The organism is Paenibacillus sp. 276b, assembly GCF_900107875.1.
GTDB classification, from domain to species: Bacteria; Bacillota; Bacilli; order Paenibacillales; family Paenibacillaceae; genus Paenibacillus; species Paenibacillus marchantiae.
The window spans coordinates 115,344-173,014 of sequence record NZ_FNRR01000004.1 but is presented as its reverse complement, the minus strand read 5'-3'; the positions used below and the strand labels follow the sequence as shown (position 1 = coordinate 173,014).

General features: G+C 45.1%; 60 protein-coding genes (1 of these 60 only partly in view). 13 read left to right on the top strand and 47 right to left on the bottom strand.

All coding sequences use genetic code 11. The features are described 5' to 3' along the window. Positions 1-271: 271 nt before the first annotated feature. The 5 genes from BLV50_RS20010 to BLV50_RS19995 form a co-directional block, all read right to left on the bottom strand. Entirely contained in the window at positions 272-601 is a 330-nt protein-coding gene (locus BLV50_RS20010) for a GRAM domain-containing protein (protein ID WP_063565294.1), read from the bottom strand. Positions 602-785: 184 nt separating this feature from the next. Next, entirely contained in the window at positions 786-1,604 is an 819-nt protein-coding gene (locus BLV50_RS20005; protein WP_076287857.1) for a purine-nucleoside phosphorylase, read from the bottom strand. A gap of 127 nt (positions 1,605-1,731) precedes the next feature. Then, positions 1,732-2,058 carry an immunity protein TriTu family protein gene (locus tag BLV50_RS20000; protein ID WP_090809596.1) on the bottom strand — a complete coding sequence of 109 codons (327 nt, stop codon included), beginning with the start codon at positions 2,056-2,058 and terminating at the stop codon, positions 1,732-1,734. A 148-nt stretch (positions 2,059-2,206) separates the two neighbouring features. After that, a complete protein-coding gene (locus BLV50_RS32845) occupies positions 2,207-2,383 on the bottom strand; it encodes a hypothetical protein (RefSeq protein ID WP_177031228.1) in 177 nt (58 codons plus the stop codon). Positions 2,384-2,474: 91 nt separating this feature from the next. Continuing rightward, positions 2,475-3,635: a serine hydrolase domain-containing protein gene (locus BLV50_RS19995; RefSeq protein WP_256338001.1), complete on the bottom strand. Its 1,161-nt coding sequence runs from the start codon at positions 3,633-3,635 to the stop codon at positions 2,475-2,477. Positions 3,636-3,820: 185 nt separating this feature from the next. Here BLV50_RS19995 and BLV50_RS19990 point away from each other — a divergent pair, with 185 nt between their 5' ends. Beyond that, positions 3,821-4,261: an Lrp/AsnC family transcriptional regulator gene (locus tag BLV50_RS19990; RefSeq protein WP_063565290.1), complete on the top strand. Its 441-nt coding sequence runs from the start codon at positions 3,821-3,823 to the stop codon at positions 4,259-4,261. Positions 4,262-4,266: 5 nt separating this feature from the next. Here BLV50_RS19990 and BLV50_RS19985 read toward each other — a convergent pair whose 3' ends face one another. Beyond that, on the bottom strand, positions 4,267-5,397 hold the full coding sequence (locus BLV50_RS19985) for an MFS transporter (protein ID WP_090810001.1): 1,131 nt from the start codon (positions 5,395-5,397) through the stop codon (positions 4,267-4,269). 419 nt (positions 5,398-5,816) lie between these two features. Here BLV50_RS19985 and BLV50_RS19980 point away from each other — a divergent pair, with 419 nt between their 5' ends. Next, on the top strand, positions 5,817-7,385 hold the full coding sequence (locus tag BLV50_RS19980; protein ID WP_090809592.1) for a helix-turn-helix domain-containing protein: 1,569 nt from the start codon (positions 5,817-5,819) through the stop codon (positions 7,383-7,385). Positions 7,386-7,472: 87 nt separating this feature from the next. Beyond that, positions 7,473-8,540: an ABC transporter substrate-binding protein gene (locus tag BLV50_RS19975; RefSeq protein ID WP_177031227.1), complete on the top strand. Its 1,068-nt coding sequence runs from the start codon at positions 7,473-7,475 to the stop codon at positions 8,538-8,540. 121 nt (positions 8,541-8,661) lie between these two features. Here the strand turns inward: BLV50_RS19975 and BLV50_RS19970 are convergent, their stop codons facing one another. The 12 genes from BLV50_RS19970 to BLV50_RS19910 form a co-directional block, all read right to left on the bottom strand. Continuing rightward, positions 8,662-9,213 (bottom strand): hypothetical protein, encoded by a 552-nt coding sequence (locus BLV50_RS19970; RefSeq protein ID WP_090809588.1) that lies wholly within the window; start codon positions 9,211-9,213, stop codon positions 8,662-8,664. Between the two features lie 555 nt (positions 9,214-9,768). Continuing rightward, on the bottom strand, positions 9,769-10,122 hold the full coding sequence (locus BLV50_RS19965) for a hypothetical protein (RefSeq protein WP_090809586.1): 354 nt from the start codon (positions 10,120-10,122) through the stop codon (positions 9,769-9,771). 50 nt (positions 10,123-10,172) lie between these two features. Then, positions 10,173-11,036 (bottom strand): aminoglycoside phosphotransferase family protein, encoded by an 864-nt coding sequence (locus BLV50_RS19960; RefSeq protein WP_256336618.1) that lies wholly within the window; start codon positions 11,034-11,036, stop codon positions 10,173-10,175. Between the two features lie 58 nt (positions 11,037-11,094). Then, complete coding sequence (locus tag BLV50_RS19955; protein ID WP_064635944.1) at positions 11,095-11,523, bottom strand: GNAT family N-acetyltransferase; 429 nt, start codon at positions 11,521-11,523, stop codon at positions 11,095-11,097. A gap of 18 nt (positions 11,524-11,541) precedes the next feature. Beyond that, positions 11,542-12,024, bottom strand: coding sequence for a DinB family protein (locus BLV50_RS19950; protein WP_064635943.1), 483 nt, complete (start codon positions 12,022-12,024; stop codon positions 11,542-11,544). A gap of 455 nt (positions 12,025-12,479) precedes the next feature. Beyond that, complete coding sequence (locus BLV50_RS19945; RefSeq protein WP_090809997.1) at positions 12,480-12,863, bottom strand: nuclear transport factor 2 family protein; 384 nt, start codon at positions 12,861-12,863, stop codon at positions 12,480-12,482. Between the two features lie 291 nt (positions 12,864-13,154). After that, positions 13,155-13,622, bottom strand: a complete 468-nt coding sequence (locus BLV50_RS19940) for a hypothetical protein (RefSeq protein ID WP_090809584.1) — start codon at positions 13,620-13,622, stop codon at positions 13,155-13,157. A 623-nt stretch (positions 13,623-14,245) separates the two neighbouring features. Continuing rightward, the gene (locus BLV50_RS19930; RefSeq protein WP_090809582.1) at positions 14,246-14,773 is read right to left on the bottom strand and encodes a cysteine hydrolase family protein; all 528 of its coding nucleotides are present in this window, start codon (positions 14,771-14,773) and stop codon (positions 14,246-14,248) included. 61 nt (positions 14,774-14,834) lie between these two features. Beyond that, positions 14,835-15,242, bottom strand: a complete 408-nt coding sequence (locus BLV50_RS19925; RefSeq protein WP_090809580.1) for a hypothetical protein — start codon at positions 15,240-15,242, stop codon at positions 14,835-14,837. Between the two features lie 41 nt (positions 15,243-15,283). Beyond that, on the bottom strand, positions 15,284-15,829 hold the full coding sequence (locus BLV50_RS19920) for a GrpB family protein (RefSeq protein WP_090809578.1): 546 nt from the start codon (positions 15,827-15,829) through the stop codon (positions 15,284-15,286). A 112-nt stretch (positions 15,830-15,941) separates the two neighbouring features. Further along, positions 15,942-16,493, bottom strand: a complete 552-nt coding sequence (locus tag BLV50_RS19915) for a hypothetical protein (RefSeq protein ID WP_218135411.1) — start codon at positions 16,491-16,493, stop codon at positions 15,942-15,944. A gap of 203 nt (positions 16,494-16,696) precedes the next feature. After that, a complete protein-coding gene (locus tag BLV50_RS19910; RefSeq protein ID WP_090809574.1) occupies positions 16,697-18,187 on the bottom strand; it encodes a glycoside hydrolase family 43 protein in 1,491 nt (496 codons plus the stop codon). Between the two features lie 177 nt (positions 18,188-18,364). Between BLV50_RS19910 and BLV50_RS19905 the strand changes: the two genes are divergently transcribed. Then, a complete protein-coding gene (locus tag BLV50_RS19905) occupies positions 18,365-19,267 on the top strand; it encodes an ArsR/SmtB family transcription factor (RefSeq protein WP_063565274.1) in 903 nt (300 codons plus the stop codon). Here the strand turns inward: BLV50_RS19905 and BLV50_RS19900 are convergent. The 8 genes from BLV50_RS19900 to BLV50_RS19865 form a co-directional block, all read right to left on the bottom strand. Then, positions 19,264-19,737 carry an NUDIX hydrolase gene (locus BLV50_RS19900; RefSeq protein WP_090809572.1) on the bottom strand — a complete coding sequence of 158 codons (474 nt, stop codon included), beginning with the start codon at positions 19,735-19,737 and terminating at the stop codon, positions 19,264-19,266. The genes BLV50_RS19905 and BLV50_RS19900 overlap by 4 nt on opposite strands. 27 nt (positions 19,738-19,764) lie before the next feature. Further along, a complete protein-coding gene (locus tag BLV50_RS19895; protein ID WP_090809570.1) occupies positions 19,765-20,256 on the bottom strand; it encodes a GNAT family N-acetyltransferase in 492 nt (163 codons plus the stop codon). A gap of 64 nt (positions 20,257-20,320) precedes the next feature. Next, positions 20,321-20,731 carry a DUF6157 family protein gene (locus tag BLV50_RS19890; protein ID WP_090809568.1) on the bottom strand — a complete coding sequence of 137 codons (411 nt, stop codon included), beginning with the start codon at positions 20,729-20,731 and terminating at the stop codon, positions 20,321-20,323. Between the two features lie 66 nt (positions 20,732-20,797). Beyond that, a complete protein-coding gene (locus BLV50_RS19885; protein WP_064635931.1) occupies positions 20,798-21,226 on the bottom strand; it encodes a GNAT family N-acetyltransferase in 429 nt (142 codons plus the stop codon). 179 nt (positions 21,227-21,405) lie between these two features. After that, positions 21,406-22,632 (bottom strand): amidohydrolase, encoded by a 1,227-nt coding sequence (locus tag BLV50_RS19880; RefSeq protein ID WP_090809566.1) that lies wholly within the window; start codon positions 22,630-22,632, stop codon positions 21,406-21,408. Positions 22,633-22,755: 123 nt separating this feature from the next. Next, positions 22,756-23,523: a DUF1361 domain-containing protein gene (locus BLV50_RS19875; protein ID WP_083584780.1), complete on the bottom strand. Its 768-nt coding sequence runs from the start codon at positions 23,521-23,523 to the stop codon at positions 22,756-22,758. Positions 23,524-23,785: 262 nt separating this feature from the next. Further along, positions 23,786-24,340 carry a methylated-DNA--[protein]-cysteine S-methyltransferase gene (locus tag BLV50_RS19870; protein ID WP_090809564.1) on the bottom strand — a complete coding sequence of 185 codons (555 nt, stop codon included), beginning with the start codon at positions 24,338-24,340 and terminating at the stop codon, positions 23,786-23,788. Positions 24,341-24,404: 64 nt separating this feature from the next. Continuing rightward, complete coding sequence (locus tag BLV50_RS19865; protein WP_090809562.1) at positions 24,405-25,109, bottom strand: DNA alkylation repair protein; 705 nt, start codon at positions 25,107-25,109, stop codon at positions 24,405-24,407. A 358-nt stretch (positions 25,110-25,467) separates the two neighbouring features. Between BLV50_RS19865 and mgtE the strand changes: the two genes are divergently transcribed. After that, positions 25,468-26,838 (top strand): magnesium transporter, encoded by a 1,371-nt coding sequence (gene mgtE / locus BLV50_RS19860; RefSeq protein WP_064635927.1) that lies wholly within the window; start codon positions 25,468-25,470, stop codon positions 26,836-26,838. 130 nt (positions 26,839-26,968) lie between these two features. Here mgtE and BLV50_RS19855 read toward each other — a convergent pair whose 3' ends face one another. Next, positions 26,969-27,472, bottom strand: coding sequence for a hypothetical protein (locus BLV50_RS19855; protein ID WP_090809560.1), 504 nt, complete (start codon positions 27,470-27,472; stop codon positions 26,969-26,971). A gap of 157 nt (positions 27,473-27,629) precedes the next feature. Here BLV50_RS19855 and BLV50_RS19850 point away from each other — a divergent pair, with 157 nt between their 5' ends. Next, on the top strand, positions 27,630-28,211 hold the full coding sequence (locus tag BLV50_RS19850) for a LysE family translocator (protein ID WP_090809558.1): 582 nt from the start codon (positions 27,630-27,632) through the stop codon (positions 28,209-28,211). 21 nt (positions 28,212-28,232) lie between these two features. Continuing rightward, a complete protein-coding gene (locus BLV50_RS19845; RefSeq protein ID WP_076287826.1) occupies positions 28,233-29,009 on the top strand; it encodes an AraC family transcriptional regulator in 777 nt (258 codons plus the stop codon). 134 nt (positions 29,010-29,143) lie between these two features. On the opposite strand, the gene BLV50_RS19840 is transcribed toward BLV50_RS19845, so the two are convergent. Further along, positions 29,144-29,710 (bottom strand): hypothetical protein, encoded by a 567-nt coding sequence (locus BLV50_RS19840; protein ID WP_090809556.1) that lies wholly within the window; start codon positions 29,708-29,710, stop codon positions 29,144-29,146. Positions 29,711-29,855: 145 nt separating this feature from the next. Between BLV50_RS19840 and BLV50_RS19835 the strand changes: the two genes are divergently transcribed. Beyond that, positions 29,856-30,524, top strand: a complete 669-nt coding sequence (locus tag BLV50_RS19835) for a phosphatase PAP2 family protein (RefSeq protein ID WP_090809554.1) — start codon at positions 29,856-29,858, stop codon at positions 30,522-30,524. A gap of 128 nt (positions 30,525-30,652) precedes the next feature. Here the strand turns inward: BLV50_RS19835 and BLV50_RS19830 are convergent, their stop codons facing one another. Further along, entirely contained in the window at positions 30,653-32,086 is a 1,434-nt protein-coding gene (locus BLV50_RS19830) for a glycoside hydrolase family 1 protein (RefSeq protein WP_090809553.1), read from the bottom strand. A gap of 113 nt (positions 32,087-32,199) precedes the next feature. Between BLV50_RS19830 and BLV50_RS19825 the strand changes: the two genes are divergently transcribed. Both BLV50_RS19825 and BLV50_RS19820 read left to right on the top strand, forming a co-directional pair. Then, positions 32,200-33,117: a helix-turn-helix transcriptional regulator gene (locus tag BLV50_RS19825; RefSeq protein ID WP_090809995.1), complete on the top strand. Its 918-nt coding sequence runs from the start codon at positions 32,200-32,202 to the stop codon at positions 33,115-33,117. Between the two features lie 76 nt (positions 33,118-33,193). Further along, positions 33,194-34,009, top strand: a complete 816-nt coding sequence (locus BLV50_RS19820) for a class I SAM-dependent methyltransferase (RefSeq protein WP_079697421.1) — start codon at positions 33,194-33,196, stop codon at positions 34,007-34,009. 102 nt (positions 34,010-34,111) lie between these two features. Here the strand turns inward: BLV50_RS19820 and BLV50_RS19815 are convergent, their stop codons facing one another. From BLV50_RS19815 to BLV50_RS19805, 3 genes are all read right to left on the bottom strand, one after another. Further along, positions 34,112-34,879, bottom strand: a complete 768-nt coding sequence (locus BLV50_RS19815; RefSeq protein ID WP_256338000.1) for a hypothetical protein — start codon at positions 34,877-34,879, stop codon at positions 34,112-34,114. A 113-nt stretch (positions 34,880-34,992) separates the two neighbouring features. After that, positions 34,993-35,409, bottom strand: coding sequence for a hypothetical protein (locus tag BLV50_RS19810; protein ID WP_072734719.1), 417 nt, complete (start codon positions 35,407-35,409; stop codon positions 34,993-34,995). 275 nt (positions 35,410-35,684) lie between these two features. Beyond that, a complete protein-coding gene (locus tag BLV50_RS19805; protein ID WP_090809548.1) occupies positions 35,685-36,965 on the bottom strand; it encodes a transcriptional regulator in 1,281 nt (426 codons plus the stop codon). A gap of 380 nt (positions 36,966-37,345) precedes the next feature. On the opposite strand from BLV50_RS19805, the gene fabV reads away from it, so the two are divergent. Next, entirely contained in the window at positions 37,346-38,536 is a 1,191-nt protein-coding gene (fabV, locus tag BLV50_RS19800; RefSeq protein ID WP_064635912.1) for an enoyl-ACP reductase FabV, read from the top strand. Between the two features lie 104 nt (positions 38,537-38,640). Here the strand turns inward: fabV and BLV50_RS19795 are convergent, their stop codons facing one another. The 3 genes from BLV50_RS19795 to BLV50_RS19785 all read right to left on the bottom strand — a co-directional run bounded on the left by BLV50_RS19795 (position 38,641) and on the right by BLV50_RS19785 (position 40,921). Beyond that, the gene (locus BLV50_RS19795) at positions 38,641-39,873 is read right to left on the bottom strand and encodes a DNA glycosylase AlkZ-like family protein (protein ID WP_256337999.1); all 1,233 of its coding nucleotides are present in this window, start codon (positions 39,871-39,873) and stop codon (positions 38,641-38,643) included. Between the two features lie 156 nt (positions 39,874-40,029). Beyond that, positions 40,030-40,254 carry a hypothetical protein gene (locus BLV50_RS19790; protein ID WP_063565252.1) on the bottom strand — a complete coding sequence of 75 codons (225 nt, stop codon included), beginning with the start codon at positions 40,252-40,254 and terminating at the stop codon, positions 40,030-40,032. A 70-nt stretch (positions 40,255-40,324) separates the two neighbouring features. Next, positions 40,325-40,921, bottom strand: a complete 597-nt coding sequence (locus BLV50_RS19785; RefSeq protein WP_090809545.1) for a restriction endonuclease — start codon at positions 40,919-40,921, stop codon at positions 40,325-40,327. A 256-nt stretch (positions 40,922-41,177) separates the two neighbouring features. Between BLV50_RS19785 and BLV50_RS19780 the strand changes: the two genes are divergently transcribed. Further along, the gene (locus BLV50_RS19780) at positions 41,178-42,452 is read left to right on the top strand and encodes a hypothetical protein (protein WP_090809543.1); all 1,275 of its coding nucleotides are present in this window, start codon (positions 41,178-41,180) and stop codon (positions 42,450-42,452) included. 232 nt (positions 42,453-42,684) lie between these two features. Here BLV50_RS19780 and msrA read toward each other — a convergent pair whose 3' ends face one another. From msrA to BLV50_RS19750, 6 genes are all read right to left on the bottom strand, one after another. After that, positions 42,685-43,203 (bottom strand): peptide-methionine (S)-S-oxide reductase MsrA, encoded by a 519-nt coding sequence (gene msrA, locus BLV50_RS19775; RefSeq protein ID WP_072734724.1) that lies wholly within the window; start codon positions 43,201-43,203, stop codon positions 42,685-42,687. Positions 43,204-43,369: 166 nt separating this feature from the next. Beyond that, entirely contained in the window at positions 43,370-43,627 is a 258-nt protein-coding gene (locus tag BLV50_RS19770; protein ID WP_017686880.1) for a GlsB/YeaQ/YmgE family stress response membrane protein, read from the bottom strand. Between the two features lie 285 nt (positions 43,628-43,912). Beyond that, on the bottom strand, positions 43,913-45,217 hold the full coding sequence (locus tag BLV50_RS19765) for an AAA family ATPase (RefSeq protein WP_079697428.1): 1,305 nt from the start codon (positions 45,215-45,217) through the stop codon (positions 43,913-43,915). Further along, positions 45,217-46,680: an RtcB family protein gene (locus tag BLV50_RS19760; RefSeq protein ID WP_177031223.1), complete on the bottom strand. Its 1,464-nt coding sequence runs from the start codon at positions 46,678-46,680 to the stop codon at positions 45,217-45,219. The genes BLV50_RS19765 and BLV50_RS19760 overlap by 1 nt, the downstream gene beginning before the upstream one ends. A gap of 596 nt (positions 46,681-47,276) precedes the next feature. After that, positions 47,277-48,095 carry a TerC family protein gene (locus BLV50_RS19755; protein ID WP_079697430.1) on the bottom strand — a complete coding sequence of 273 codons (819 nt, stop codon included), beginning with the start codon at positions 48,093-48,095 and terminating at the stop codon, positions 47,277-47,279. 279 nt (positions 48,096-48,374) lie between these two features. Beyond that, positions 48,375-48,689: a DUF3817 domain-containing protein gene (locus tag BLV50_RS19750; RefSeq protein ID WP_064635903.1), complete on the bottom strand. Its 315-nt coding sequence runs from the start codon at positions 48,687-48,689 to the stop codon at positions 48,375-48,377. A gap of 174 nt (positions 48,690-48,863) precedes the next feature. Here BLV50_RS19750 and BLV50_RS19745 point away from each other — a divergent pair, with 174 nt between their 5' ends. Beyond that, complete coding sequence (locus tag BLV50_RS19745; protein WP_090809541.1) at positions 48,864-49,964, top strand: glycosyltransferase family 4 protein; 1,101 nt, start codon at positions 48,864-48,866, stop codon at positions 49,962-49,964. A gap of 23 nt (positions 49,965-49,987) precedes the next feature. Here the strand turns inward: BLV50_RS19745 and BLV50_RS19740 are convergent, their stop codons facing one another. The 6 genes from BLV50_RS19740 to pulA (BLV50_RS19715) form a co-directional block, all read right to left on the bottom strand. Continuing rightward, complete coding sequence (locus tag BLV50_RS19740; RefSeq protein ID WP_063566897.1) at positions 49,988-50,350, bottom strand: HIRAN domain-containing protein; 363 nt, start codon at positions 50,348-50,350, stop codon at positions 49,988-49,990. Between the two features lie 47 nt (positions 50,351-50,397). Next, complete coding sequence (locus tag BLV50_RS19735) at positions 50,398-51,363, bottom strand: helix-turn-helix transcriptional regulator (protein WP_079697431.1); 966 nt, start codon at positions 51,361-51,363, stop codon at positions 50,398-50,400. A 271-nt stretch (positions 51,364-51,634) separates the two neighbouring features. Continuing rightward, positions 51,635-52,153 (bottom strand): hypothetical protein, encoded by a 519-nt coding sequence (locus tag BLV50_RS19730; RefSeq protein ID WP_090809540.1) that lies wholly within the window; start codon positions 52,151-52,153, stop codon positions 51,635-51,637. Between the two features lie 263 nt (positions 52,154-52,416). Then, positions 52,417-53,049 (bottom strand): 50S ribosomal protein L25, encoded by a 633-nt coding sequence (locus BLV50_RS19725; protein ID WP_063566894.1) that lies wholly within the window; start codon positions 53,047-53,049, stop codon positions 52,417-52,419. Positions 53,050-53,329: 280 nt separating this feature from the next. Next, complete coding sequence (gene pulA, locus BLV50_RS19720; protein WP_090809538.1) at positions 53,330-56,209, bottom strand: type I pullulanase; 2,880 nt, start codon at positions 56,207-56,209, stop codon at positions 53,330-53,332. Positions 56,210-56,491: 282 nt separating this feature from the next. Then, positions 56,492-57,671, bottom strand: partial view of a type I pullulanase gene (gene pulA, locus BLV50_RS19715; protein ID WP_090809536.1) — the 3' portion only. 872 nt of this gene lie beyond the right edge of the window; only the last 1,180 of its 2,052 coding nucleotides appear in the window; its start codon lies off the right edge, out of view; it ends in the stop codon at positions 56,492-56,494.

The following is a 57,671-nucleotide window of genomic DNA, read 5'->3' as shown; positions in this document are numbered from 1 at the left end:
ACGATATCAGAGATAGGAAATACAAGGGAGTGCATGACGATCTTGTTAATCCCATCATTTTGCCAAATCAAAAAGCACCGCCCAACGGATTAATTCCGTATAGACAGTGCCCATTGTATAGCCTTTTTAGTGCATATCATGTTATTAATATTGTCTATATAGATTTCAATGCATGATTAATCTGTGAGGATTTAATAAATTCATCTGTCCAGAGCAGAATCCGTTCACTTTATTATCCCACATTTTTTGGTTTATGTACTTCATCTGAAACTTACATTATTTCGTTATTCATTCTCTTGGCTTGTACAATCTCCTTGATGATCTTAGAACGATTCCAGACAACAAACTTGAAGACATGTCCACTGTCTAATGTAATGGTAATTCCGTTAGGGATTAGTCCCCATGTCGCACTTTTCTCAATCTTAGTCATAGCCCAGATCTCGATTTGAACCCATTCCGTCTGAAAATTCAGACCATGAGGAATAAAAACTAATCGTTCATTAGTTAGAAAAAGCTTTCCTCCTACTCCTTCAAAACCTCTTAACCAGTTTGCATGAATCCTCTCAAAAATGACGTGTTCATGGGGGCCCAATTCTTCCATTTCTATCAGTCTCCTTTTTCAGCCTATAGCTTGAATCTCTATTATTATAGGTCGTTTTGACCGATATAGGAATATTTTGCACATGTTCATTTGTAAAAAAAGCACTGCCCAACGGAATCACTCCGTCTTGGACAATGCTTAATATATTAGTGCTTTGAAAGAAGAGCTTCCTCTCGATTACAGATTACATCTCTTTCAGAATACCTTTAACCAGTCCGATGAAGGTTGTTTTCACTTTTGCCGCGACTTCAATCACTTCATCATGACTTAACGGCTGATCCAGAATGCCGCAGGCCATATTGGTCAGACAGGAAATGCCCAGTACTTTCATCCCGCCATGAATGGCTACAATCGCTTCAGGTACCGTCGACATACCCACAGCATCCGCGCCCATCGTACGAATCATGCGAATCTCTGCTGGAGTCTCATACGCCGGACCGCTCCACCATGCATATACCCCTTGCTGCAAGCCAACATTCTGCTCCTCCGCTACCTTCAGGGCGATACTGCGAAGTTCACGATTATATACCTGTGACACGTCAGGGAAGCGCACGCCCAGCTCGGCATTATTCGGCCCCATCAGCGGATTATTGCCTACCAGATTGATATGATCCGTGATCAACATAAGCTGTCCAGGTTCGAAGCTGGTATTGATCGCTCCACAAGCATTCGTGATGATCAACTGCTCAACACCCAGTGCTTTCATAATCCGAACCGGGAACGTGACTTCATCCAGGGTAAATCCTTCATAATAATGAAGGCGTCCTTTCATCGCTACGACTGTCTTGCCCATCAGTTCTCCGATGACCAATTCGTTAGCATGACCAATCGCCTCGGATTGAGCAAAATAAGGAATGTCCGTATATGGAATGACGGTAGCATTCTCGATCTCGTCCGCGAGCGCTCCCAGCCCTGATCCCAGAATCATACCCACGACAGGCTTGTTATTAATACGGTTTAATATGTAATCTCTGGCTTCCTGAATATGTGCGGATTGATGCATAAATATATTCCCCCTGAACATCTGAGTTTGGATTAAGTAAGTACTATAAACCAAGTGTAATGAACATTAGTGATCAAGTAAATGGGAGCCGGATAAAGTGGACTATGCCTCTCCTCCCGAAAGCAGGTTAAAGTTTAAGCCCTGACTGTAACACCTCGAAATATGGTTTCAAAATCTCATCAAAATCAGGTTCGTCGCCTTCTACTTTTTCCACATACTCCCATAAAAGAAGTTCTTCCGTCTCGATGTTCACAACCTCATATTCCATTTGTTTTGATGCCCAGACAGTCACCTGGCCGATGGCATACTCGGACTCATGAACGAATCCGGTTGAAGGATCTGGGATAAGTTGTTCATCAACGTCCCCCTGTTTGGCCTGCTCCGTCGAGATACCCAACGATTGCAGCCGTTCTACCTGACACCTGGCCCATTGATTAAATTGGTTTCGGATCATATGAAAAACGCTCCCTGCCTTCTGGCTTGACCAACATTCAGGCCATTCATGCTTCAACTGTACACAAAAAACCGATCCTCTGTCGAGAATCGGTTCCATTATTAATTACGACTAAATATTCCGCACTGGCATGTAATGATAAGCTGGCTCACTGCTGCTCCAACGAATGCTGATTCTTACTTTTCATGAAATCCATCCCCATGCTCAGCAACAGCATCAGTGCAGCAAACATCACGGATTTACCAATGGTTCTTTCTGGAAAGATCATATAGGCAGCTAGAAAATTGCCTGCGAAAACAAACAGGTAATTGCGGATGCTATCCATCTTCTCATCTCATTTCGGAATCAAATTTAGATTTCACTGTAATCTGCTGCTCTACCTTATCATAATTTTCCATATAAATCCATAATACAACTTATCTCTTTCGCTCAATCCCCTCATAGACTGCCTCGCAAAGTTCAGTTGTGAATCTGCCTGACATGCCCTCCAGAGCCGTATTCGTAAAAGCGACAACGCTCAGTTCTTTTGTTGGATCAACAAACCACGAGTGACCGTAGGTTCCACCCATGCGCCACGTTCCAGTAGATTCCAAAGTACCCGCCTCAACCGGATCTTTCAGCACCGTGAATCCCAGCCCAAATCCTCTGCCTGGCCAATAAGGCATCTCCAGATCGCCAATCTGATTAGTCGTCATTTCGGCGACCAGCGCTTTAGGAAGAAGCGAACCTCCACCTTGACGCAGTGTTTCAAGCAATATAAGAAAGTCTCCTGCACTTCCTATCATGCCCGCACCACCCGAAAGATAGGCCGATGGATCAAGGTATCTTTCGGGTGCAAGTTGGAAGCCTGCCGTTCCTTCAATAAAAGGAACCTGGTCCTCATCACGCAAGCGACGAGGTTGCCCAGAAATGTCGGAACTGTCCGCATAGGCAGCCGTCATTCTCTCCGAGTCCACTGCGACAAAATCCGTATCCTTCATGCCCAGCGGATGAGTTACGAGCAGTTGTACTGCCTCTCGCAGTGTCAGCCCGGTCACTTTCTCAATAACTGCACCGAGTACATCAGTTGCAATCGAATATCTCCACATCTTCCCGGGCTCATACAGAAGTGGAGCAGAAGCAATCCTCTGCAAATTCTCTTCCAGCGTAATATCAGCGATATCCATCCCATCTGATACTCCGGCAAGTTCGTACGTTCCTCCGTTTTCCTGAAAAAAACGATACGTTAAACCCGCCGTATGTGTCATCAGATGATGAACCGTCATGGAGGCAACTTCCCCATTTGGCTGTTTGGGACGGAATTCAGGCAGCCATTTCATAACCGGATCATCCAGCTTTAATTTACCTTGGGATATCAATACCATGGCGGCGGTGGATACAATCGGTTTGGTTACAGAAGCATACCTGAACAGCGCATTTTCTTGCATGCGTCTGTTCTGTTCCCGATCGGCGAGGCCATCCGCGCTGTTGTAGACCAGCTCCCCTTTCCAAGCAATCTGAACAACGGAACCCACAATTCTTTTTTCTGCCAACGTACGGTGAATCACTTCTTCTACAAATGCAGAATTAAACTTCATATCTTTGTCTCCCATTTCTCTCTTCCCCTCCATGTGCCACGTGCTTGATTATTTAAAGTAAGTGTGCTTATTATATAAATGATCTCATTCATATTACATAAGACAACCAAGTTATTCACTTTAATCTACGATGAATATAAAGGCATTTACAAAACATTTCCTATAATTTAAAAGGAGGCCATCTAATGGACCAAATCGATACTAATATCCTCTTTCATTTGCAAAACCAGGCAAGGCTATCCATGACGGAACTGGGCAAGCTGGTCGGTTTATCTCAACCCGCCGTTACGGAACGCGTGAAGCGCTTGGAAGAAAGCGGTGTAATCGAAGAGTACCGTACTATCATTTCCCCGCAGAAAATAGGGAGGTCGAGTACTTCCTATCTTCTTTTTCGCACACGGGATTGTCATGCCTTTCTTGATTTCTGCCGTTCGTCACCCGAAGTGATCGAATGTCATCGCGTGAGCGGAGAGCATAATTACCTGTTGAAGATCATGACAGATTCGATTGCTGGTCTTGAAGCATTTGGAGACCGATGCGATCAATACGGTACCTACACCACCCTCATCGCGATGTCCTCACCTATTGCAACTAAAAATCTCATCGAAGGAACGAATCCGGTGTAAATGTTTCATCGATCATCGGTCCTTACCTGCCTTGGGAAACTATGTTTACTGGCGGACCAGGCGACGAGTAAGGCCATAACGATCAACAGGATCAGGGAAATGGGCAGGAAACGAGCGCCTGTCTGCTCCAGCAGGATGGCTCCGACGATCCCTCCCCCTCCGATCCCCAGGTTCCATGCTGTCACCAGCATGGATTGGGCAACATCGGCACTTTTGCCTCCGGCCTGCGCAATTGCAGTCTGTAATAACGTAGCCGCTCCGCCAAATGTAAGCCCCCAAGCGACTACTCCCAGAATGATCATTATCGGTTGATGGATAAAGATCCCCATTGCCAGCGATGCCAGCGCAAATAGAACAAGGCTAACCAGAATCAATAATCTCATGTAACGGTCAATCAACAGTCCAACAATCCATATACCGATTACCGAAGTCACTCCAAAGATCATCAGAACCAGGTCCACCCTTTCGGACAGCATCGTCTCGCCCAGATAAGGTGAGATATACGTGTACAGAATGTTATGGGCCAGTACCCAGGTCAGAACAACAAACAATATGGGACGAACCCCCGGTATAACAAAAATCCGATGAAGCGCAAGCTGATGACGTGCAGGCTCCCCCTCATAGTCAGGTACTTTCCAGAGCACCCACAATACAAGCACTACCGTCAATAATGAGACTGTTCCAAAAATAAGACGCCATCCTGCGTAATTGCCCAAAAAGGTTCCCAAGGGAACGCCCAATGCAAGGGCGAGCGGTGTTCCCACCATGGCGACAGCCATCGCTTTTCCCTTTAGCGAGTCTGAAACCATCCGGCGTGCGTAACCTGCAGTCATCCCCCACAACACTCCAGCAGATACACCCGCCATGAAGCGTGCAGCAAGGGTCAAACCATATACTGAAGATACGGCCGTAATCGTATTGAAAATCAGAAAACCGAAGATGCATAATAGCAGCAGCGGCCTGCGTCTCCATCCACGAGTTGCTGTCGTCAGAGGAATTGCCGCCAAAAGAGATCCCACCGCATACAAAGTGACGAGCTGTCCAGCCAAACCTTCTTTGATATTCAGATCTTTCGCTATTTGCGGCAGCAGCCCCGCCGGCAGGCTTTCTGTAAGAATGCATATAAATCCAGCCATGGCCAAAGCGAGTAGAGCTGACCAGGGAAGGCGTTCTTTTGCGATTGTGTTCGGATTCACAAAGACTCTCCTTTATCCTTTATTTTGTATAGTCCAGAAGGGTGTGGCCTACAAAATAAGCTTATATAATCGGACTAACATTTGGCATACTTAATCAACGGTAGATCGTTCGTTTTAGGAGGATAATCCATTTAATTTCGGTGTTTTACTTCGAGTTTCAATGTAAACGCTATTAATCAGATATCATCGCGTACTGGATCATTAAAGAGGATGGGAAAACAACGAAGGGAACATCGAAGATGACGAAGATGATTGATAGCACTTCTGATACTCGCTAGAATGATAAGATAATACATAGGCTTTGACTTCAATGCCTTTAAACACACACTGAAATCGGCTTCATAGAGGGGGACATCTCGATGTACAATCTTACATCCATTGAGCACCACACCAGGCTGCCCTCTAACGGCAACCCGTTCACACATACAGAAGGACAACTGTTATTGCTCCTGGAGGATGGAGAGATCTGTCTGACCGTGAATCGTCAGCATCGCGATCTTAAGGCAGGGCATTTTATTTTTCTCCAGGATGGCAAGCAGCTGCAGATTAGACAGACTTCCGCAGATCCATTACGCATCATCGCGTTGGAGATCGAGGGGCAAGTCTCGAATAGAGAGGATTCCGAAGAGGCTCTTATTCTCCCTCCCCTTTTTGAGCATAACCGTGTGGGTATTCTGCAATCCCATGAACGCGAGTTAATCAAAGAACTGCATATACTCTGGCAGAAGCATAATCATTGGCAGCAGATTCGTATCCAAGGACAATTTCTGCAATGGGTCGCAGATGTAGGAGAACGGCTTGAAGCCACCTCCCATTATGACTCGGCCAGTCTTGTACTGGATGCGCTGCGTTACATGGAGCAGAACTATCAGACGCCGATTACACGCCAACAGCTTGCCGAACGGGCAGGTTTCTCCGAGGGGTACTACTCCCGTTTTTTCAAGAAAAACGTGGGCAAAAGTCCGCAAGAATATCTGACCGACATTCGAATGCATCATGCCAAACGGCTGCTCACCAGGCAACAAAGCTCCATACAGGATGTAGCCGCTCAAGTGGGTTATAACAACCCTTTATACTTCAGTCGTATATTCAAAAAAACCGTGGGCCTCTCGCCCACCGTCTATATTCATTCAAATCCACGCCAGATCAGGGTGGCCGCCATGAATAATCAATATACAGGTCATCTGCTAGCACTGGGACTGGAGCCTTGCGCCGCAACGGGTCCTTCTTTCAAAGCCGAAACCTCTTTGCTGGATCATACGCTTTTCATGAATGCCTATGAAGGGGATGCGCCCGATTCAACTACATTGCTCCGGGCTGAACCGGATCTGATTCTGACCAGTGAATATGCAGACGAGGCACATGTTCAGCAGTTGCACCAGATTGCACCTACACAGACGATTGCTTTTCAATCCCAGGACTGGCGCAGTCAGTTCCTCGAAATTGCTGAGGCTACCGGACGAAATCAACAAGCTTGCAGCTGGCTGGATGAATATGATGAGAAATCCCATCAGGCTGCAACCCATCTTCGTCAGCAGATTGGCTCTGCTTCAATCGTGTCGTTACTCGTTCGAAGTCAGGATTGTTTTGTTGCCGGCTACCGCCATATGGGTGCGGTCCTGTATCAGGATCTGCAATTGTCCACCCCTTCCCTGATCCATGAACAGCAAAGCCACTATATTGCTGAGGATTGGAAAATGGACGATCTGGACGCCGATTACATCATGCTAGTGTTCCACCCTTCGGTCAGTGATGCCGAGCAGCAGAGATGGTTGAACTCACCCTGGTGGAAAGCGCGGGAAGCGGTGAAGCGGGGGCGGGTTTATTGGGATCAGATGAATTATGTACTCGGTAGCTATAATGCCTTCTCGCATGATCTGTTATTACGTGAAATTCCCGAGCGCCTTCGGTCACTACCGTGCATGTGAATGGTTCCTTTTGTGCCTCGACGCACGGAATCTTCTCTCCTATACTAGTAATTGAGAATGATAATCAGTAAAGGGGAACATGCACATATGAATACAGATAGAAGAAACAAACGTGGATTCAAAACCAATTTGAAGGCAAGCATCATGCTAATGCTGCTGCTTATTCTGCTTGCCGGGTGCTCCAAGGCCGAACAAGCTTCTACGGGTAAATCTACTTCCACAACCAGTGAGTCAACAGAGAGCACCAACGGCACCTCATCGTCGGATAGCGAGGCAATCAGTACAGAGACACGCACCGTTGAGGGTATTAAGGGTCCTGTTGATATTCCTGCCGAACCCAAGCGTATCGCTGGCTTGACCTATGCGTATGCCGATCACCTCGTGGCATTGGGCATGAAACCATACGCCATGGTGACCCAAGTCGGCCAGGAGATGCCTGCCTATCTGAAGGACAAGCTCGAAGGCGTCGTACCGCTCGGTTCCGTCAATGAATTCAACAAGGAAGCACTTCTGGACACAGAGCCGGATCTCATTCTGTCCAATGAAGTACTTGTTGATGAATACGACGCGATCAGCGCAATTGGACCGGTATATATGAGCAGCTACTTCAGCAATTCGCTTGAATGGTTCAAGGATACAGCCAAAGTATTGGGCAAAGAAAAAGAGGCAGACGAAATCGTGGATCAGTTGTATCAAAAGGCGAAGGATCTGGGCACCAAGGTTGCTGCCAGCGATGCCGCGGATGATACCATTCTGATTTTTCGTTTGACCGATAAGCAGATTCAGGTATTTGCTCCAAGTGACAAATCACCTGACGCCTTCTATTCTCCGAACCTGCTGTACGATATAGCCGGACTCCATGCACCTGATCTTGCCAAAGCAGGCATCGTCATGAATGAAGTTATTGAGAATGTGTCGCTCGAATTGTTGCCTGAATTGAATCCGGATCGTATTTTCATGATCATCTCCGGTAGTGAAGCAGATAACGAACAAGCACTCACTAAGCTGCGTGACAATGCAGTCTGGAAAGGCCTGAAAGCTGTGAAAAGTAACCAGGTCTACATGGTGGACAACACGGTCTGGGTAGCTGGATTTGGACCGATTGCCTATGGTCAGGTTCTAGATGAAGTAGAACAAGCTTTGCTTGGAAACTGAACGCAAGATGACTAGAGATTTGCAGCATAAATAAAAAAAACAGGCATGTCGTTTACATGAAGGGGGAAGGCCCTCAACGTAAATGCATGCCTGTTTATGTTTATGTTTATGATTTTGTTTCTCATTTTAATGTATCGCCCCCGAGATAGGTTTCCATCAGTTCATTAGAGAGCTGAATAGCTTCGGAACGATTCGTTGCAGGCATCGAGAGCATAAGCCCATCTTCGGCGCTCCAGCTTTTACTGTTCTGCTCTTCGTTCGAATCCTTCTCGGAAATGGCGATGGTGAGTTTGCTGAATGCACGATCAACAAATAGTGTTCCGTATAGGAAGATATCCGTTTTCCCATTTTCAAAAATGATGTACTCCATCGATCCGTATCCTTTATGAAAACGAATTTTGAGCATCTTTTGATCTTCGGGTACAGGGAAAGGCTCACCTTCAATATCAATGGTTCCTTTGAATATGTAATCACCCGAGGTCGTTAGATAACGCTTGCCATCCATCTTGATATGAACCGTTTGCTCTGGCTCCCTGTTGTCTTCTCCCCCCAGCCGATACTTTACACCCACACCATCAAGATGGATCGTTCTGGGCAGAAACAGAAGAACCACACTGATCACAATCATCAATACCCAGATGGCAAGCACGATCGAAATGATTTTTTTCCTCATAGTCCATCTCCTCAACTCATCGGTCTACAACTTATGAAGATATACTGTCTCTTCCTGATCTTCATTCCATTGAATATGGACAGGGATGGGAAAGTCTTCATTCCCCCCCTATCAAAGATGGCATATGAATTAATTACAAATTATAACATATAAACTACTCGCATAACGGTTTAAAGCAATTCACTTACTTTCATTACGGCACTGAATCAGGCCTATGCTTACAGATGCCTTAAAACGCACGGCTGAAATTGGCACACAACTTTTGCATACAACAAAAAAACCGGCCACCTCGTGACCGGTTTAATCAGCTCCTCGGGGAGCATTTGCAAATATGAGCGAATGACAAGGAGCCCATATTTGCTCTCTTAATGTTACTCCAGAACGGCTTCTTTGGCTGAGCTGCTGATCGAATATACAAAGGCCAGTTTTTGCTTCCACGCAAAAAAACAAAAACACCTCCGTATTCCGTCGATGATGACAGCAGAGCAATATGCCGTGGAAGGTGCTTTGTGATGACGATCATAGAATGGTTAATCTGTAATGGCGTGTGAAGGGTTACAACTTGTCCACCTGTAATAATGTTACCGGCTTCACCGTACAAGCTGGACTAATCTGCTCCTCAGTCAGTATGTTCAGTTTGATCAGGCTTTTCAGCTTATGACTGTCCACCTTGGACAGAAGTCGCCAGATGTCCGGATCGGGAAGGGAAGCATACAGCTTCTGATCATTATATTCCTTGCGGTGCTGAAGCACCGTTTTCACAGCGTATCCGCCAACTTGCGTCTCATAAACACCCTGCTCCTCACAATACCCGACAATCTCATCTCGTAACACAGATAGACGTTGTTCAATTTCTTTTTGCTGCTGTTTCAGTTCAAAATAGGTTTGCACCTTCTGTTCCATACCCATCACGCTCCTCTATACCATAGGTATGCAGTGAAGGATAGTTTAGGACACTACTACAGCAGTTCATCATTTAAATATGAATTATTGCCAATAATCTTTTTAATCCGCTGCATCACACCCGGCCCCAGAGGAACATTAGACACTCGCTTTAATAGAATCCAGCGCAAACAAGCCATCGCTTCAAAAATCTCCGCATCGTCTGGTGTGTATTCCGTCAGACTCTTGAATAGAGCACTGTACATCTTACCGTTTCGTTCCCCCGTATAGATCGTCATCAAAAAAATGGACCACGCCATATCGTATCTGGGATCACCACGCTGACCATTTGTCCAATCGATGATCGCATATTGATCACCTGCCTCCAGAACATTTCCCAGGTTATAATCACCATGGATCAAATGATCTTGCCTCAACTCAGTCCGTTGAAGAAGGGTCGTCAGAATCTGATGCATATCCTCATGCAGTTCAATGGAGGGAAAAAAATATCCAACGAAATCATATTGTGGTATGTAATTTGCAGCCGCGTTACCTGTATCCTTTACATCATAACCATGGACTTGAATTAACTTTTGAGCCAATTGCTCCAGCTTGGTTTTGCTTAACTTGGCTATAGGCTCCCCGTCATAACTCGTTAACAGGACTTGATTAGAATCCACATCCATGCCCCAACCATACGGTTGGGAGACTTGTATTCCACTCTCATATAGTTCAGATAATAGCTCATACTGGTTGCGAATATTGGGTTTGGAGTCCTTGTTCCATATCTTTAACACATAATTGTGATCTGTACATTCTATCTTCACAACGTCTGCTTCCAAGCCTGGTGAGAGGGGAAGCATTTTGTATGGTTTTTCAAGCAGGCAGCGAATTTCTTCGCTCAACTCGACCCAGCGGATACTTTCCAGCGTTATACTCATATTTCCCTACCCTTCTCTGTGAAATTAGAAATAACGGCATTCGATACTCCATAGATCTTTATAATGATTTATCAAAAACCTTCTGCCACTTCTTCTCATTATATCCGATGGCAATATAGAACCGATGCGCCGCTTCCCTTTTACCGCTTGATCGCACGCGAATCTTGTTAAACCCGTTCATCCGTGCCCACTTCTCACATTCGCTCATGATCTTTTTACCAATTCCCGCACCTCTATGATGCTCATCGACAACCAAGCCACCAATTTCAGCAAAAGGTACACTTTCGATAGAATATCTTCCCTGTACGTGCCCCCAACCCACAACAAGGGAATCGATCTCAGCTACGCAAACATAATGATCAGTCATTGAGCCTAGTCGATTCAACCTTTCGATGATCTCTTCTGTTGTACTGGTGTAACCCAGTTGATGGGATAATTGGCTAATCCCCTCGCCATCCCCAATTCTAGCTTCTCTGCAATGAATCATAGTGTCTCCTTTTCTAATCTAGTTATCAGGTGTAATAAGTCCTTTACCAATGAAATTGGCAGACACAGGCTTCTTGTCCAGTTCTCTGGACCATACCGATAACTGCCCCATATGGTGAATCTCATGAGCAATCACGTGTCGCATCACTTCTCCCCACGATTCCTTGGCGACGGTGCTATCCAATTCGGGATCAATGCAAGGTCTCTTTTCCATGCTGGGGTCCCAGGATAGAACAAATGCCTCCACATCAGGTCGCAGCTTGCGGTCGAATTGTCGTACGGCTTCCAGTGTTTTATAATTATCAAAATTCTCCATACCATCCGGTTTGCCCTGCAATACTTGGAGCCAGCTCCACTCTACATCGATGATATGAAAAAACGTTTGCAAAATATTGCCTACTCCCCCCGTCCGAGGTCGAAGCAGCTCTTCCAGCGGTACATCCTCACACCACTGAAACCATTGCTCACGCACGATCCAGTTATAACGAAAGAAAGATTCCATTTAGCCAATTCTCCTTTTCTATATAATTGAACTAAAAAATATTTACACTTGCCACTCCGATGACAGAACAACCTTCCGATCGCTGTTATCCCCAGATTTTTTGGAATCCCTTTTTCAAAGGGGAAAATCCGGGGATAAAGGCGAACGCTCCGCTTCTTCAGGTTATTTCTGCCCTCTACGTTCTCGTGTAAATGTTTAGTTCAATTTATATATCATGCTTTTTAAGTATTTTGATCAGTTCCATATTGGCAAAAGTTTTGTCCGAATGTTCAAGGTGTTTTCCAAAATCCAATGTCATGCTTCCAAAAACTTTTAGAAACTTATGCATCCATTACGTAATCACAGCGCTGATCGGGGTTCCTAAACGTATAAATCATTACGCTTACTTATCTGCAGGCTGCTCCATACTCATTTGAACTAACGTTACCCGTTAGCTTAAAAAACGTGTGGTGTATTCAACTGTAATCTTCAATCAAAGAAATTTTTCCTTCCTTAATCTCGAATGTTGTCTTTCCTTTTAATTGCAGCTTATCCCCACTCTTTAATCCATTAGGAAAATCCACGGCAAGAATACCTTCATAATCGATTCCTACCTCTACTTTGTCATTTATAACACTGTAATCGGTAATTGTCTGGCGACGGCTAGAGAACATCGTTGACGACTGTTCTGCCAACTCCCTAAATGCTTGTATTCCTCTGGTCTCCGTTGTAGTTTCTCCATTGGAAATATTACTGAATATTATGTCATTATGTAAGAGTTCGACCATTCTTTCAATATCAAATGAATTGTATGCTTCAAGATAATTTTCAATTATGCCCCTTATTTCTTTACTAACCATAACCATACTCCTCTCCTTTACATAAAAGAGATGATACCCTTGTTTACCCAAGCAATTTATTCTCAATGTAATATTACCATATATTTCAACTATCCTGCCCCATAACTTAAAGAGGCATCATCACTCTAATATAATTTTACATTTCTCTATCGTCCCTAAAGGTATACAAAAAAAGGATCGTCAGCATATCTGCAACGATCCTTTTTTGACAGCCTGCTAGTTGAAAACAACATCTGACGCCGGTAAATACCGAATTCAGTTTGCAGCCTAAGATTTCTATTTTATTTCGTATTAAAGCTCTTCCTTCGTATTTGCAAGTTTAACAGAAAGCAATCCTGACATGTTGCCACTGTTTTTAGTGCTGATGCTAACCCAGTGGGTACCTGTTGCCCATGGTTTTGTTCCATATTCAGACCAAGTTACACCAGGAGCTACAGAGAATAACATTTTTTGAGTACTAGACAGAGTACTTTGAGTAACTCGGACAGTTAGGGTTTCCTTAGATGTATTTTGAACCCAAACTTTGACCCATCCATAATTTGCTTGGATATTAAAACTCTTCGTGTAGCTACTTCCGGAAATCTGTGAATTCACAATCTCATTATCAACTGCCATTGGGGTAATGATTCCTTCGCCTTGTGCAGATGCAGTAGTTGCTGATGAGTCCCCTACATTATTTGTTGGTGCTGCAGATGCAAGCGTGACAGCTGCTACCAAGGATAATGCCGACAAACCTACGAACAAAGTGCTTTTCTTCATAATTAAAAATCCCTCTTATTTAAAAATATACATAAAAATAGCTTTGCAAATTTACCATAAGTTACATGTATATACAATAAGAAAATAATTACAATTTCAAAATTTTATGGGCGGCCAGCTCAAAACGTGGACATGAAGCTTAATGGGATATTATTAGTCTAATATAATTCCCCTGTTCTCTACCGTCCGCAAAGGTATACAAAAAGGATCGTCAGCATTTCTGCAACGATCCCTACTTTCATTCCGCTAGCTGGCTGTATACCTCAATTATCATAAGCCTTCTATCATAACCCATGATATGGAAAAAAAAGAGCCGCGATCGTCGCAGCTCCCTACTCTTTTGGCTTCGTCATTCTCTTCTTTACATAGAGTAAAACATGAATTCCAGCGTATATAAACAGGACATTAAACAGATAAAGAAGAGCATTCACATAAACATTGGAAAGGAACCAGATCGTATCATCAGGTTTCTTATAATGATAATCAGTAAAAAACCGCAATGGAAAACCATACTCAGTTCGTAAAGTCCCCTCCGTGTAGGCTGTTCCTGGAATAAAGATCAAACCTAATACAGCAAGCCAAGCCGAAAGATTAAATATTCTTTTATTAAACGTCAATTCATCTCATCCATTCATTACATTTTCGGTATCCACCACATTCGCAAACATACCCAGAACCGAATTGTGATGTTCTATAATTTGCTCAGCTTGAAGAATGTTGGAATTCCATGTGCTGTGAGCATCACGAACCAAGGTTAGTGCATAGCCAAGGCTACTTGCTCTGCGACAAGTCGTATCCACGCATATTTCCGTCTGCATGCCAGTCAGAATAAGATCCTTCACTTCGTTTTCTTGTAATTTCATGTTCAGATCTGTTTCGTGAAACGAATCCGGTGTAAGCTTTTCAATAATAAGGTCACCAGTGATCGGCGCAATGGACGGATGAATCGCCCAACCTGCCGTTCCACGCTCAAGGGGACTGCCTGCTCCTTCACTATGCTGAATGTAGATAACGGAGTGACCTTTTTCCCGAGCCTTGGAAATGACGTGTTGTATTTTCTGAAGCAATACGTCCCCCTGATATACGGGATCTGATTCATCGAACATAGCTACCTGAACATCGATAACAAGAAGTGCACAGTGGGTTGGCATCTTATATTCCTCCTGAAAAATAATATTAAATCAGCAATTGTTATGACTCCTTCTTCCGTTTTCACACCGTTAACAAACCTTCCAATCCCACATCGATCAACACAAATAGTATAGCAGCTAGAACGCCAAATAAAGTCAAAACTATCGACTCTTTAAAATTTAAAATTTCTTCTCCCGCGCCCATGAGTAAATAATAGATATACATTCCTAAGACTCCAGAACATGCGTAACCCAGTATTCTCAAACTTAGATACAAGGCATGATTAACGAACTGAATTCTGCTCAACAGATAGTCCAGCAATAAAGATAACGGTAGCCCGATCAATGTGATCAGGGGAGTCGCATATACAAGATAAACAAGAATATAAAAATCAAAGCTGTAAGATTGATTCATGGATATTATACTTGCAATTAAAGTGAAACTAATGATGGTTAGAACGGTCGTCAGGAGCTTTCTTCCAATGTTCATATCACCACTCCCATAAGGTTATCCATATACAATGAATGTTCCTATGCGTCAGATTCTCCCGGCTGCCACCCGATTTCTTGGGACCATAGATGAGCTTTCTCTAATATGCTCCACACCATCGGTCCTTTGCCTTCCACGTACTTTGGCCGCTGGTCCTTATATAATGCCATAAGCCTGTGCTTCTCTTCCGCGTATTTCAATCGATCCGCTGGATGTTCCCTCAAATAATCTCTAAAAAGCAAGTTCATCTGCTCAGAGAAACTCCCTGCTTGTCTTACATGTACATGCGTTCTCCTGCATCCGGGTACTTCGCGAAAATATCGCTTGGTTTTATCCGGATTTTCTTCTCTGAATACGAAGCCGGACGCTTCAATTTCATGCTTGTAGTTAAGCAAACCATCATAATCAGATACGGAAATTTGTATATCTATGATCGGCTTGGCATCCATTCCGACGATGGAAGTTGATCCGACATGGTCAATCCGCACAGCCGTCTCTCCCAACGCCTCTCTTAAATTCATTCCGGTATCGAGGAACATGTGCCTCCAAGCAGGATCATACGTTGCAATTCTCCATTGATCTTCCATGTAGTCCTCCCTTTGTTATCTAATCCAGCTATATAAGGAACAACAAGTCTTTCTTTACTTTTGTCGCATTCAAAATTATTAAATCCACTAGACTACACCTGTCATCCGAAAACTAAAAATCATCATAATATATTTCTAGTTTTATTTGTTTCTTTAACTCAGTAATGTATTCGTATACATCATCAATATTTACTATACCTTCGACACTCCTCCTCAATAGATCATTGATAAGATTACTATCCTTCTCCCTCAGTCTTATATCTTTTAAGTAGTTATCATTATAGTCATTAATAAAATCTAATTTGTTCTTATAAAGTCTAAATCGTTCCAATACATAAATTTCCTTAAGATTAATGAATAAAGCTAATAACTCCTTAAGATTTCTGGCCACTAAAGTTACTTGATCACCAGATGCCATAGGCTGAATAAAAATAATAGGAGCTTCTTCCAGATCACTAATTGATCCGTTAAACGTTAGAAAAGCAAAGTGGTCACCATCTACTCCAGTTCTTCCAAATACGATGGCATCATCTGGGGTACAGTAATATCTATCATCATCATTATTGAAACTAATATAAAAGCCCACATAATCCTCGAAGGTTCCATCATGTCGTTCACGTAGTTCCTTATCTATTCGGACGATGTCTAGTAATGTTTCAGGCATTTCATAATTTATTTCCACTTTAAACACCTCTTCCTTATATCATAACTATATACAAGTCTATCGAAGATTTTTTGATTATATATAGTTGGAACACCCACACCGCTATCATTGCGTTTCTCTTTTTACAACTAATACCATTCCTATTCTATATATTAACGCAAGTAAAAAAAAGAGAAGGAACAAAAGTCCCTCCCCTTACCTTTTCAGATATAATCACACTTAAATTTAGAAAACTCAGCTACAGAACCTTCTCCGCTCGCGTATAGACCAATGAGCACCCCTGTAAATCCCCCGGCAACTTCGGAAGAAAGGTATTTCGTCTGTGCTGTACCTAAGAGGATATCCTTGCCATCTGCATGAATTAGGAAGCTGTAGCGTTCATGGCTTGCCTGTATAACCAATGTGGCATGATGATCACTTCCCAGTTCAACTTCATTTTCGACTGATTTGATATCCCCAATATTCAGACGCTCAATCACCTTATACCCGCTCTGCTCTTTGCGAATGGCCAAGTCATAATGGTGCTGTTCATCCATATAGATGGTGATGCCTGCCTCGCCATTCGTAAGACTAACGTCAACAGAGATGGTCGCATCAAAGTCTTTTTGGCGTAGGCCAATGAATGTCGGGGATGCTGGAACATCCAGTGTCACTTCGGTTCCTTTTAACTTTAAGTTGCTTTGCTCTAACAAATAATTTTCTGTATTGGGATGACGAAGATAACACCAGTCCAGATTCCAATCCGTGTTCTCAAACGTATAGCTTTTCTTCTCTTGTTGAATGACTATGTCGGAAATACGATCAGTGTCAAAACTCATAAGCGTCGTACCTTCATGCCCTGCCGTAAACCAGCCTTCCTCATCAAAGTTAACTGGCGTAAGGAATACTTCTCGGCCCAGATGATGATAGGTAAGCCACTGCCCACTCTGACGGAATCCCAAATGGAAGATCCACCAATTCCCTTCCTGGTCCTGGATCAGGTCACCATGGCCAACCCCTTGTAGTTCGTAACCGCCCAGATTACGGTTGGTCAGAACAGGATTCTTGGCATAGGGTTCGAAAGGACCCGAAGGAGAATCTCCCCGCGCATACGTGACCATATGACCGTATTCGGTTCCGCCTTCAGATGCTATGAGGTAATAGTATCCATTGATTTTATACAAATGTGGGCTTTCCAGATAACGTCCGCCTGATCCTTGCCATATTGAACGGCTTGGAGTCTTTTTGCGACCTGTTTCAATGTCAATTTCACACTGAATGATTCCCCCAATCCCTTCATCATCGGTCCCGTTGCTCATAAAGAAGGCCTTACCATCTTCAAAATACAAATCCGGATCGATTCCCCCTTGATCCACAATAATCGGTTCTGACCACTCCCCGTATATATCGTCAGTCCATATGTAGAAATTTTGACGCGTCGTGTCGTTCGTCGTGGTCATATAGAATCGCCCATTGTTGTATCGAATTGTAGGGGCGAAGACACCTCCAGAGCTGCCCACCGTCTCCAGACGAATCTGGCTTTTTCGAGTTAAACAATGACCGATTTGGGTCCAATTCAATAAATCTTTGCTTTCAAAAAGCGGGACACCCGGAAAATACTGAAAAGAACTGCACACCAGATAATAAGTGTCATCCACCTTGCAGATGCTCGGATCAGGATAGAATCCTTTAATAACCGGATTATTGTATTTCATTTGAGCCACCTCTTTTTCTATAATTCATATATTTAAGAATCCAATTTCATAAGCAGATAAAAAAATTAAACACTATCGCAATCATTCTTTCAATGCGTTAGAGTTGAAGAGTCAAGTTAATTTCGTTAAATTAATATATATATGATTTCAATAGATCTGGTTAGGAGATTGTTAAGGATGATCAAAGCGAACGGAGATCCAAAATTTATACCATTATACGAAGCGCTGGCAAGCGAGGTTAGATGGAGGATCATGGATTTGATTGCAGATAGCGAAATGAATGTCAAGGATATTGCGGCTGCGTTAGAACTTAGCCCCTCCATCGTCACGATGCACATACGAAAGCTTGAGCAAGCCGGACTGATTGATAGCCGTAGGATACGCCTGAATGGAGGCACGCACAAATTGTGTTTCCTCAAACAAAATAACATTGAGATCGAACTACCATCCCCCAGCCGGACAGCAAGAATTAGAGAGCAGACAATTTCAGTGGGGCACTATACTGCATTTGAAATCCATCCTACCTGTGGACTTGGAACACACGAGAAAGAAATTGGTGTTTGGGACGACCCACGCTACTTTCTTGATCCTGAGCGGGTTCACGCTGCCATCCTTTGGTTTGGAAGAGGTTATGTCGAATACAAAACGCCTAACTATATGCTTCCCGATCAGACTGCTAACGCCATTGAAATTTCAGTGGAACTGGCTTCTGAAGCCCCGGGTTTAAGAGATCATTGGCCATCGGATATCCGATTTACGTTTAACGGCATTTCGCTTGGAACGTGGACAAGCCCCGCTGACTTCGGAAGAGCTGCCCGAGGCAAATATACACCAACATGGTGGCATCGCAATGTGAATCAATATGGATTATTAAAGACGATTCGTGTTGATGACTCGGGTACGTATATGGATGGAGAGCGGATGTCGGACGTGACGATCGAGGATATCAAACTGGAGCAGCCATTCTGGACGCTTCGTTTCACAGTTGACGAGGAGGGGGCTAACGTCGGGGGATTAACACTTTATGGTTCCGGGTTCGGCAATCATGACCAGGATATTGTCATACGCGTACAACGCTAATCTTTCTTTATGTAGTAACGAATAATCCCGTTCTTCTCTTCAAACGTATTCCTTTGAATGAACGGTCCATCAGGAACTAGCTTTACATCATCCATTGTTGTTGAAAAATAAGTGATTGGTTTCCAACATGCTTTATAGGGGATAGAGCCTTCTATTCCAACAAATTCTTCCTGGTTGTATTGAGATTTATCTATAAATGATGCTTCATAGATAAAATCAATTTCATGACCTAATTCATCTTCTATCCCAAAAATATTTTCAATAACGGAAATTAATCGGGGCTCTTCGATCTCTTGATCCAACTCTTCCTTGAGCTCCCTGATCAGAGTTTTCTTACTGTTCTCACCGAACTCTATCGTTCCACCAATAGGTCTGTAGAAAGTAGTTGAAATATCCGGGAAGTTAATTTCCTGAACCAAAATGCGATCTTCTTTCCTCAAAATAGCTAATGAGACAGAACGAATTTTCATTTTTTTCTCCTTAACCTATGTTTGTTTTTATTCCTTCGTACTAAATGTCTGAATATACTTTCTGGCATCGTCTCTGAATGTTTCCGTATAATGATCGTTTGTATAATCTTTTAACACCTTTCGCCAGAACGCTATTGCAGGAGCGTTACTCTCCATCTGAGCAAGTGCCCAATTGGCTTTGTATAACTCAAATATCTGCATCGCAGCAGCATATCCAACCCCGCTTCTTCTAAACTTCTTCAGGATCATAAAGTCATAGATTACATGTGTAGGATCTGGATCGGTATCTAAATTTTCAAGTAGTACAATCACAAAGCCGGCTATAGTGCCAGAAATCGTAATGAAATATGGCCTCCACCTGTTATCACCTTCCCAAATGAAGTCAATATTCACATCGTATTTGCCTTCTTGATTGATATCCTCGCTTGTAAATTCGCTGAAATCATAATGGTACAGTTGATACAGATTCGATAACATATTTTTCTCTGCCAACGTTACTGGAGTGAGGTCTACTATCATACTGCCTCCCTATAGTTCTCTTTTAAATTCTGACTGCTTAGCATTGGTGCTCCAACAAATAGAGCTATTGACGGCTCGAACGCATCGCCTTTACATGTTTTAAACTGCTGTCGTTTAAGAACTCTTTATAGACTTCGGATTCAACGGCGTAGATCGCCACTTTTCCTTGTGAATTATGATGAATACCCCAACCGTAACGCTTACCCAACGAAGAAGTACGAAGACAGGGTTGTCCCTTAGAGAAAAACTTGGTTCTCTCTATGGATCTTAGTTCGTCGGTTATATGATTGCGCTGCGCGAACACTTCAAACATGACATCCTCTTGCGTATATTGATAAGGGTGGTTTGCTATCATTTCATATTGTATAACTGGAACGGTTTTACTGCCGTTTTTGGCTTTGGGGATCTCTGCCACTTTAACAGGGCAATCTTCTGCTACTGCAATAAAAGTTTCATAGTAGTTCATGTCTTTCATCTATATATCCTCCCATCAATTCAGAAAATTAAAGGATACGAATATACGATCAAAGCTTGAGCTGTTTTATAAATATTTCTTAAAAGCCTTGCTGGATTCCCCATCGTACCCTAACTTCGTGTAGAAGCCGTGTGCCTCGTACCTGGATGAACCGCTGGTGAGAAACACCTTTATACAATTTTTCTGTATGCATACATTCTCTATATACTTCATAAGTTCAGATCCATATCCCTTGCTCTGCACATGTTCCGTAATGATAACCCGCTCAACCACGCCAAACGGTCTATTTTCCACCAAAGCATCCAGACAAATATGTAAATGCGCAGTCCCAATAACCTGATCACCGACTTCGTAAACAAATAAGAAACTGTTGGGATTATCCCTTACTTCTTCTATCCGCTCTGCCAGTACCTTCGTATTCAGGTTGTTCGGTAATAATTCTTTGTACAACCTTTCAATAACCTCGACATCCCTTGCTTCGGCCTCTCTGATCATCAGGTTCCACTCCTCAACTTAAATAGTAAATTAAATGATAACTACGTCCATAATAACCCAAAAAGCGGTATATGCGAACAGTAACTTCCTCTTTTTCCACCTGCTGATTAGCGGTTCTTTCCTTACAGGTCCAGAACAAAAAACCACGGTTTCCCGTGGTCCATCCATTCCAGTATGCTCTATTCTACCGATCCACTTACCAGTCTTCCTTCAAACCATACCGCTTGTCGCGCAGACCTTCTGGCAACCGCCTCTGCCGAGCAACTTGCTTCTACCAGTACAAAACTAGCTGTATCCCCTACCTTCGGCCATAACTGTTGTCCCTCTGAATCCAGTGGAGTGATACCACTTGTGACAAATGCAAGAGACTGAGCCAAGGAGCGTTCATCGTTATACCCGTACAATTCGGCAAAACGGCCGGCTTTCTCCAGTTGATCTCCATTCCCAAATGGAGACCAATGATCCGTCAAACTGTCTGTCGCCAGCTTCACGTTCACCCCATGTAGATGGAGCATCGGAAGTGGCATCATCATTTTACCGATAGGCACGGTCGAAGCAACGCTCATACCAAGGGAGGCCAATCGCTTGGCCATATCTTCCGCTTCTTGCTGCTCCGCACGGGCGAACCAGAACGCATGGCTTACGGTAACTTTACCCTGAAGTCCTGCTTCTTCGGTCAGATCAGCCAATTGCAGCAACGTTTGTTTACCCGGTTCTCCAGAATCATGCAAATGAATATCGATGCCTGCCTGATATTGAACAGCCAGTTCGACCATTGCGTTAAGCGATTTCTCAATATACTCGTCCACGGTGTGAGGATCAAGTCCACCTACATGAGTAGCCCCTTCCGCCATGGCTTGACGCATGAGCTCAACCGAATTAGAGCGGAGAAGTCCATGCTGTGGGAAAGCGACGATTTCAGAGGATATTTTGCCCGAAAATGTCTCCAATGCCTGCTTTGTCGCTTCCAGCCGTTTCAACCCGCTGACCGGTTCAATATTGCAATGACTGCGCACATGGGTAGACCCATATCCCTGAATCAGGCTCAGAATGCTCTCCGCCTGACGCTTCGCATCGGGTAATAGCTTGGGCAGCAACACTTTCTCTTCTTCGATACGTTCGAAAATGCTGGAGATGCGTCGAACCGCTTTCCATGGTGCATCATAATACGTTTTATCCAAATGAATATGGGCTTCCTCGAACGAAGGCAACAGCAGCAATCCTTTACCATCTACCTTTGGCAACTCGCTTGTTAATTCCGTATCCCCATCCACGATGGCTGAAATGACTCCATCTTCAATCCGCAGATGACCAAGGCTCGTCCGGGTGCCAGTTACCTGCCCGTCTTCCATTACATAACTTTGCTCCAATGATACGTTGGTTAACCAGTATTCCTGCTTCAACATAGTCACTCCCTCTTTCCACTCGGTCTATCGAGCATCGAGTACCGATTCATCTGTGGTCAATGGTACCATAGGACCTCATTCAGCAAAAATAGTTAAAACGTTGGTGTTCCATACGATTATCGTCTAGATATTATTGGACTTCCCCATTAGTATACGAAGTGTAATATATCCCAAAACTTGAATCACAAATACCATAGCCACAAATTCAACCAGAATGCTGTTGCCCGCACTTAAATCAGTCATGATATCCTTCAAAATGAGGTCAGGCTGCTTCAGGACATCCCAACTATTCCACCGATTAAATCTCCCGATGTATACCCCTAAACTGCTCAGAAGTAAAATAACGCCTACAATTACCATGCTACTAAGTTGGTTTAATCGTTTATTTAACAATTTGTGGACTTGATGTATGGAGCAAATGGACAGAAGTAAACCAAGTATGGCTACGACAAACGCTAGGGTAAGGCTATACCAAAAATCAATATTAACCCAGAATTTAGTTTCCCCTTGAGGATCAAAGTATCTGAATGCATGCAAAATTTCTGTGAAAAGATATGCCGAATTCGGTAGAAAGAACAGCCAGCATGCACACATCACCCCGACTAGTGCGATGCTCGTTCTTGTAAGTTTCCTATTGCTTACATAACTAATCGTTGATGAAATGATGAATGGAACCCATGCCAAAAAAATGTCCCACGTTAAAAATTGATACATGTTCGTGTTTGTTTTGGTACGCAAGTAGTGAACAACAAGTAGACAACCTATGGTAGCAACGATCAACACAATACTCATTTTTAAATAAATTGTATTTTTATTATTGTTCATTTCTTCGCTTCGATTTCCCTTTCCTTGGTGGTATGCAAGTGCAGTCCTGATAACCTGATCATCCATTTCATAAACGAACTGTGACTCCGCCTTCCTAGTAATACACGTCCATCATAACCCAAAATGTGGTATATGCGAAAATAACGGCGTGAACCCAGAAGGAAAAGAAAACCTTTTGTGGTATTTGCATTCCTCTTCCATTCTCCTCACTCCTAACAGTAGAGAATGCAAAAAAACAGGCACTAGGGAGTGCCTGTACATATTTAGAACCAAGCAAAGTACTTAGCTAATAGTTCACTACTTCTTTTTTATATGAAATATATGATGATCAGAAATTAAACCGCGCATGGCCGCCATCCGTCACGCCTTCAATCTGTTCAATATCCAGCAGTCTTCGCTTCATCTCCAGTCCTCCGCGAAAACCGGTCAGCTTGCGGTTGGCACCGATAATGCGATGACACGGCAGCAGCACCGGAATGGGATTGGCTCCATTGGCTGCCCCAACAGCTCGCACCGCTGAAGGTCTTCCCACCGCAGCAGCAATGTCGCCATAGGTTCTTGTCTCACCATAAGGAACATTCCTCAACTCCGCCCATACCTGCTGTTGGAATGTCGTTCCGATCAAATCGAGTGGTATTTCGTCTGTGAAAGCCACCTTGTTTCCGGCAAAATAGGATTGCAGCCAATCCATCATGCCCGTCTGCTTCAACGCTGCTTCATTCTCTTCGAGCTCCACTCCAGGAGCAATTCGGCCAATCCAACTACTCCAATCTTCCAGCGTTTCATTGGGCATGATGACACGGCATAACCCTTTTTCGGTGGCAAGCAATACCCACGGACGACCGTCTAATTCCATTTTGGTCCACTTGATGCTTTTTCTCATACGTCAATCGTCCTTTCCCCTCGTAGGTTTTATATCTGGTTTCTTTTCTCGTTATGCACACATACTACACACGAATCCGTTTTATCGCTTTCCGTCTCATGCTGCGGATCATCTGCTTCGTCTCCGGATCAACACGATAGGACTCCGTTATTTTCTGAAGAGCCTTATTATACGTAAAGTCGTCCAAGGTATTGTCCTGCAAATAACGCAGCGTCGCTTCAGGCTGTTTCACATAAGCGATGGAAATCGCCCAGGCCACTGCCATTTTCACATAGTACCCTTCGTGATGAATGGTATCTAATGAAGCAAGCACTCTGCTGATATATTTTTCTTCCATATAAAAGTTCAACAGCATTACAACCCCGAAGCGAATGTCGTATTCCTGGTTGGATACCAGATAGGGCTGCAAGAACTGCCACACTTGATCCAGATGTGCCTTTGTATATTTCAAACCACCGCAGAAGCTGTCGCATACAGACCAGTTATCTATTTTGGGAACAAACCAGGCAATATGCTGCAGGAGTTCCTCCATATCTGCTTGGGCATGACCGATGACCATCGCTTGCAGCATCACTTCTTCAAAATAATCATCATCAGCGGTTTTCAGGTAGGCACGCCAGTCCTCTTTGACGATTTGTTTCGCCATCTTGCGTATTTCAGGCAGTCTCACACCTAACAGATTCGTGATATTCGGAATGAGCGCAGCCGAGAATTTCTGATATTCCGGTTCAACCAGAGATAACAATTGTGTTCTTACAACCGATTCCACATGTCTCCTCCTCATCGGGTTTTCTACAACAAGTATATCCCGGCCGCATCCATTTGTAAGCCCATATCGAATGTTTTAGCAAGATTACAATATGCATTTCCCGTGGTCGCTGTTTAACTTCCATTCCATTTCGTTTAAGAATACGGAGTTGAAATATGTTCAACCAAACATTTACACAATAACGGAGAGGACAGAAATAACCTGTAGAAGCGAAGCGTTCGCCTTTATCCCCGGATTTCCCCTTTTTCAGAAAGGAATCAAAAAAATCTGGGGATAACAGCGATCGGAAGGTTGTTCTGTCATCGGAGTGCCAGTGTAAATATTCATTTGTTGAACCCATATAGAAAGGAGACTACATATGAATCGATCCCATCCCAAAAAAGATTTTTCGGTTGAAGAGATTACGGAGCTCCTTGTGCAATTCGTGCAAACCCAAAACCTGACCGAGTTTTATAAATGGGCCAAAGAACTTCATCCCTATGACCTTTCTCTCGTATATAAAAAGTTCCCTGAACAAGAGACGAAACGCTTCTTGCTCTTATTCAAACCGGACGTGCTCGCCGACATGGCAGAAGCGCTCACGCTTCACGAACAGGTGCATCTATTCGAACAATTAGGCCCGGAGCGCACTCTTGAAGTCATGCAGCAAATGGACAAAAGTGATCTGATTCGCTTCATGCATGATCTGCCCCTCCAACGCAGAGAAGAACTGCTGTCCAATATGAATCTCGATCATTCCGCCATTATCCGCTCCGTGCTGAACTATCCACCGGAAACGGCTGGACGGATCATGACCGATCGTTACCGTACGCTGTTATCGCATGAAACCGCAAAGGAAGCACTGAGAGAATCGCAGGCTACGCTGCACATTCCTGCAACCAGTTATCTGTATGTCACCGATGATGAAGGCAAACTGGTCGGAGTCGTGAGTTATCAATCCCTTGCTCAGGCAGATGACAACACCAAAGTAGAAGAGCTGATGACTCGGCGTGTCATCCATGCAACAGTTGATATGGACCAGGAAGAAGCTGCACAGCTGTTGCAACGTTATGAGTTTATGGCTTTACCTGTCGTGGATGAAAACCGCAGATTATGCGGTGTTATCCAAATGGACGATGTCATTGATATTATTATGGACGAAGCCAGTGAAGACATCGCCAAGATGGGTGGCGGCAGTAAAGACATCGATTTTGATACCAAACCATTGGTTGCGGTCAGACGTCGCCTTCCATGGCTGATTTTATTGTTATTTATCGGATTGATCTCAGGCAGCATCGTGGATTTTTTCGAAGACACACTGAATCAGGTTGTGGCACTGGCGTTCTTCATGCCCATGATAGCCGGTATGACGGGGAATACGGGTACACAATCCCTTGCAGTGGTTGTACGTGGCTTGATTGGACGCAAGCTGGACAAGGCCACAGTGCTCGCGCTTATTGGCCGAGAGATTAAAGTAGGCACAATGATTGGACTTGTATGCGGTTTGCTGATCACGGTCATCGCCTATTTCTGGCAAGGTGACTGGCTGCTCGGAGCGATTATAGGAGTATCACTATTCTTCACCCTGGTTATCGGAACACTGACCGGTACTTGTATTCCTCTTCTGCTCAGTCGTTTCAAAGTAGACCCTGCGGTCGCCTCCGGCCCATTAATCACAACGTTGAATGATATATTGTCGTTGTTTATCTATTTCGGCATCGCTACTCGTTTTCTGGATGCCTTAATGTAAATTAACCTTTCAGTCTTTATTCATTGAACAGGTACTTTAATACAGTAAAAAGACTCAACTTCCTCTGTACATACAGTGAGGTTGAGTCTTTTGGTGTTATTTTCAATCTAAAAGAGAACTGCCTTATGCTTCATTTTAATGTATTTGCTATTTTAACTAATGTTTGATAATCGTATAACGGTTCAAGATTGTTGTTTTTCCCTGAAATAAGAGAGTACGTTAAACCCTCGTTTCTCCAATAGATGGCACTTACATTTCCGTCTCCTTGGTCCCATGTTTGAGAGCCATTAGATAATTTCAAACCTTTCTTCCCCTTCGGAGGTGTATCCACCTTTGAGTTTGTAATCATAGTGATCAGGTTCAATCCTTCATCCGTATTTGCATACGTGATTTCGACTGCTTCAAATGTACCATTGGTATCTAAAATCCTCGCTGATTTTTGAGTAACTTGGAAAGGAACTGACGGTTGTTTGATTTCAAAAGGGGTCCTAGCTTCAGCCTCTTCAAATGAAATTTCAACTGGAGGACTCAGATCCAAATTATTGATTGGTTGGTCACCTTCCCCATTTTTTAAGCAAGCAGACAATAAAAGAGGTATCATACATAGGAACAGCAACTTACTTACAGTTTTCATTTAATCACCTCGATATCAAAGTAGTTACTTCTATGACGTTTCTATTAGCTGGAAAGTTATGTTTTTTTTCTGCTCATGTGCAATCTGCTGCAATAATGTACTATAAACCAATGCCTCCCCGGAGTATGATCATGTAACTACAACTCGGGGAGGCCCTATGAATCTTACATCTTTTTTCATCTATTGTATTGTCGTTACCTTCACACCAGGCCCCAGCAATATTGTGATTCTCACTTCCGTCGGACAGGTTGGTCCCCGGAAAACGATGGAGTATGTGTGGGGTGCCACCGTTGCATTTGGCTTATTACTTGCTGCTTCTGCTCTTCTCAATCATGTACTTGCTGAGGTATTGCCTGGTATTCTCCAAGTGATGCAGATCGTGGGTAGTGTTTATATGATATATCTGGCTTATCAAGTCTATAAAATGGGTTCCACCGAGACGGCATCGAAGCAAGTTACGGGGTTTCTAAACGGTTTAATCATGCAGTTTGTGAATCCAAAAGTAGTTCTGTTCACGTTCACAGTTATTCCCAGTTATGTTCTGCCGTACTACGACAGCACCATGTCAACGTTTCTGTTCGTGATCATTATTACCATCATCGGCTTCCTGGCCTATTCCAGTTGGGCCGTGTTTGGCTCCATCTTCAGAACCTTACTTAATCGTCATCAAAAAGCAGTGAGTATCCTAATGGCCCTTTTTTTGTTATACTCAGCCATTATGGTATCGGGAATCATCTAACGCGCGGGAGGTGTGTGCAGCATGGAATTGTTTAACTATAAGAAATCACAGGACGTACTGGCTCTATCCGCCAGCTTTACGGATTTCACCTATAAAAAGCATTGCCACGAGGAATATGCAGTAGGAGTCACGCTTCGCGGTATTCAGCAATACCATCTGGACGGACATTATCAGGCCTCCCACAAAAACGGCGTGATGTTATTCAACCGGGAGCAGTCCCACGATGGAAGTTCCTATGACAAAGCCGGTATAGATTATGTCATGCTATATCTGAAGCCGGATTTGGTCGAAGAGGTTCTAGGGAAAAAGGAATTGCGTTTTAATAGCCCCATCGTCTATGACCCTGTGCTTGCACGAAGCATCCTGATGCTGAATGATGCTATTCAAAAAGGACAGGATGAAGCGAAATGCAGTGAACTGCTTTTGGGCCTGTTGCAATTACTCTCCCAGTCGGAAATGGACACCAAGTTGTGGCGGCCTCAGGACAATCTGGTTCGAAAAGCGAAAGAGATGATGTTTTGCAGTATTGAAGATGTGCTGAAACTGGACGACCTGTGTGCGGAATTCAACATGTCCAAGTTTCAATTTATCCGCGAGTTCAAGTCCCATGCTGGCATATCGCCTTACCAGTTTTTTCTGAACTGCAAGGTGGAGCGTGCCAGACAGTCCATTGAAACGCATAAGGATGTTTACTCCGCTGTAGCCGAATGTGGTTTTGTCGACCTGACTCATCTGAACAGACACTTTAAACGAGTATTCGGTATCACGGCTTATGAATATATGCTGCAGTTAAACTAATTGAATCGGTACGATTATCCGACAAAATGTATAAAATCCCCGCATGGAACGCGTTTATCTCAACGTTCCACACGGGGATTTTCTTTTCTCTTCCGTTGCCGTACTGCCATTCTCCCTTAATTCAGATCCTAACATCACGCGCGCTTCTTCCTTCTCCAGATCCAGCCACTTACCAATACAAGCAATAGAATAACCCCACCATATATGATGAGATAAAATGACCAACTTCGTCCTTGATCGTTTTTTTCAAAATCATCCTGACTCACTACTTTTCCTGCTCCCAGCAGCTTTAACGCGTCTCCAGCTTGATCAATGGAAACATTGCCACTGCAAAGATTCGTATGCAACTTTTCGTCCATTTTATTCTTATAAGCAAAGATCAGATAGGATTGGTTCTTCTCCAATTGAATCCCACAAGATTCCGAACCGGCATCATTACCCATGACAGTCATTCGTTTAGAAGAAACACCCTTCCATGCGATATCCACTTCAAAGGTATATGCTCTCAATCGGTCAGGGCTGAATATTTGCGTCCCACCCCTTTTCACAACTTTACCTGTAAAAACCGATGTGGACGTCTTCAGTTTCTCTTGAGCATTCGATTCTACACAGCTGCAAGCATAAGCTTTTTCCCCAGGGAATACTGTGTAACCCAATCCAACCAACAACAAAATCAATGCAAACCATACTAAGCGCTTCATCCTTTCACCCCCGGCTCAGATTGCAACACCCATCTTGTAATCGTTCACATTTTGTTTGAAGCGATATTTATTGTAAGATTATAGCATAATACGAATATTGTATTGAGCATCATTAGAATTCAGACACCTTGGAGGAAACCGTCACTTGAATCAGAATTGGAAAAAGAATATCTCCATCCCGCTGCTCGTTGCAGCGGGATGCCTCATTGCATTTGTAAGTATCGCCCTGTCCATCAGCGACAATCAGATTCACACCTTTGATGATACCTTGATTGGCTGGATTCAGGGCATGGAATCACCCGGAATGACACGGTTCATGCAGCTCTTTACCTGGATTGGCAGCGAAGTGCCTGTGGTTGTCATTACCATTCTCGCCATGCTTGTGCTGTATATCTACCTCAGGCACAAACGCGAACTGCTCTTCCTCGCCTGTGTCATTGCAGGCTCGACTTTGCTAAATGCATTGATTAAGCTGGTATTCCAGCGCGCCAGACCTACGATTAACCGGATTATTGAGGTGAGTGGTTACAGCTTCCCAAGTGGCCATTCGATGGCAGCGTTCAGCTTGTATGGCGGCTTGGCCTTCCTGATCTGGAAGCATGTACCGACAGCGACTGGACGCGTACTCATGATTATCATGAGCGCAATCTTTATCCTGACGATTGGAATGAGCCGAATTTATCTAGGGGTACACTATCCCAGTGATGTAGTGGGTGGGTACTTTCTGAGTGGATGCTGGCTTGCCGTATGCATATGGTTCTATCAGCGACATCTGGAACGCCTTTCCCTGTTACAGTCCAAACCTCTCGCTTAGGTTTTTTCGCTCACCATGCAATGATCCAACCCATGCTTGAAAACAAACCAAACGTAAAGAACCTCACAGGTGCATCCAGCACCAGTGGGGTTCTTTACGTCATTATGAATCTATTTTACAGTGGCAACTTAGAGCTCCTCGCCATTGGATTCAATGACTTTTTTGTACCAGTGGAAGCTCTTCTTCGGTGTTCTGCTCAAATCACCATTGCCATCATTGTCCTTGTTCACATGAATGAAGCCATAACGCTTCTTCATCTCTCCCGTGGATGCGCTGACCAAGTCGATACATCCCCACATCGTGTAAGCGATAAGCTCCACACCGTCGGCAACGGCTTCTTTCATTTGTTCAATGTGACCTCTCAAATAATCAATCCGATAGTCATCTTGAATAGAGCCATCTTCCTCCACTACATCCACTGCACCCAGCCCGTTCTCCACAACCATCAATGGAATTTGGTAACGATCATACAGGTGGTTCAGGGTGTAACGTAATCCTTTCGGATCGATCTGCCAGCCCCAGTCGGAAGCTTCCAGATACGGATTTTTGATGCCGCCCAGCAGATTTCCCTCTGCTCTATCCAACGACTCATCCGCACTCTCGACCAAGGACATGTAATAGCTAAAGGAATAGAAGTCCACGCAGCCTTCACGCAGAGTCTGTGCATCTTCCAGCTGCATCTCGATCTGGATGCCTTCTTCGGCGAAGAAACGTTTGGCGAATCCAGGGTACGCTCCACGAACCTGTACGTCTCCACAGATCATGTTGGACAGCTGGTCCTTCTTCTGCGCGAGCAAAATATCGTCCGGATTGCATGTATTCGGATATGTTGTCATGAAAGCGACCATACAGCCGATTTGGAAATCAGGATTGATTTCATGTCCCAGCTTCACTGCTTTTGCACTTGCAACAAATTGGTGATGCAGCGCCTGGAAGCGGGTCTGTGGATCATCAACGCCATCGATCAATGTCTCTTTGCCTTCAAACAGGATACCTGCAGCCATATAAGCCCCCATTGGCATTGTCAGACAGTTGATCTCATTAAAGGTCAGCCAGTATTTCACCTGATCTTTGTATCGGTTGAAGAGGGTTGTACAATATCGGATATAACAATCAATCACTTCGCGCGAAGCCCAGCCGTTATATTTCTGGGTCAGACCAAATGGTGTCTCGTAGTGAGAAATGGTCACGAGCGGCTCAATGTTGTACTTTTTCAACTCGGCAAAGACGTTGTCATAGAACTGCAATCCCTCTTCGTTTGGCTCCAGATCATAACCGTTCGGGTAGATTCTGGACCAGTTAATGGACATGCGAAACATTTTGAAACCCATTTCGGCCATCAGGGCAATATCCTCTTTGTAATGACCATAAAAATCAACCGCTTCATGGCTCGGATAATACGTGCCCTCTTCCAGTACAGGCGTAATCCGGCGTGGTGTCGTGTGCGTTCCACCTGTCATCATATCGGAAGTACTTGGGCCTTTACCACCCTTGTCCCATCCACCTTCAAACTGATTGGCAGCCGTTGCGCCGCCCCAGAAAAATCCGTCTTTCATCGACATCATCAATTCCTCCTTCATGATCTTCCAAACACTATACATCCAGTGTACCACCCATACCCTGACACCTATTGTCATGGTATAATGTCGGCATGGAAAATAATCGATTATTCAGAATGCTATTGCTGTTATTGGAGAAAAAGAAAGCTACCGCCCCCGAGCTCGCGCGTTTGTTTGAAATATCCGTACGCACGGTGTACCGTGATATCGACAGACTGAGTGCGGCGGGTATTCCCGTATACACAACAACCGGAAAGCATGGCGGCATTCATCTCATGGACAACTTTGTCATGGACAAATCCCTGTTGTCCGAAGATGATCAGAATGAAATTTTGCTTGGATTATATAGCGTCAGCGCCATCCCTCACCTTAACACTGCCCATATGCTCAAACGTTTAACCGCCCTGTTTGATCACAAGCTGGATTGGATCGAGTTCGACTTTTCACCATGGGGCAGCATTCCACTGCAAGAGAGGGAACTGTTCAATCAGGTCAAACAGGCGATCTTCACCAATCAATGGATTACGTTCCACTATGTCAATTCGGATGGAGAGAAGAGTGTTCCAACGGTTGAACCTCTCAAACTTTTGTTCAAGAACAGTACTTGGTATTTCAAGGGGTACATTCACGACGAGCACGACCGAAACGAATTTCAGACGTTCAAAATGAAACGAATTACCCAGCTGAAATTTCTGCCGAGGGTTCCCCGAAACAACATGAACATCGGATCAACGGAAAATGAGACACACGTCACAATCAACCAAATCGCTCTGGAACTGTCGTTCTCCAACTCTATTGCGTATAGGGTGTATGATTTTTTTGAACCATCACGCGTTGAAAAAGAGCCCGACGGCAGGCTGCGCGTTGCCCTTGAACTCAATGAGGGAGAATGGCTGTACTCCTTCCTGATGTCGTTTGGATCTGACCTGACCGTAATCAAGCCTCCACACGTTGGACAGGAACTGCTTAGGCGACATATCAAAGCGGTAGAACATTTACAACAGGTCGTTAACAACAGGTTGGAAAATGAATGATATAATGTAGCTCTGATCATCTGCTGATTCTTTTACTTTTTTGCTATCTATCCATTTCCTGAAGGAGGTTTTGTCCATGCAAGACATTAGACGTAACAATGTGGAACGATTCAAAGGTTTCGGTACGTTATATGACCAGAACCGGCCCGCTGCGCCCACCGAGGTCGTAGATATTCTGACGAATTATTTGGGCAGCAAACCTCGCTTGGTCGCAGATGTTGGCTGTGGTACGGGCTTATCGTCATGGATTTGGCTAAATGAGGCAGAACGTGTTATTGGCGTCGAACCAAGCGATGATATGAGAGCTGTCGCAGAGTCCAAATGGGAAGCGGCAGGCAAACCGGACCATCTTCGCTTTGTCTCCGGCCTGTCCCACGAACTGGGACTACCTGATGGCAGTGTGGATATCGTGACCTGCTCACAGTCGTTCCACTGGATGGAGCCCCAGTCCACACTGCGCGAATTTGCGCGTGTACTGCGTCCAGGCGGCATATTTGCTGCCTACGATTGTGACTGGCCACCAGTGGTTGATTGGCAGCTGGAACAAGCCTATCTGCATTTGAATACGGAGGCAGATCATCGAGCTGCCAGTCTGGCTCCTCAGGAAAATCAGGCACATAAATGGAGTAAAGACGGACATTTGCAGCAGATTCAGCAGTCCGGCTTGTTCCGTTATTCGCGTGAAATTTTGTTTCATCATCGGGAAACATTCGATGCGGACCGATACGTCAATCTGGCACTAAGCCAAGGAGGTCTGCAAACGGCAGTGAAACTCGGAGCCACTGATCTGCTCGAGGTAGCAGACGAATTTAGACAGCTGGCTACACGCATTTTTGATGGAGAATCGAGACGAGTCCTATTCTCATATCGAATGCGCCTGGGCATCGTCTGATCTTAAGCTAAGCTCATCCAGATTTTCTCAAAATAAAATACACAAAAGAAACCTGCACCATCACTAGCATCGTGATGTTACAGGTTTTTTGTTCATACATTATCAGGATGAGAAGAGGTCACTTAACTGTCCCTTCTGTACATTCAGTGCCAGCACCAACTTTGACGGGTCCTGCTTCGAGTAGATCACGTTAATAATATGACCTTGCTGAACCTGAGTTAGGGTAGATGGATAAATTTCCTTTGGTATAGTGACCTTAAATGTCTCTCCATTTGACTTCGTTACACTAAGCGTAAGCTGAAGTTTGATTTTGCCATTACCTCCGCTTCCAAGTGGAGTAACATCTAAAATCTTGGCCATCGCTTTCTCGCCCGTTCGTGCAATATCCATCATCTCAGGTGCCACGCCATGCTGCACCATCTTTTCATCCAGCAATTGCTGCATATCTTCCTGAGACAGTCGTCCTTTCAGATCAAGCCCTACCTTCCGTTCATCCTTCACGGAGACCACTAACGGAATAAAGCTGCCCGGCTGGAACTGAGCCATGGACGTCAACGGAATAATGGTTCTCAACTCGGTATCGTATTTCTCACGCCCTTTAAGCGAGACGGTCAGGCCCAGTCGAACTTCCGGCTGCTCATTAATATACGTACCCGTCTGCTGGATGCTTTTAATGACACCAACCGCCGATAATCCTGATTTCACCCTCCCGACGCCGAAGATATTAGCCAAAATGGAGGGAATAAAGATCAGCCCAAATCCGGCAAAAATCGCTGGTGTATACCACCATGCCTGCATAATGATAAAAGGATCATTCCACAGCTGCTGTGCCAGAAATGGGGAGAATCCCACCCCGAATACAGTCAACACACCTATTAATCTCAGGAAACCTACCATCTGCCCCACCCTCTCTATATCTCTATTATTCGTTGTTAGTTGTCTTTATTAAATGATAGAATGCTCGTTTGTAGTTCGAACACCTTCTAGACGGACAACAGACCCATGTAAATTAACTCTGTCGGATTCGCTGGATTTTGCCCCAATCCCACTCGATCTCCCACGCGTGGAATCTGCATCTTGGACACCAGTGTTTCCAATGTTCGCTGATACTGATTGCCATTCGTCTCTGTTACATCCAGCACAAGCACAACAATTGGATCAAAATTGATCAGCTTGCCCGTATCGGTAATCGTGATTACCGTGGCTGTTGCAGTTAAGGGAAGGGAACCACTTGCCGCCAGTTGTGCCTGTTTTGCCGAATCCAGACTCTGGTTGATGGCTTCCCGATGTTCCTTTGATACAAAACCTTTCATCATCATGCCGGTAAGTCCTTTATTCATCATTTTATCTGCCTTCGCAATCGCATCTTCCTGCTTGTTCTTTTTACCAAACCATCCCATAATGAACACCTCGTTTTTTTATTTTTGGTTATAGTTAAAGTATAAACAGGAGGGCTTGTCCTTGAATACCCTTTTGACTGCATACAAAAGAAACGAAAAAACCGGTGATTAAACCACTGAATTCTCGTTTCTTTAACATGCTTTTTGATGGATTCCGCAAAAAAAGAGCCGAAAACGACTCTTGAATGAAAGGTTGGGAGGCATATTTTGTGCCTAATGCACCGGTGTTGAACAAAATCATGCAAAAAAATGGCGGTTCCAAGCCGATTTTCGATCTATTTTTTGCGTAACAGGTAGACCAGCTTCCGATAATACATGGCGGCTTCCTTATATTTTCGCAGATCCTCGGACACCACGGCCATTCCCTCATATAAAGGTTCAAGACGCATGGCATGCTGCACAGACTCAAAATAAGGCAGACATGCGAGCGCTCGCTCCATGAACACTTCACGATCTCCATGCGCAAGAGCAAGATGGCTCTGGTAGAAGGTTGCACTCATCTGCTGATCCTGAGTTGTTGCACTATTCAACAGTTGATCCACACTCTGCGCGAGTACCCCCCAGTTCTTTCGTGCCAGTGCCACTTCACAGCGATACACACTCACTAAAGGCTTCATGGCCTGCTGGGTTTCTTCGGGTTCCTGCTGCAACAGGGATTCGAATCGCTCGATCTCCGACTGCGCCTGATCCAGCTCCCCCGTCATGGTTAACATGACAATCCGATTATTGGCAATGGCAGTGACCAGATCGCCCTGATTACCCGCATACACCAGGTTCGCCTCTGCCATGGTCAATGCCGAGAGCGCCTCCTTTACCAGTCCCATCGCAAAGCAATATCCGCTATAAGCCACGTATAAACCGGACAACCGATGAAACAGCCGCTGATCATAGACATGTCTCATGGTGAGATCGAATACCTGCTTGGCCTCTTCGTACTGTTTGACCTGAATGTAGGCTTCCATCTTGATATTTTGCACAGACAGCCAGAATTCACTTCCAGGAAGAGCCAATTCACTGAGCCTGGTTGCATGTGTTAACACATCCACAGAGGCAAGCTTGGAACGATAGTACTGCACTTTGTAATATAATAACGCCTTTGCTAACGGACGGGGCAGATCCACATCGTCAGGACGGCCGTATTTCTCCAGATAAAAATTCAAATAGGATGTATGTATATATTCATGAGCCGATGCATCATTTAATTGTTGGTAATAGACCGCCTTCATTAAAGCCGTGGTTAGCTCTACTGTCAGCGTATCATCCCGATCTTCAAGTGCATGGACCGTTTCTTCTAATATGGCGGAAGCTGGAACTGACATTTGTTCAAAAATGGCCTCTGCCCGCGCCAGTGTTTCTTCATCCTGTGCAGAAGCGTTTAACAGATAGGAAGTCGTTACGCCAAGACGTGACGCAATAGCCTCTGCCAGATCTTCAGGGAGTGGATAACGATCGGCCAGAATATTGGCAAAGTGAGCCTGCGTAACCAGACCTTCCACGAGGTCTTTGCGGGAGATTTGCTTTCTTTTGCTCAGAAATTCAATCCGTTCCTTCAGCATGGCTAGTCTTCCTTTCGTTTCGATCCTGGAATTACTATAAGTTGAACGAATGATTTTACACTAGAGCACTACGTGGCCAGAACCATCTTCCGATCGCTGTTATCCCCAGATTTTTTGAAATCCCTTATAGAAGGGGAAAATCCGGTGATAAAGGCGAACGCTTCGCTTCTGCAGACCTGTTCTGTCCTCTCCGTTATCGTGTGAATGTATAGCTCAAATTATATAATATCATCCCGGATGCGAAGCCGGATACCGTCTTTTAGCCAAATCCATCGAAACGGTTTCCGTTTCGGAGGCAATTGTTTTACAATAAGGTGGTATGTACAAGAGCATTATCCAATAATGAAGAACAAGAGTTGAATATGAAAGGATGCAAATGAATGATTATTAAACCAAGAACACGTGGTTTTATTTGTACAACTTCCCATCCTGTAGGCTGTGCTGCACAAGTCCAGGAACAAATTGATTATGTAAAATCCCAACCGCAATTGAATGGACCGCGGAACGTACTCGTTATCGGAGCTTCTACTGGATATGGACTTGCTTCGCGCGTCGTATCCGCATTCGGTGCCGGAGCCAACACCATCGGCATTTACCGCCCAAGCAGCGCCACTGAAAAACGTACGGCTTCAGCAGGCTGGTACAACTCCGCTGCATTTGAGAAAGCTGCGGAAGAAGCAGGACTGAAATCATACAGCATCACAGGTGATGCCTTTGCCAACGAAACAAGAGAAAAGACCGTTGAACTGATTCGCAGTGAACTCGGTCAGGTTGATCTGGTAGTCTACAGTGTAGCGTCGGCACGCCGTACCGATCCGAATACTGGTGAAGTATTCAACTCCGTGCTCAAACCGATTGGACAATCGTACACGAACAAAACAGTCAATTTCCATACGGGAGAAGTGACTTCCATTACGCTTGATCCGGCAACTGAAGAAGAAATTCGCCAGACCGTGACCGTGATGGGCGGAGATGATTGGGAACTGTGGATGGATGCCTTGCAACAAGGTGGCGTACTCGCCGACAATGCAACAACTATTGCCTTCTCTTACATCGGTCCTGAACTTACACATGCGATCTATCGTGATGGTTCCATCGGTCAAGCCAAAAACCATCTGGAAGCGACAGCCCACAAGCTGAATGATCGTCTGAGTGCAAAGGGCGGACGTGCTTACCTAACCGTAGCCAAAGCGCTGGTAACCCAGTCAAGCTCCGCAATTCCAGTGGTGCCGTTGTATATCTCTGCATTGTACAAAGTCATGAAGGAAAAAGGCTTGCATGAAGGCTGCATCGAGCAATTGCAACGCTTGTTCGCTGATCGCCTCTATGCGGGAGGAGAAGTTCCGACCGATGAAGCGGGGCGTATTCGTATTGACGATTGGGAGATGAGAGCGGATGTTCAGGAAGAAGTGGCGAAGCTATGGAACGAGCTGACCACCGAAAACATCTACGATCTGTCCGATCTGGTAGGATACCGTCAGGAATTCTTCCAACTGTTTGGTTTCGAAACCGACGGTGTGGATTATGAAGCAGATGTTGATCCGAATGTTCAAGTACCACATCTGCGTTAATTGAAAAGCAATATTGCTGTGGGACTGGCGTAACAAGCTTATTACAGGTCCAAATCCAGCCTTAGGGGAGCGAGCTTTCGCTCCCTTTTTGACGTCTACCGATTCTATAAGATCGACTTGAGTTGCTTTTTCAACCCCTTCGGCACCGTCTTCTCTACCGTGATGGATCGCGCTCCATGCATCGTTGCAAAGAACTGGAGTCCCTCCCGAAAATCCGCGATCCATTCCTCCACAGGTGGAGCAGTCTCTTCCATCGATAACAACCGCACCGTTAGCACGCCCGTTTTACGATCGAGTCGCGGGTCCATACGTCCAATCAGCCGATCGCCGTGAAGAATGGGCATGGCGTAATATCCGTAAGTTCGTTTCACCTCTGGTGTGTATATCTCCCACTTATAATGGAAATCAAATAAATCCACAATCCGTTCCCGTCTCCACAGCAGGTTGTCCAGTGGAGGCAGGAATCGTACCGGACCTGATGGATCATAATGCGGCTCTTCCCTTTCCATCTCACGCAACAAACCCTCATCTTCTGCACGGATGTAATAAGGCGTCGCGACGTCCTCTACCTCCAGTGTGATCATGCGACCATCTGCGACACGTGCAGCCATATCATTCCGACGTTCGGCAGCGGTGGATTTCATCCAGCCTAATCGTGGATCTCGGGTATCCACGACCCGATATGCGTAAATGTACTTGTCCATCAAAGCTTGCCTTTGAGTCAAAAGATCGATCTCCGCTGTCATGGATTGGGCCTGCTCCAGCAGTCCGGATTCAGTAATATGAAAATAACGTTCATTGCCCTGCCTTGCGACGACACGAATGGCAGCCGAATCCAGCAGCAAGTTTAACGCTAGCGTAGTATCCTTCGTTTTCGGTACATCCGCATTGTCCCAATATCCGCTTACCCGTTCGACGGCACGAAAAGCTCTGGAGGGTAACGGCCCCTCTTCTTCCAAACGCTTCAGCACATGCTGCACCGTGTTTCCCAGCCCTTCCAATGACGGAGCCAGACGATCCCTTAATCGAGCACGTACAGGTTCGAACATCGCATAATCTTCGATCGGAATAACACATGCGGCATTTGCAAAATATTCGAACACTTTATGATCACTCAACAACGTATGTAAATATTCGGAGGTATAGCCCGGATCACGAGCGCCCAGCACCAAATGCTGATTTCCGGTTACGGCAGCGACAGGATCAATCTGCACGCAGCCAAGGGAGCGAATCAGTTGCATCACCTGTTCAGGACCCGAAGGCAAGGAAACGGCGGGCCAACGTCCCAATAAAGATTGCGTCTGCAGCAAAAAACGCCGAACGATTTTTTTATCCATGCGAAGCGCTGTTGTCATATGTAGAATTCTTCCCTTCATCGAAGATAGGAGGATGTATAGCTATAATTGATCCAATTCAAAAGAGATACATTGATTTTAACAGTCCAAGGGATGTCATACCAATCGAAGGAAGAGCTTTTTTTAAAATTTTGATGCTTATGCAGCACTCCGCACATCACAGACAAAATAAAAAGAAGCACCACCATCCTGGGTCCGCTTCTTGTGTTTGACCTTTTGCAATTTTTCCTGTTTCGTGGGCATGAGTCGAACATGCTGGGATAACGCTCCATAATCTCCGTTTACTCTCCGACTTTGCTCTGGACACCACTGTCCTGACCGCTCTGCTTTGCGCAATGCTTTTTGCGTTTGTGTACGTGCCATGATAATTGAACACACTCCCTTGGTTGGTATGCACTCAATATATCATGTGCAGGCAGACAAGTGAAGGTGATTAACGTGGAACTCTTTTCCGCCGTGATTGCCATGTTTCCACAGGTTCCTGATCGTCTTCCTCAATCAATTCCAGTGCTTCTTCCATTCTTCTGGATTTAAACAGCATGATCAGGTCCATCAGATCTTCACGGTCCAGCAGCTTCACCCCGTTGACCGCTGCTAGCGTCCGGCATGCTTCCGTATATCTGGCTGAGGTGAGCACGATGGATCGATCTGCTTCATAATAACGCATGGACGTGTAAATCTCCTGTACTGCGCTGAGTCCAACCGGATGATTTGCTCCGTAACGCTTGGCCTGAATGACATTACGTCTGCCTGCTCTATCCACAAATACAAGGTCCGCACCAAAATCACGGCTGCTTGTGGTCTTATGTACTTCGGCATAACCGAGTTGTTGGAATAAATGATACAGGTACAGTTCAAATTCCGATCCATCCTGCATTTTATCGATATCCTTAATCGTAATCTTACGCGGATTGGCCTCACTTCGTAAGCGCTGCCCTCGCCGAATTACACGGCGAATGATCCAGGCAATGAGCAGTAAAAGGACGATAACGCCTATACCCACAGTGGTCATATTTTCATTCCAGTTCATGTCTGTTCTCCTTGTCGTTCCTCTAATCTGTCAGGCTAATCTCCCTCTTAGCCCTCGTCACCCGACTAAATATAGCAGACTTCTCTCGTAACAGAAAGAAGATGAATTCCCTGTAACCCTCGAAATTCTCGAAACAACAATAATATTACACCTTAATCATAAAAGGTTACAGACACTCAGGTTGAATTTCACATGTGTGAAATGGTAGAATTCAACAATCGGTTCTATTTTGAATCGAAGAAAGGTGGTTTATAACTTGCATACATCCAACAAACGAAAGTCCAAAACATGGGCTGCGCTTCTTCTCAGTGGCACGCTCCTCTTCAGCCTGCATACACCAAGCTACGCGGCCGCAGAACAAAATGCACCCTTGCCTAAGCCTTCATGGACATCATCTTCTCTCTCTCTCACGCAAGTGAATACGGAGAAAGACGTTATCGTCAACGAAGTGAACGCAGTACCTGCGAAAAATCTGGTGTATGTGCATTCTTCCCAGCCCGTAACCAAAACAAGCAGCAATACGAAGCTGGATTGGCAGTTGGATTCGCTTCAGGCGCTGGATGCCACGACCGGACAATTGAAATGGAACGTTATTTTCCATGAGAAAAGTGGGCCTTATACAACCTACTCCAATTCGCTATATACCAGCAACGGCACAGCTTACGTATATATGGAATATTCGGATGGAACCAAAAAGGTATACTCGTTCAATACTTCCGGCAAAACCAACTGGGTCAAAAACGTGAGTAATTCATCATCCATGTACCTTCTGGACGACGATACGTTATTGATCGCTTCGAGCCCTGGTGTTCAATCGAACGGTTCCGTTCGTTCAGCCATCTCGCTGTATGACAAAAAGGGAAAACTGATTACGGAAAAAACAATCAACGGTGCTGTACTCAAAGCAGGCAGTGATCGAATCGTAGTCGATGCAAGCAAACAAACCAAAGTGGGCAGCTTCTGGCAGCAGGCCGCTAATCCCAAAGTGGAAATTTACGATCGTACGCTGAATCGTCTTTCCTTCTATCAGTTCCCGAGCAATGCCAACACTCTGGGAGACGGTGGCGGTGAATCACTGGCCATTCTGGAAGATGGCTCCGTGATCATGCGTGCCAATTTTGCCAACACGGGTAACAAGCTGATGGGCTTTGGCACCGATGGCAAACTTGCCTGGGGCCGTGCTATTGCCGGTGATGCCTATGTTCAGACCGCAGGCAACAGTTACACTCTGTTTACAGGCCAAAAACTGGAGCTGTACACCATGAAAGGCCAAGTGACTGAACGTACATTTAAGGAAGAGCAGCCTATTCTCATGCAGATTGATCATACACAGGACGGGCAGTATAAACTTGATTTCGCCAAAAAAGGTTATATTCTCGATCCGCAAACATTGGATACAGTACATGAATATACATTTGCATCCTCTCCTGGATTGCTCGATGGATATTCAACGTACAACGATCATATTATCTATCAGATCAATGACGATGCATTATCCAAGTATGTATTGAAGACAGCCTCAGCTAAATAGTAAATGGAGCGCTCTGGTTGACCGACTAACGGTTAACAGGGCGCTCTGTTATTTCACACAACGATGTAGAGTTCTCCCAACAACGCAGAGAACGTAGATAAGTTCTGTAGCCATTGAGATAACATTCTCTTAATCATTGAACAATCAAAAAAAGCTGGGGAAGTTCCTGTTGGAACTCTCCCGGCTTTTTCAATAAGATCTGATGCAATTTGGTCTAATCTAATGAACTTAATTATTTATTCCAGTTTTCTTCAATAAATTCATCCCGTCCGGATTCCGCACGGTCTTCTTTGTAATGCTTCTCATTTTTCTTGTGGTAATCCTGGTGGTAATCTTCTGCCGGATAGAACACAACTGCATCCCGAATCTCCGTCACAATCGGTTGATTGAACCGCCCGCTTGCTGCCAGCTCCTGCTTGGACTGTTCTGCGAGCTCACGTTGACGTTCATTATGGACAAAGATCGCTGTCCGGTACTGACTGCCACGATCCTGAAATTGCCCTCCATCATCGGTAGGGTCCGTCTGGGGCCAGTATAGCTCCAACAAACGTTCATATGGAAATACCTCTGGATCAAATGTAATTTCAACGACCTCGACATGACCAGTCTCCCCGGTTTTGACCTGCTCATATGTTGGATTATCGACGTGACCGCCGGTATAGCCAGATACAATACCATGAATGCCTGGTTGCTCTTCAAATGGTGTAACCATACACCAGAAGCATCCGCCGGCAAATGTAGCTTTTTCCATGTACACTCATCCCTTTCTGTTGTACCTATATCTTAAAACAAAAAGAGGTTGATGGAAAGCCACGTCCGTGGACTTCCATCAACCTCTTCAGAAGCATCTGTTATATCAACAGTTATTCAAAGTGCGTGTTGCCGACTAACTGTATATTCAAGAATTCTTGAATTCGTTACCCGCGGCTTCGGCCCATAGAACGGAAGATCAAGCTCACGATTGCTACAAGTACGATGGCACCGATTAATGCCGGTACTATGTAGAATCCGCCCATTTCTGGACCCATATCTCCCAGGATTACTCCACCTAACCATCCGCCGATAAAACCGGCAATGATGTTACCGATAACGCCGCCGGGAATGTCACGACCAACAATCAGACCTGCCAACCATCCAATGATACCACCGATAATTAATGACCATAACCAACCCATATCATTCACCTCTAATTAAAGTTTTTGTTGTTGTCTGTCTACTATTAACCGCTACAGAAGCATTTAAACAATTGGCATGAAAATTGTTGTATATTACCTTTTGTTCATATGCCCTTTTCTCTGTTCTACAGCCTATAACAAGGCATTATAAACAGATTGCGTCACTTCCGGGCATCTTACACAGTTCAAGACTGCGTTATGTACCTCCCAAAAGTCATTGTATGTTGATTCAGACAGCCTTAGTATAACCAATTGAGGTGAGAATATTTTAATGGTTATATTCGATTAATAAAAACCTGCACGGCCTTTACCTGGCTGAGCCAGCCAGTTATGTTTATGGCTCTTGTCCAACTCTCCTCGCATCGACTGAATGATCTGCACAATGTCTGTCTGGCCATTCTGGTGCCATTCCAGCGCTGCGCTGACATACAGCTCTCCAAGTTGAGCAAGAGAAAAGGTATCCGTCAATCGTGCAGCTTCCAGCGTACCTTCTTCCCCTGCGAAGACATCAAAGCCGCGTTGGTTCAAATATTGCAGGCGCAGCCCTTCGTCCGGTAGCGGTATTTCATAAGCCCGATCAAACCGACCGGCACGGTTCATGAGCCCTGGGTCTATTTTCTCCGGATAATTCGTGGTGCCAATTAGGAAAATGCCCTCTTTGGACGTTGCCCCATCCAATGTATTCAGGAAAAAGGAACGAACTTCATCTGGCATGGAATCGATATCCTCAATAATCAGTACCATGGGAGCCAAACGTTTGGCTGCTTCGAACACTTCACGCACCGATTCACTGTTTGTGTATTCGGTAATTTGCCAATATGCCGCAGGCCCCGGTATGCTTCCCGCAATGGATTTTACGAGGGTCGTTTTTCCGTTTCCAGGATGGCCGTACAGCAGGATGCCACGTTTGTAAGGAATATCATAGTCCCGATAAAAGGAACGATCTGCCTCGAAAAACTGGTCCAACGAACGGAAAATATCCTGTTTAATTTGCGGAGAAAGCACGACCTCATCCCGCCCCACAGAGCGGGTAATGGATTCCACATGACGATCACTGCCATTGCGGGCATCCGTGTACACCGTGACTTTTTTCATATTTTGCTGCCGTTCCCGTTCCCTTACACTGCCCAGAAATTGCTTCAATTCCTCTTCTCCTGTAGCAAAAACAAAATCCTCATTGTATATCCCATTCTCCCGGAAGAAAGGAATGCGGACGAGAGCCACACCCCACTGCGGATAGGCAAATACATTGTTGCGAATCGAATAATGCACCCCATAGGTTGGTGCATCTCCATCATCCTCATAATGCAGTGTACGCAGCTCCAGATCTTCGAAAATCCGGGCAACCAATTCCACTTCCGTACTGTTGCTTTGCAGATCTTCTTTTAGCAGATCCCAGTATTCACTGTTTGGATCATCACTTGCATAGAGTTCATAACGAACGCCGTATCGATTGCCAAGCGCTTCAATGATGCCGCGAATCAAGCGGGCATATATGGCATAGCCTTCGTTTCGGATTTGACTGTCTTGTTGCTCCTCATAGGAATAGATGACTCTATTATGATTCAATTGTTCTTTCTCTATCGTCATTACTTAGCTCCCTTCACAGCGGCAAGTGGTTTACATTTGGCTACAACTTGAGCCAGACCTGCGCCGGTAACACTATCAATAATTTCATCGACATTTTTATAAGCTTGCGGCGATTCATCAAGAATCGATTCAAGCGAACGCTGGTTCACCACAATCTCATCTTCAGTTCCCACACCCAGCGCCGAGGCAAAATCCTCCACGGTAACCAGGCGCTTCGTTGCTGTACGCGAACGAATGCGTCCTGCCCCATGACAAATCGAATAATAGTTATCCTTCCCCTCGGGTTGACCTACCATGATATACGAAGCCGTCCCCATTGAACCGGGTATAAGCGCGGGATGACCTGTTGCCAGATATGGCTTCGGATTATCCCGATGACCAGCAGGTAATGCACGTGTAGCTCCTTTGCGGTGTACAAAAACGGAACCTTGATCCGAGTGCGATTCCTCCCATGCATAATTGTGCATCAGATCATAGAGGGTTCGAAATTCGCATTTTGGACCAAACACATCCCGAAAAGCTTCTCGAATTGCATAAGCAATCAGATGGCGGTTCACCACAGCATAATTCAGTGCAGAATACATCATATTGACGTAATGGCGACCTTCCGCATGTTCAAGCGAAGCAAAAACCAGTCTTGGATCGGATGTCCCCAGACCATTTCGCTGCATCACTTTCGCAATCGCTGATGAACTAGTTTGGCTTACATACCCACCCCAAGCCCGGGAACCGGAATGAATCATGACAACAATTTGTCCATCGTACAGACCCCATGCTTCCGCAATCTCCCGATTTTCCTCGGCAATCTCAATCGCTTGAATCTCGGCAAAATGATTGCCTCCACCCAAAGTTCCTAACTGGCGATGAGCCCGATGCCAAGTCATATCCGGTACCAGATTCAACACTTCCTCATCAAAGGCAAATTTGCTGCTCTCTACATGAGTGATGGAAGTTGATTTTTTCGGTGTATAGCTGTCCGGGATATATTTTTTAGGTAATCCATGCAGACCCTTTCGCACAATATGCTCCAAACGAATGTCCGAGTAATGACCGCGCTGATTTGCCTCCATCGGCAGCACTTTCTCAATGGCTTTCACGAGTTTACGGCGCAGCTTCACATCCTTCAGGTCGTCCTTATGCAAATTGGTCATATGCACCCGCATGCCACAGCCGATATCACTGCCTACGATGGATGGAGATACATAGCCACTCTTGGCATCCCATACCGCCGTTGTACCGATGCAGGTGCCTACACCGACATGCACGTCAGGCGTATAGCTCATATAGGAAATGCCCGGGATTTGAAGATTGTTGTTCGCCATCTCGAACACCTTATAGTCCAATGACGAGAATAGTTGTTGTGCCGCATATACCGTTAAGTCCCCAGCAGGCAATTTGACTTCATGTCGGTAGCCACCTGTGAGTTCATTTTGAGTCGTAAATAAATTAGGTTGTGTATTCATAAATGTTTATTATTCCTTCCTGTACGTTCAGATAATTCGGTTCATTTCAAAATTGAACCTAACGTTATTCCGAATTCATATCCATATTCAGTACAACAAAAAAGAAGCCACGGACAGTTCGCCCGTGACTTCTTCATGACAATAACAGAAAACAAAAGCAGCATGAACATGCCGCATCTGTTCTCCATTGCTATATACGCCGAGAGTAGCATATCGATTAATAACGTTCCAAGGATAAACGATATGCATCTTCCCCTATGTCGCCCGTATGAGGCCAAAGAGACGATGAACTGGATATACAATTGTGTCTGTGCTTCGTAGTGTCTTTGTGAATTTCAAATCATAACCAACCATCATATCTCTCGACCTCCCTTCATTAATATTATGTTTATATTAAGCGGACTCGTTTCGATGTGTCAACCCTTTTCTTGGAAAATTCCCTATTTTTCATATGCATTAGATTTAACTTCGTGCCAATAACTTATATAAAAAAAGCAGGGTCTGTAAGGAACAGACCCTGCTTACTCATGCATATCATGAGATTAGATATCGATTATTGATGGTACATGTTTTGACAGATTTGAATTTGCATCTTATCATTTCCCTGCTTGTTTTTCCAATTCTTCCACAGGATTTTCATCTTCTTTTTCAGGCACCTTGGAAGACAGGAACCAACCGCATACTGCAATCGTAATCAGCACAATGTAGAATCCAAATTTCCAAATTTTATTTTCCGGGAAATGCTCATCCAGAACGCCCAGTGAAGGGTGTGCAAGTGTAATAACAGCCAACTTAACCCCAACCCAGCCGACGATAACGAAGGCTGCAACTTCAAGCCCTGGACGGGAATGAAGCAACTTAACGAAGAAGGAAGCCGCAAATCTCATGATGACGAGACCGATAAATCCGCCGAGGAAGATGACGATAAACTGGCCACCGTCAAGTCCACCGATCGGAGGAAGACCACTTGGCGGCAAGGCAACAGCCAGCGCCACAGCTGCGAGAATGGAATCGACCGCGAACGCGATATCTGCCACTTCCACCTTGAATACAGTCATCCAGAAACCAGATTGTTTTTTTTGTTTTTTGGGAGCGGAATCAGCCGCTTCATCTGTTTTGTTTCGGCTACCCAACACCTTTTTGACAATGTGGTTAATGGAGATGTACAACAGGTACAGGGCACCAATCGCTTGAACCTGCCATACGTCCACGAGGAACGAGATCAGGAACAACGAACCCAATCGGAAAATAAACGCTCCCATCAAACCATAAAATAACGCCTTTTTGCGTTTATCATCAGGTAAATGCTTAACCATAATGGCAAGAACCAATGCATTATCCGCTGCAAGCAATCCCTCCAGGACTACTAATACGACGAGAACCCACCCATACTCCAATAATAATGACAAATCCAAAATTGACTCCTCCTTAGTATCCTTATGATGTACAAAAAAAAGGACCTTTACCATTACTGGTAAGGTCCTTTTTATTCACAAAAAGAGACCTTTACCCAGTATGAAAACTTGGTAAAGGTCTCGCTAACAACAAAATTGCTGCCAATAAAGCCGGGGATATAATCCCGAACTGACGACTTTACTGTGAAAGCTACTCCCCTTTAACATCAGGAATATTTAGTTTTAAGTTGAAACAGGTTCAATAATCTGTTCTCATCATATTCATAACGATAAGCAAAGTCAAGCTTTATTTGACTGACTACGGTCCAGCTTGCGAAAGACCAGCAAATCATAGATGAAATTGCCTAGCGGGATAAATGAGACAAAAAACAAAGCAATTGGACGACGTAAACGCCATTTTTGCGTAGTATAAAGACTCACCATAAATAATAAATACATCAGAAATAAAAAGCCATAGATGTTGCCAAACCACGTGACTGCCTGAGGCATGATTCCTGATTCCCTTAATGGAAAAGCAACAAATAACAACAGCACATATGAAAGCCCCTGCAACCACAACAGCAGTCGAAAGCGGCTGAGTGTTGAATGTAACATTTTTTTCCTCCTGCTTCTAAATACGCGCAACGATTTCACTGCACCCCGTACAGTATATCACAAAAACGAAATTTCCCCTCACGCGTAGTTCCACAGGAGCCAAATCCACCCGATGCACATAGGATATATGACCAAAGTAGATTGTTACGAATATGGACAAGGAGGAGCCTGTTGATGAAAATAACCCTGATAGCGCCTGAAAAATTGCCAGTCCCAGGTAACGGATCAGTCGAAATCTGCCTCCTCGGCATTGCTCGCGAACTTGCACTCCGTCACCAGGTGACGATCTTAAGTCGTCAGATGCCCGGCCTTGCCATCACAGAGCAATTAGATGGCATTACGATCCGTCGTGTACCAGCCACCAGTCCCAGCGAGTACACAAGGGCAGTGATCCGTTTTCTGAAAATTCAGCCCTTCGATTTGATCCAGGTAGATAACAGACCTCATAGTATGGCTGCAATTAAACGCGCCTTCCCTTCGTTACCTGTGGTGCTCTATCTTCACTCGTTAACCTTTGCACAACCAGGTCCTGCAAGATTAGCGCTGTTAAAAAAAGCGAACTGGATTGCCGTCAACAGTCAATCCCTCAGACAAAGGCTGGCTCGTCGATTCCCATCCTTGAAACGACGGATGGGTGTTGTACCACTTGGCGTGGACCTAAGCCGTTTTTTGCCTGCAGCTAAAGGAGAGCAGCAGCTTCTGCGGAAGCAGTTTGGTATTACAGGGCCATTCTCCATTCTGTATGTAGGCCGACTGATTCCCGGCAAAGGTGTGGACATATTGATTCGTGCCGTAGCTCTTATTCAGCAGCAGGTATCCGTACAACTGATCATTGCAGGTAAAGGACCTCCAGTTTACGTCCGCAAGCTGCGACAGCTTGCCCGAAAATTAAAGGTGGATGCCGCCTTCCGAGGTCAGATCGCTCATGAACGTATTGACCGTTTGTACAGGGCTGTGGACTGTCTAGTGTGCCCTTCCCAACAACATGAGGCCTTCGGGCTGGTTAATGTTGAAGCTATGGCTTCAGGACTACCCGTCATTGCTTCAGACAATGGAGGCATTCGTGAAATCATAGTATCGGGGACTAATGGATACCTTGTGAGACAGTATCACAACCCCCGAAGTTTCGCTGCTTACCTGTCTAAACTCGCAGACAATCCTTCTCTTGCTCGTTCGCTTGGAGAAGCTGGCCGTGCCAGTGCAGTTGAACAGTTCAGTTGGGCCCGGACAGCCATGCATCTTGAAGCAGCTTATACAAGACTCATCCGCGCATAAATCTTGTTGCGCTTGTGATTTCGTTAGGCTTTTTCACGTGACTGCCAGTCTGCAATAAAACTATCCATATGCGGAACAGGAACGTACATCATTTCAATTAACTCCACAATAATCATATCTTTCATGGCAAACCTTACTTTAGCGCAGGTTTGTTGGCGGAAAGCATCATAGATTCCCGAGCCTGTCCAGCAACCATGAGGAGCGAGCAGCGGATTATTAACAATATATCCAACCGTCCCAATGGGTGGAACCACTACCTTGATGGCTCGAGAGTCCACCCGATTGTCGGGGTCTTTGACCAGAAACAGGATATCGCCTACATTTAAAGCTTCTACACCATGATAATGTTCCATTCCATACATGGCTGCAAATAATTTGGTACTCATTGAAAAAGCTCCTTTTACACATTTTTTTGATTTTAGAAGGGTTGAAATTATTGATCTTCCGCATAATGCTTCATCCACTCTATGAGTTGTTTACGAATTTCTTTACGATATTCGCGGGGTTCAAGAACCTCCGCTTCGGGGCCAAATTGATATAACCATTTCAGGAATTCACGACTACTGTTCAGCGTTACTTCAAATAACAATCCGCCATCAGGCAAATCAGTCATTCGTGGACGAACAAACATTTCTTCTTCTTTTATGTAGGGGGCCACCTCTTTACTGAACCTTACTTTAAAATGAATCAGTTTATCCCCACGATCAATGGACCACGTATTTTTCATGAACTGCGTTATGTTGAAATCACCCATAACAAAATGGGTATTGGTCTGGATAACGTCCAGAAAGCGACTGATCCGAAACAAACGTACTTTCTTCAGCAAGTGGCAATAACCAATCAAGTAGAAACGCTGATCGCGCGGAATGAGGTAATAGGGGTCAATGTCGCGGACCGTTATTTCATTTTTCGTAAGCGTATGATATTGGGTTCGAATCGTTTGTTGATCCAGAATGGCTTCAATGACTGGAATAAGTAAATTGGGATACTTCCCTTCTTCCCGGTATGCAGGTGTACCCATACGAATAATGCCTGCAATATTTTCTACAATGTCACTGTTTCTCGATTTCATTTTGGTATGAGCTGTCATCACCTTGTCAAAAGCTGAATCAAATTCAGCCGGGAGTTGCGAAGTATCCACCACGGATGGAAGCATCGAGAATACCATCGCTTCCTGTTCGGTAAAATCCAGAGGATACATGGCAAATTCACCAATGAACCGATATCCCTTGCCATAACCTTCATTCATGATAGGGGCAACCCTGTCCAAAATTCGGAGATCGCGATAAATCGTGCGCACAGTGGTACCGCATTTCAACGCCAATTCTTTGGCGGAAATTCCGGGATTCGCTTGTATAGCCTGAAGTATACGCAGAAGACGAATTAATTTCTCTGTCATGTAGTTTCTCCCCTTCGATATTTTATCGGCAAGGAAAACTAGTTCCTTTAGTCCGGTACTAAATCTTTAGTCCCAAACTCACTTTCGCAATTTCACCTTATGTATATAGTTCAATCGCACTTATTCGGCTTATTAAATATACATTCTCTTACTTGCTTGCGTAAAATATTAACCTCAAGTCCTTATACCTACGCCTGATAGCCTATTTGGCATTCAAAAAAAATAAAAAAAGTCTTGTCTCTTTGAGCAGAGACAAGACTTTTTCGCTTGGTTATTTGTGCAATTGCAATAATTTAGTCAGCACATTGACCATATGGTCGCACAGATCAGGGATATCTCCCATCTGATCTTCATTCACACTACGGTCAAAATGTACTTCAGCAGTGACGGCGTAAGTTGCTGGCTGATCTTCAAATATATAATGAATATGCTGCAATTTTCGTTGTTCCGGCCAGCTCTCTTGTAATATGGGGCTAATCGCCGGACATTGAGCCTCAGGCTCCTTAACAACCATTCTGAACCGCAGCCGCAAACGGCAACCTGATGGACCACCTGGTGTCTCCAAAATCTCAGCCGCGAGATCCTCAAGCGATGTGCTCAGTACCACTTCGCCAGTTACCTCAGGACAATCTCTCAGGCAGAATTGCAGCACGAACTCTCTGGACATACGAGCCATCTCAAGCTGATCCTTCCGATCTGTTATGGAAATAAGTTCATCCAAATTATCGAGATCATATAGGTAATTTTCGAAGCCTACTTTCAAATTGTCATAAATCGTCGGATCAAACATATTGCGAAACCTGCTTTCTTGTGCAAATTATTCCAAAGTGCATTGTTGCTGCTCCGAATCATAGTATACTGTAACGCTACTTCACGCAAACAGGCAACGTTATCATACCGAATAGCTCGACTATGTAGCCATCTGTCATAAGTCAAAACGACATTCATCATCGCGCATCTCCAGCGACTCCACTTGTCCATTTCCAATATAAAAAAGCCCGGTCGTGATGACCGGGCTTGGTTGAGATACAGAATAATAAATATTCTGACTCCCTATTCTTCTTTAGCTGGTTCTTCTGGTGCTGCCGGTGCTGCTTCATCAGCAGAAGCCGTAGGCTCTTCCTCAGCCGCTTGTGGCGGCATCACGGAAGCGATGATGGAATCACCTGACGTCACCAGAGTCAGACCTTTTTCGAGCTTGATATCTCCAGCTGTCAAACGATCACCAATTTCCAGTCCGCTAACATCCACCTCAATGGAGGTTGGCAGATCAGCCGGAAGCCCTTCGACCTCCAGTTGAGTTTCCTGTGTCTGGAACACACCGCCTGCCTTGGAGCCGGCTGCGGTACCTTGGAAGTCGATCGATACACTAACGCTGATCGGCTTGTTCTTCGAAATTTGCAGGAAGTCCACGTGCAGCAGACGTCCGTTACGTTCCTGCTGATCCTTGATCAGCACTGGAACCGTTTTGCCACCCTCAAGATTGAGGTTGAACATCTCGGAGCGACCTGTACGTGCTACTTTCAGCACTTCTTTTTCATCTACATGTATCGCGGCACCTTCTAATCCCGGGCCATAAACGACAGCCGGAACACGTCCGCCTTGTCTTAACAGGCGCAATGCTGCACCTTTCTTTTCAGTTCTTGGTGTTGCCGTAAGTTGAGCCATTTTTCCGTTGGATTTCATGATTGAACATCCTCCTTCAAGGGATCCTTACTTTATATTTGTTAGGAAGCGATAAGCTTCTCTCTTAGACCAGAATGGCCTTTTCGTGCGTGGCCGAATCTGGGGCCATATCTATATTTACCCCAATGAAAGACCATCTCAAACACTGACATGTACAGTTTTTTTATTTTTCGGGTGAAAATGGTTCTTTCTGATGAACAAAAAAGCAGCCGGAATACCTTCCGACCGCTTGTTAAGCCTATATTTTTCAACCACTTGTATGAAGTTATAACCTGGCCGGCTAAGCGCTGTTACGATCATCCTCTACATCACTTTCACGGATAACCTGCATCTGATCCGACCCACTCTGAACGATAATGTGCACATCTCCGTCTTCAGGACCGATATCAACATAACGATCTCCGCAGGTATCTTTGGCTTCCCATTCATTCAGACGAATGATTAAGCCCAGATGATGCAATCCTGCAGCCACCCGAAAACGGGCTTCTGCTGCATTGCCTACTCGCTCAAAGGAGACCGCTCCATCCTCCATGCCTGTGCCCCATACCCAGACATCCCATCCCTCATAATGCTGATCTTCCCGTTCATATCGGAGAGTCACTATTCGCGAAATTGGTTTGTGGATTTTGATATTCAGCGATGCCTGAATTCCTCCAGCTTCCGCGATAATCTGGGTAGATCCTGGTGTTAAAGCACGCACAATGCCTGCTGTACTGACCGCTGCATGCTCCAGATGAGATGAGCTCCACCGTATATTCATACCTTGCAAAGGCTGGCCGAATTGATCCAGAACCAAGGCGCGGAATCGACTGACACGTGTTGTGTACATCACGGATTCCCCGATAATTTCAATTCGTTCCGGATGGAGGTAATCAACCTGCAGCGTACACTCTGTGGTAATCGTGCCACATTGTACGCTGATCGTGGCTTCTCCGGTCTCCCCCGTATGAATTGTCCCATCGGATTGAATCGCAATAATCTGTGGGTTCGAAGAGCTCCAGTTCACAGATGCGTTCTCCACCACATTACCAAAACGGTCTCTGACCGATGCTCGCAAACCGGCAATCTCTCCGACACTGTACACAAGACGCGGCGAATGAATCTCAATCACAGCGGGTTCAGCACCGCCAGCATACTCCGTGTCGTACATTACCATCAGTGACCATCGTTCTACCATTGCGGTTCCGCTCACCGTCTCAATGAGATCTGTACCTGCCTGGTGATCATTCACCACGATATGCCAGTCACCCTCCGGCAGACTCACTTGCTGCTGCTGACCTGTTCCGTTGTAGATCACCACGATCTGATTCCAGGTATCCTGATTCGCTCCGTGATCCAGTGTAAATGCAACCACATTTCCTTCTGCTCGCATCATGCGAAGGTGACTCCTTACCTGCTCGGCGTTAATCATACGAAAAGCCGGATGTGTGCGTCGTAGATGAATCAGGCCGCGATAATAGTCAAAAACAGGTCTGAATCGAGCTTTGTTAGCCCAAGTGATCGTATTCACGGCGTCCCCGCTGCGATAACTATTGTGATCTCCTGCTTTGGATCTCAGCATCTCATCTCCTGCATGAAGAAATGGAATCCCCTGTGAGGTAAGTAGAATCCCTGTTGAGAGCAAGGAACGACGGACCATCTCATGATCAAGTACATCATCCGCATCGACATAACGATAAGGGTCCGCCGCTTTAACCGCCGATTCCGCACTGCCTCCTTCTACGGGCTGCCCGTCTCTCCATACCGGGTAACCGAGATCATGCCTGAGGTACATCGTTGTTGCGATTTTGTCCCACAGGTTGAGATTATCATGTGCCGTCACATAATTGACGGATTCCACTGGTGAAGATGTGAAATCATCCAGCGCTCCTGCTACACCCATGGCAATTTCGTACTCCCTACCGTCTGCTCCGGTAACAAAACCTTTGCCGATACCATCACTATCCCCTTTGATGGCACTGCGGAAATGATCGTTAAATACAGCAAATCCCTGACCGCGTTGTGTTCCTTTTAACGTTTTCCGATCCAGAGGTGAATCTCCGCCTGTCCACGGCTCCCCGTAGATCAGAAAAGCCGAATCAATCTGTTCTCTCAGCTCACGGGTCACTTCGTTCATCGTGTCTGTATCAATCAGACCCATGAGGTCGAATCGAAACCCGTCCACATGATATTCCTCTGCCCAATACAGGAGAGAGTCCAAAATATATTTTCGTACCATGGGGCGCTCCGTAGCCAGTTCATTGCCTACACCCGAGCCATTGCTCAATGTGCCGTCCTCACGGTAACGATAATAATAACTTGGTACAATTCGTTCAAAAGGTCCATCATCCACGCTGTACGTATGGTTATAAACCACATCAAGCACGACACGAATGCCTTGTCGGTGCAAGGAATGAATGAGAGCCTTGAACTCCCGAATTCGAACCGCAGGATCACGTGGATTGGTGGCATAGGAACCCTCCGGCACGTTATAGTGCTGCGGATCATACCCCCAGTTGTATGGCAATTTGGCATTCGAACCGGCGTCCGTTGTCGATGCCAATTCATCCACCGTCTGATAATCCGCTACAGGCAGAAGATGCACATGCGTGATGCCGAGTTCGACAAGATGATCTACTCCGATGGAGTTGCCGCCTCTGTCCGTCAACCCGGAAGCTGTAAATGCCAAATATTTGCCCTTATACGGAATATCGGCATGGGGGTCGGAGGAGAAGTCACGCACATGTAATTCATATAGAACTGCATCTGCCGGACGTAGAAATACGGGCTTCACATCCTCTTCCCAGTCCACAGGATTGGTTGTATCCAGATCAATTATGGCTGTTCGCTGTCCGTTCGCCGATACAGCACGAGCGTAAGGATCGGGTGCCACTGCAATATGCTGATCATCATGCGTAATGTGATACATATAATAATGTCCGGCCCAATCCCCTTCAAGCTGTACACTCCATATTCCATCCGGGTCACGGGTCATCGACCGTTGCTGTCCGTCATCATGTTCGGTTACTTTACCACTTGCATCATAATGTCCCTCATCATCAAAAATGAGTATAGAAACCTGCTGAGCTGTAGGTGCCCACAGCTTAAATGTGCTTACTGTACGCGTATATGTTAAGCCAAGATCGTTGCCTTCATAACGAAAAGATGTCCATTCCGGCATCGTTCCCACCGCCTTTATATCCATTGATTTCGTGTTGTCCCGATGTTACGGAGCGAGACGTCATTTGTCAACCCGGGGTTGTCTGTACTCAACATATCGGTTGAGCAGAGGCTTTCAATTAGCATATTGAATATGATGCAAATCTACATAGCAATCGCTTTCAAGATACAGCATATGTAAACAAGCGCCATAGATTGACAGCATTTGTACCTGTCCTGATGAAAAAAGACGGGAGAAAACAAAACACCCTCGTCCCACAATGGAGAAAGGGTGCAATAACGTTCATTCACCTGAATACATAACCGTCATGGATATAGCAGGAATGCTGACCTGACCATCCTTGGCCGTACGCAGCGTCTCGGTACCAGCCTGCCCCTGCTCTACGACCACATTCCATGTACCTGAAGGAACGGAGGTTGTACGGTTTTCTTTGGAGGCATTATATATAACGATTATCCGTCCCCATGAATCTCCGACAGCGGTTCCTGCCAGTTCATAGGCCAACAGCCCTTTTCCTTTTTCAAGCAATCGAACATGGTGCTCAATCTCTTCCCGGGTTCGAAGACGAAAAGCAGGATGCTCGCGCCGAAGACGGATCAGACCACGATAATAATCATGAACAGGTTTAAACTGCTGCTTTTGCTCCCACCGAATGGCATTGACTGAATCCCCACTCTCATGACTGTTGGCATCACCATATTTACTTCGCAGAAATTCATCTCCAGCCGCAAGCAAAGGAACCCCCTGGGAAGTCAATACGATGCCATTAGCAAGTAGACAACGCCGGACCGTTTCGTTCTCCAGTATACGATCCGGGTCAACGTGCAAATACGGCTTCGCCTGCTGTACAGCCTCTTCTACGTTGGCGCTGCCTTTCACACGACCATCCTCACTATATGTGATAAATCCCAGTGTATCGTGCAATCCTTGTGTCTGGGCGACTTTATCCCACAGGTTGAGATTATCATGTACGGTTACATAATTAATTGTTTCAGATGGGTTATCCGTAAAATCGGTAATGGCTCCCCGTACGCCTGTCCATATATCATCTTCCTTTCCCTCCGCTCCAGTAGCAAATCCGGTTCCCGTTCCATCACTATCGCCTTTGATCGTTCCACGGAGGTTATCGTTAAATACAGCAAATCCGGCTTTACGCTGTGCTCCCTTAAGTGTCATTCGATCCCCAAGGGGTGATTCCAACGCTCCCCAGGGTTCACCGTATAAGAGGATGGACGGAGAAACTTTGGCATGCAGTTCTGCTGCGAGCTCTTTCATCGTTGCAGTGTCCATCAGACCCATCAGGTCAAAACGAAACCCGTCCACATGGTATTCCTCTGCCCAGTATCGTACGGAGTCGATAATGAACTTGCGCACCATCGGCCGCTCCGTAGCCACTTCATTGCCTGTACCAGATCCATTGCTGTACGTGCCATCCGGGTTCTGACGGTAGTAATATCCTGGA

Coding starts and splice junctions, on each gene's coding strand:
- BLV50_RS19735 (WP_079697431.1), bottom strand. CDS start 51,363: ATGACAGAGAAATTAATTCGTCTTCTGCGTATACTTCAGGCTATACAA.
- BLV50_RS19880 (WP_090809566.1), bottom strand. CDS start 22,632: ATGTTGAAGCAGGAATACTGGTTAACCAACGTATCATTGGAGCAAAGT.
- BLV50_RS19725 (WP_063566894.1), bottom strand. CDS start 53,049: ATGAAATCCAACGGAAAAATGGCTCAACTTACGGCAACACCAAGAACT.
- BLV50_RS19855 (WP_090809560.1), bottom strand. CDS start 27,472: ATGAAAACTGTAAGTAAGTTGCTGTTCCTATGTATGATACCTCTTTTA.
- BLV50_RS19770 (WP_017686880.1), bottom strand. CDS start 43,627: ATGGGTTGGTTATGGTCATTAATTATCGGTGGTATCATTGGATGGTTG.
- BLV50_RS19980 (WP_090809592.1), top strand. CDS start 5,817: ATGTACAATCTTACATCCATTGAGCACCACACCAGGCTGCCCTCTAAC.
- BLV50_RS19915 (WP_218135411.1), bottom strand. CDS start 16,493: ATGCCTGAAACATTACTAGACATCGTCCGAATAGATAAGGAACTACGT.
- BLV50_RS19790 (WP_063565252.1), bottom strand. CDS start 40,254: ATGGCACGTACACAAACGCAAAAAGCATTGCGCAAAGCAGAGCGGTCA.
- mgtE (WP_064635927.1), top strand. CDS start 25,468: ATGAATCGATCCCATCCCAAAAAAGATTTTTCGGTTGAAGAGATTACG.
- BLV50_RS19955 (WP_064635944.1), bottom strand. CDS start 11,523: ATGATTCATTGCAGAGAAGCTAGAATTGGGGATGGCGAGGGGATTAGC.
- msrA (WP_072734724.1), bottom strand. CDS start 43,203: ATGGAAAAAGCTACATTTGCCGGCGGATGCTTCTGGTGTATGGTTACA.
- BLV50_RS19885 (WP_064635931.1), bottom strand. CDS start 21,226: ATGATCAGAGAGGCCGAAGCAAGGGATGTCGAGGTTATTGAAAGGTTG.
- BLV50_RS19970 (WP_090809588.1), bottom strand. CDS start 9,213: ATGAGGAAAAAAATCATTTCGATCGTGCTTGCCATCTGGGTATTGATG.
- BLV50_RS19890 (WP_090809568.1), bottom strand. CDS start 20,731: ATGAAAGACATGAACTACTATGAAACTTTTATTGCAGTAGCAGAAGAT.
- BLV50_RS19840 (WP_090809556.1), bottom strand. CDS start 29,710: ATGAAGCGCTTAGTATGGTTTGCATTGATTTTGTTGTTGGTTGGATTG.
- BLV50_RS19760 (WP_177031223.1), bottom strand. CDS start 46,680: ATGAATACACAACCTAATTTATTTACGACTCAAAATGAACTCACAGGT.
- BLV50_RS19795 (WP_256337999.1), bottom strand. CDS start 39,873: ATGGATAAAAAAATCGTTCGGCGTTTTTTGCTGCAGACGCAATCTTTA.
- BLV50_RS19965 (WP_090809586.1), bottom strand. CDS start 10,122: ATGGGTATGGAACAGAAGGTGCAAACCTATTTTGAACTGAAACAGCAG.
- BLV50_RS19960 (WP_256336618.1), bottom strand. CDS start 11,036: ATGAGTATAACGCTGGAAAGTATCCGCTGGGTCGAGTTGAGCGAAGAA.
- BLV50_RS19925 (WP_090809580.1), bottom strand. CDS start 15,242: ATGAACATTGGAAGAAAGCTCCTGACGACCGTTCTAACCATCATTAGT.
- pulA (WP_090809538.1), bottom strand. CDS start 56,209: ATGCCGGAATGGACATCTTTTCGTTATGAAGGCAACGATCTTGGCTTA.
- BLV50_RS19850 (WP_090809558.1), top strand. CDS start 27,630: ATGAATCTTACATCTTTTTTCATCTATTGTATTGTCGTTACCTTCACA.
- BLV50_RS19740 (WP_063566897.1), bottom strand. CDS start 50,350: ATGAGTACCAAATTATTTGCAGCCATGTATGGAATGGAACATTATCAT.
- BLV50_RS19745 (WP_090809541.1), top strand. CDS start 48,864: ATGAAAATAACCCTGATAGCGCCTGAAAAATTGCCAGTCCCAGGTAAC.
- BLV50_RS19820 (WP_079697421.1), top strand. CDS start 33,194: ATGCAAGACATTAGACGTAACAATGTGGAACGATTCAAAGGTTTCGGT.
- BLV50_RS19985 (WP_090810001.1), bottom strand. CDS start 5,397: ATGGCTGGATTTATATGCATTCTTACAGAAAGCCTGCCGGCGGGGCTG.
- BLV50_RS19990 (WP_063565290.1), top strand. CDS start 3,821: ATGGACCAAATCGATACTAATATCCTCTTTCATTTGCAAAACCAGGCA.
- BLV50_RS20010 (WP_063565294.1), bottom strand. CDS start 601: ATGGAAGAATTGGGCCCCCATGAACACGTCATTTTTGAGAGGATTCAT.
- BLV50_RS20000 (WP_090809596.1), bottom strand. CDS start 2,058: ATGATCCGAAACCAATTTAATCAATGGGCCAGGTGTCAGGTAGAACGG.
- BLV50_RS19825 (WP_090809995.1), top strand. CDS start 32,200: ATGCTATTGCTGTTATTGGAGAAAAAGAAAGCTACCGCCCCCGAGCTC.
- BLV50_RS19900 (WP_090809572.1), bottom strand. CDS start 19,737: ATGAAAATTCGTTCTGTCTCATTAGCTATTTTGAGGAAAGAAGATCGC.
- BLV50_RS19730 (WP_090809540.1), bottom strand. CDS start 52,153: ATGTTTGATCCGACGATTTATGACAATTTGAAAGTAGGCTTCGAAAAT.
- BLV50_RS19765 (WP_079697428.1), bottom strand. CDS start 45,217: ATGACGATAGAGAAAGAACAATTGAATCATAATAGAGTCATCTATTCC.
- BLV50_RS19905 (WP_063565274.1), top strand. CDS start 18,365: ATGATCAAAGCGAACGGAGATCCAAAATTTATACCATTATACGAAGCG.
- BLV50_RS19875 (WP_083584780.1), bottom strand. CDS start 23,523: ATGGATGATCAGGTTATCAGGACTGCACTTGCATACCACCAAGGAAAG.
- BLV50_RS19950 (WP_064635943.1), bottom strand. CDS start 12,024: ATGGAATCTTTCTTTCGTTATAACTGGATCGTGCGTGAGCAATGGTTT.
- BLV50_RS19830 (WP_090809553.1), bottom strand. CDS start 32,086: ATGTCGATGAAAGACGGATTTTTCTGGGGCGGCGCAACGGCTGCCAAT.
- BLV50_RS19940 (WP_090809584.1), bottom strand. CDS start 13,622: ATGAAGAAAAGCACTTTGTTCGTAGGTTTGTCGGCATTATCCTTGGTA.
- BLV50_RS19975 (WP_177031227.1), top strand. CDS start 7,473: ATGAATACAGATAGAAGAAACAAACGTGGATTCAAAACCAATTTGAAG.
- BLV50_RS19910 (WP_090809574.1), bottom strand. CDS start 18,187: ATGAAATACAATAATCCGGTTATTAAAGGATTCTATCCTGATCCGAGC.
- BLV50_RS19805 (WP_090809548.1), bottom strand. CDS start 36,965: ATGCTGAAGGAACGGATTGAATTTCTGAGCAAAAGAAAGCAAATCTCC.
- BLV50_RS19785 (WP_090809545.1), bottom strand. CDS start 40,921: ATGAACTGGAATGAAAATATGACCACTGTGGGTATAGGCGTTATCGTC.
- BLV50_RS32845 (WP_177031228.1), bottom strand. CDS start 2,383: ATGGATAGCATCCGCAATTACCTGTTTGTTTTCGCAGGCAATTTTCTA.
- BLV50_RS19810 (WP_072734719.1), bottom strand. CDS start 35,409: ATGGGATGGTTTGGTAAAAAGAACAAGCAGGAAGATGCGATTGCGAAG.
- BLV50_RS19870 (WP_090809564.1), bottom strand. CDS start 24,340: ATGAGAAAAAGCATCAAGTGGACCAAAATGGAATTAGACGGTCGTCCG.
- BLV50_RS19930 (WP_090809582.1), bottom strand. CDS start 14,773: ATGCCAACCCACTGTGCACTTCTTGTTATCGATGTTCAGGTAGCTATG.
- BLV50_RS19895 (WP_090809570.1), bottom strand. CDS start 20,256: ATGATAGTAGACCTCACTCCAGTAACGTTGGCAGAGAAAAATATGTTA.
- BLV50_RS19945 (WP_090809997.1), bottom strand. CDS start 12,863: ATGGTTAGTAAAGAAATAAGGGGCATAATTGAAAATTATCTTGAAGCA.
- BLV50_RS19750 (WP_064635903.1), bottom strand. CDS start 48,689: ATGTTACATTCAACACTCAGCCGCTTTCGACTGCTGTTGTGGTTGCAG.
- fabV (WP_064635912.1), top strand. CDS start 37,346: ATGATTATTAAACCAAGAACACGTGGTTTTATTTGTACAACTTCCCAT.
- BLV50_RS19845 (WP_076287826.1), top strand. CDS start 28,233: ATGGAATTGTTTAACTATAAGAAATCACAGGACGTACTGGCTCTATCC.
- BLV50_RS19920 (WP_090809578.1), bottom strand. CDS start 15,829: ATGGAAGATCAATGGAGAATTGCAACGTATGATCCTGCTTGGAGGCAC.
- BLV50_RS19995 (WP_256338001.1), bottom strand. CDS start 3,635: ATGAAGTTTAATTCTGCATTTGTAGAAGAAGTGATTCACCGTACGTTG.
- BLV50_RS20005 (WP_076287857.1), bottom strand. CDS start 1,604: ATGCATCAATCCGCACATATTCAGGAAGCCAGAGATTACATATTAAAC.